This is a genomic window from Ottowia flava, from assembly GCF_008017535.1.
GTDB lineage: Bacteria > Pseudomonadota > Gammaproteobacteria > Burkholderiales > Burkholderiaceae_C > Ottowia > Ottowia flava.
On record NZ_VRUA01000011.1, the window covers coordinates 1 to 54,638 of the forward strand.

General features: G+C 67.1%; 55 protein-coding genes and 1 riboswitch (1 of these 56 running past the window's edge). Of the genes, 22 read left to right on the forward strand and 33 right to left on the reverse strand.

Annotation, left to right across the window (positions count from 1 at the left end; genetic code table 11):
- The 5 genes from FVQ98_RS11985 to FVQ98_RS12005 all read left to right on the forward strand — a co-directional run.
- Positions 1-348: DUF4357 domain-containing protein (locus FVQ98_RS11985; RefSeq protein WP_147913682.1), on the forward strand; the 348-nt coding region annotated here is incomplete at its 5' end.
- A 72-nt stretch (positions 349-420) separates the two neighbouring features.
- Positions 421-1,260 carry a 2-oxo-tetronate isomerase gene (gene otnI / locus FVQ98_RS11990; protein WP_147913683.1) on the forward strand — a complete coding sequence of 280 codons (840 nt, stop codon included), beginning with the start codon at positions 421-423 and terminating at the stop codon, positions 1,258-1,260.
- 215 nt (positions 1,261-1,475) lie between these two features.
- Positions 1,476-1,832 (forward strand): hypothetical protein, encoded by a 357-nt coding sequence (locus FVQ98_RS11995; RefSeq protein ID WP_147913684.1) that lies wholly within the window; start codon positions 1,476-1,478, stop codon positions 1,830-1,832.
- Between the two features lie 66 nt (positions 1,833-1,898).
- Entirely contained in the window at positions 1,899-2,525 is a 627-nt protein-coding gene (locus tag FVQ98_RS12000) for a hypothetical protein (protein ID WP_147913685.1), read from the forward strand.
- A gap of 5 nt (positions 2,526-2,530) precedes the next feature.
- Positions 2,531-3,139, forward strand: a complete 609-nt coding sequence (locus FVQ98_RS12005; protein ID WP_147913686.1) for a DUF1439 domain-containing protein — start codon at positions 2,531-2,533, stop codon at positions 3,137-3,139.
- Positions 3,140-3,226: 87 nt separating this feature from the next.
- On the opposite strand, the gene FVQ98_RS12010 is transcribed toward FVQ98_RS12005, so the two are convergent.
- Both FVQ98_RS12010 and FVQ98_RS12015 read right to left on the reverse strand, forming a co-directional pair.
- Positions 3,227-4,417 (reverse strand): ABC transporter substrate-binding protein, encoded by a 1,191-nt coding sequence (locus tag FVQ98_RS12010; RefSeq protein WP_147913793.1) that lies wholly within the window; start codon positions 4,415-4,417, stop codon positions 3,227-3,229.
- A gap of 89 nt (positions 4,418-4,506) precedes the next feature.
- Entirely contained in the window at positions 4,507-6,060 is a 1,554-nt protein-coding gene (locus FVQ98_RS12015; protein WP_147913687.1) for an AMP-binding protein, read from the reverse strand.
- 125 nt (positions 6,061-6,185) lie between these two features.
- Between FVQ98_RS12015 and FVQ98_RS12020 the strand changes: the two genes are divergently transcribed.
- Positions 6,186-6,950, forward strand: a complete 765-nt coding sequence (locus tag FVQ98_RS12020) for an alpha/beta fold hydrolase (protein WP_147913688.1) — start codon at positions 6,186-6,188, stop codon at positions 6,948-6,950.
- A 131-nt stretch (positions 6,951-7,081) separates the two neighbouring features.
- Here FVQ98_RS12020 and FVQ98_RS12025 read toward each other — a convergent pair whose 3' ends face one another.
- The 3 genes from FVQ98_RS12025 to FVQ98_RS12035 form a co-directional block, all read right to left on the reverse strand.
- Complete coding sequence (locus FVQ98_RS12025; protein WP_147913689.1) at positions 7,082-7,585, reverse strand: 6,7-dimethyl-8-ribityllumazine synthase; 504 nt, start codon at positions 7,583-7,585, stop codon at positions 7,082-7,084.
- Between the two features lie 119 nt (positions 7,586-7,704).
- A riboswitch (FMN riboswitch) is annotated at positions 7,705-7,863 on the reverse strand.
- A gap of 112 nt (positions 7,864-7,975) precedes the next feature.
- Positions 7,976-8,803: a DUF72 domain-containing protein gene (locus FVQ98_RS12030; RefSeq protein ID WP_147913690.1), complete on the reverse strand. Its 828-nt coding sequence runs from the start codon at positions 8,801-8,803 to the stop codon at positions 7,976-7,978.
- A gap of 90 nt (positions 8,804-8,893) precedes the next feature.
- Positions 8,894-9,598 carry a glutathione S-transferase N-terminal domain-containing protein gene (locus FVQ98_RS12035; protein ID WP_147913691.1) on the reverse strand — a complete coding sequence of 235 codons (705 nt, stop codon included), beginning with the start codon at positions 9,596-9,598 and terminating at the stop codon, positions 8,894-8,896.
- A gap of 172 nt (positions 9,599-9,770) precedes the next feature.
- Here FVQ98_RS12035 and FVQ98_RS12040 point away from each other — a divergent pair, with 172 nt between their 5' ends.
- Together FVQ98_RS12040 and FVQ98_RS12045 are read left to right on the forward strand one after the other, a co-directional pair.
- The gene (locus FVQ98_RS12040) at positions 9,771-11,243 is read left to right on the forward strand and encodes a M20/M25/M40 family metallo-hydrolase (RefSeq protein ID WP_147913692.1); all 1,473 of its coding nucleotides are present in this window, start codon (positions 9,771-9,773) and stop codon (positions 11,241-11,243) included.
- Positions 11,240-12,118, forward strand: a complete 879-nt coding sequence (locus FVQ98_RS12045) for an alpha/beta hydrolase (RefSeq protein WP_147913693.1) — start codon at positions 11,240-11,242, stop codon at positions 12,116-12,118. Before FVQ98_RS12040 ends, FVQ98_RS12045 begins: the two co-directional genes overlap by 4 nt.
- A gap of 66 nt (positions 12,119-12,184) precedes the next feature.
- Here FVQ98_RS12045 and FVQ98_RS12050 read toward each other — a convergent pair whose 3' ends face one another.
- Complete coding sequence (locus tag FVQ98_RS12050) at positions 12,185-13,363, reverse strand: MFS transporter (RefSeq protein ID WP_147913694.1); 1,179 nt, start codon at positions 13,361-13,363, stop codon at positions 12,185-12,187.
- 25 nt (positions 13,364-13,388) lie between these two features.
- A complete protein-coding gene (locus FVQ98_RS12055; RefSeq protein WP_147913695.1) occupies positions 13,389-14,108 on the reverse strand; it encodes a 16S rRNA (uracil(1498)-N(3))-methyltransferase in 720 nt (239 codons plus the stop codon).
- Positions 14,109-14,173: 65 nt separating this feature from the next.
- Between FVQ98_RS12055 and FVQ98_RS12060 the strand changes: the two genes are divergently transcribed.
- Positions 14,174-14,929, forward strand: a complete 756-nt coding sequence (locus FVQ98_RS12060; protein WP_147913696.1) for a zf-TFIIB domain-containing protein — start codon at positions 14,174-14,176, stop codon at positions 14,927-14,929.
- A 15-nt stretch (positions 14,930-14,944) separates the two neighbouring features.
- Here the strand turns inward: FVQ98_RS12060 and FVQ98_RS12065 are convergent, their stop codons facing one another.
- Genes FVQ98_RS12065 through FVQ98_RS12075 form a run of 3 tightly spaced genes read right to left on the reverse strand, consistent with a single transcriptional unit; the run spans position 14,945 to position 16,329 of the window.
- Positions 14,945-15,814, reverse strand: coding sequence for a DUF6920 family protein (locus tag FVQ98_RS12065; protein ID WP_222707601.1), 870 nt, complete (start codon positions 15,812-15,814; stop codon positions 14,945-14,947).
- 16 nt (positions 15,815-15,830) lie between these two features.
- Entirely contained in the window at positions 15,831-16,046 is a 216-nt protein-coding gene (locus tag FVQ98_RS12070; RefSeq protein ID WP_147913697.1) for a hypothetical protein, read from the reverse strand.
- The gene (locus tag FVQ98_RS12075; protein ID WP_147913698.1) at positions 16,036-16,329 is read right to left on the reverse strand and encodes a hypothetical protein; all 294 of its coding nucleotides are present in this window, start codon (positions 16,327-16,329) and stop codon (positions 16,036-16,038) included. The genes FVQ98_RS12070 and FVQ98_RS12075 overlap by 11 nt, the downstream gene beginning before the upstream one ends.
- 162 nt (positions 16,330-16,491) lie before the next feature.
- Between FVQ98_RS12075 and FVQ98_RS12080 the strand changes: the two genes are divergently transcribed.
- Entirely contained in the window at positions 16,492-17,235 is a 744-nt protein-coding gene (locus FVQ98_RS12080) for a response regulator (RefSeq protein WP_147913699.1), read from the forward strand.
- Entirely contained in the window at positions 17,232-18,536 is a 1,305-nt protein-coding gene (locus tag FVQ98_RS12085) for a sensor histidine kinase (protein WP_147913700.1), read from the forward strand. The genes FVQ98_RS12080 and FVQ98_RS12085 overlap by 4 nt, the downstream gene beginning before the upstream one ends.
- Positions 18,537-18,564: 28 nt before the next feature.
- On the opposite strand, the gene fahA is transcribed toward FVQ98_RS12085, so the two are convergent.
- The 7 genes from fahA to FVQ98_RS12120 form a co-directional block, all read right to left on the reverse strand.
- A complete protein-coding gene (gene fahA / locus FVQ98_RS12090) occupies positions 18,565-19,893 on the reverse strand; it encodes a fumarylacetoacetase (RefSeq protein ID WP_147913701.1) in 1,329 nt (442 codons plus the stop codon).
- A gap of 76 nt (positions 19,894-19,969) precedes the next feature.
- On the reverse strand, positions 19,970-20,773 hold the full coding sequence (locus FVQ98_RS12095; protein WP_147913702.1) for a cyclase family protein: 804 nt from the start codon (positions 20,771-20,773) through the stop codon (positions 19,970-19,972).
- A gap of 26 nt (positions 20,774-20,799) precedes the next feature.
- Positions 20,800-21,846: an SMP-30/gluconolactonase/LRE family protein gene (locus FVQ98_RS12100; RefSeq protein WP_147913703.1), complete on the reverse strand. Its 1,047-nt coding sequence runs from the start codon at positions 21,844-21,846 to the stop codon at positions 20,800-20,802.
- 1 nt (position 21,847) lies between these two features.
- Positions 21,848-23,179, reverse strand: a complete 1,332-nt coding sequence (locus tag FVQ98_RS12105) for a TRAP transporter large permease (RefSeq protein WP_147913704.1) — start codon at positions 23,177-23,179, stop codon at positions 21,848-21,850.
- Entirely contained in the window at positions 23,176-23,751 is a 576-nt protein-coding gene (locus FVQ98_RS12110) for a TRAP transporter small permease subunit (RefSeq protein WP_147913705.1), read from the reverse strand. Before FVQ98_RS12110 ends, FVQ98_RS12105 begins: the two co-directional genes overlap by 4 nt.
- A 22-nt stretch (positions 23,752-23,773) precedes the next feature.
- Positions 23,774-24,838, reverse strand: a complete 1,065-nt coding sequence (locus FVQ98_RS12115) for a C4-dicarboxylate TRAP transporter substrate-binding protein (protein WP_187265715.1) — start codon at positions 24,836-24,838, stop codon at positions 23,774-23,776.
- 23 nt (positions 24,839-24,861) lie between these two features.
- The gene (locus FVQ98_RS12120) at positions 24,862-25,539 is read right to left on the reverse strand and encodes a TetR family transcriptional regulator (RefSeq protein ID WP_255507755.1); all 678 of its coding nucleotides are present in this window, start codon (positions 25,537-25,539) and stop codon (positions 24,862-24,864) included.
- Positions 25,540-25,646: 107 nt separating this feature from the next.
- Here FVQ98_RS12120 and FVQ98_RS12125 point away from each other — a divergent pair, with 107 nt between their 5' ends.
- The gene (locus tag FVQ98_RS12125; RefSeq protein ID WP_147913707.1) at positions 25,647-27,746 is read left to right on the forward strand and encodes an acetoacetate--CoA ligase; all 2,100 of its coding nucleotides are present in this window, start codon (positions 25,647-25,649) and stop codon (positions 27,744-27,746) included.
- A gap of 4 nt (positions 27,747-27,750) precedes the next feature.
- A complete protein-coding gene (locus FVQ98_RS12130) occupies positions 27,751-28,179 on the forward strand; it encodes a hypothetical protein (protein WP_147913708.1) in 429 nt (142 codons plus the stop codon).
- Positions 28,180-28,206: 27 nt separating this feature from the next.
- Here the strand turns inward: FVQ98_RS12130 and FVQ98_RS19685 are convergent, their stop codons facing one another.
- Positions 28,207-28,380: a hypothetical protein gene (locus FVQ98_RS19685; RefSeq protein WP_187265716.1), complete on the reverse strand. Its 174-nt coding sequence runs from the start codon at positions 28,378-28,380 to the stop codon at positions 28,207-28,209.
- A 286-nt stretch (positions 28,381-28,666) separates the two neighbouring features.
- On the opposite strand from FVQ98_RS19685, the gene FVQ98_RS12135 reads away from it, so the two are divergent.
- The gene (locus FVQ98_RS12135) at positions 28,667-29,491 is read left to right on the forward strand and encodes a glycine zipper 2TM domain-containing protein (RefSeq protein ID WP_147913709.1); all 825 of its coding nucleotides are present in this window, start codon (positions 28,667-28,669) and stop codon (positions 29,489-29,491) included.
- Between the two features lie 174 nt (positions 29,492-29,665).
- Here FVQ98_RS12135 and FVQ98_RS12140 read toward each other — a convergent pair whose 3' ends face one another.
- From FVQ98_RS12140 to FVQ98_RS12155, 4 genes are all read right to left on the reverse strand, one after another.
- Positions 29,666-29,983: a chaperone modulator CbpM gene (locus FVQ98_RS12140; RefSeq protein WP_147913710.1), complete on the reverse strand. Its 318-nt coding sequence runs from the start codon at positions 29,981-29,983 to the stop codon at positions 29,666-29,668.
- A 33-nt stretch (positions 29,984-30,016) separates the two neighbouring features.
- Positions 30,017-31,024, reverse strand: coding sequence for a DnaJ C-terminal domain-containing protein (locus FVQ98_RS12145; RefSeq protein ID WP_147913711.1), 1,008 nt, complete (start codon positions 31,022-31,024; stop codon positions 30,017-30,019).
- 130 nt (positions 31,025-31,154) lie between these two features.
- Positions 31,155-32,063 (reverse strand): DMT family transporter, encoded by a 909-nt coding sequence (locus tag FVQ98_RS12150; RefSeq protein ID WP_147913712.1) that lies wholly within the window; start codon positions 32,061-32,063, stop codon positions 31,155-31,157.
- A 70-nt stretch (positions 32,064-32,133) separates the two neighbouring features.
- The gene (locus FVQ98_RS12155; RefSeq protein ID WP_147913713.1) at positions 32,134-32,643 is read right to left on the reverse strand and encodes a flavin reductase family protein; all 510 of its coding nucleotides are present in this window, start codon (positions 32,641-32,643) and stop codon (positions 32,134-32,136) included.
- A 120-nt stretch (positions 32,644-32,763) separates the two neighbouring features.
- On the opposite strand from FVQ98_RS12155, the gene FVQ98_RS12160 reads away from it, so the two are divergent.
- Positions 32,764-33,561, forward strand: a complete 798-nt coding sequence (locus FVQ98_RS12160; protein ID WP_147913714.1) for an alpha/beta fold hydrolase — start codon at positions 32,764-32,766, stop codon at positions 33,559-33,561.
- A 134-nt stretch (positions 33,562-33,695) separates the two neighbouring features.
- Here FVQ98_RS12160 and FVQ98_RS12165 read toward each other — a convergent pair whose 3' ends face one another.
- Both FVQ98_RS12165 and FVQ98_RS12170 read right to left on the reverse strand, forming a co-directional pair.
- Positions 33,696-34,118 carry a universal stress protein gene (locus tag FVQ98_RS12165; protein ID WP_147913715.1) on the reverse strand — a complete coding sequence of 141 codons (423 nt, stop codon included), beginning with the start codon at positions 34,116-34,118 and terminating at the stop codon, positions 33,696-33,698.
- A gap of 93 nt (positions 34,119-34,211) precedes the next feature.
- The gene (locus FVQ98_RS12170) at positions 34,212-35,093 is read right to left on the reverse strand and encodes a metallophosphoesterase (protein ID WP_147913716.1); all 882 of its coding nucleotides are present in this window, start codon (positions 35,091-35,093) and stop codon (positions 34,212-34,214) included.
- Between the two features lie 235 nt (positions 35,094-35,328).
- Between FVQ98_RS12170 and FVQ98_RS12175 the strand changes: the two genes are divergently transcribed.
- Together FVQ98_RS12175 and FVQ98_RS12180 are read left to right on the forward strand one after the other, a co-directional pair.
- Entirely contained in the window at positions 35,329-35,517 is a 189-nt protein-coding gene (locus FVQ98_RS12175) for a hypothetical protein (protein ID WP_147913717.1), read from the forward strand.
- Between the two features lie 130 nt (positions 35,518-35,647).
- Positions 35,648-36,082, forward strand: coding sequence for a nuclear transport factor 2 family protein (locus FVQ98_RS12180; RefSeq protein WP_147913718.1), 435 nt, complete (start codon positions 35,648-35,650; stop codon positions 36,080-36,082).
- Positions 36,083-36,170: 88 nt separating this feature from the next.
- Here FVQ98_RS12180 and FVQ98_RS12185 read toward each other — a convergent pair whose 3' ends face one another.
- The 3 genes from FVQ98_RS12185 to FVQ98_RS12190 form a co-directional block, all read right to left on the reverse strand.
- Entirely contained in the window at positions 36,171-38,072 is a 1,902-nt protein-coding gene (locus tag FVQ98_RS12185) for a phosphoenolpyruvate carboxykinase (GTP) (protein ID WP_147913719.1), read from the reverse strand.
- 305 nt (positions 38,073-38,377) lie between these two features.
- The gene (locus tag FVQ98_RS19690) at positions 38,378-38,521 is read right to left on the reverse strand and encodes a hypothetical protein (RefSeq protein WP_187265717.1); all 144 of its coding nucleotides are present in this window, start codon (positions 38,519-38,521) and stop codon (positions 38,378-38,380) included.
- A gap of 91 nt (positions 38,522-38,612) precedes the next feature.
- Complete coding sequence (locus tag FVQ98_RS12190; RefSeq protein WP_147913720.1) at positions 38,613-40,181, reverse strand: mechanosensitive ion channel; 1,569 nt, start codon at positions 40,179-40,181, stop codon at positions 38,613-38,615.
- 257 nt (positions 40,182-40,438) lie between these two features.
- Here FVQ98_RS12190 and FVQ98_RS12195 point away from each other — a divergent pair, with 257 nt between their 5' ends.
- On the forward strand, positions 40,439-42,772 hold the full coding sequence (locus FVQ98_RS12195) for an ATP-binding protein (RefSeq protein WP_147913721.1): 2,334 nt from the start codon (positions 40,439-40,441) through the stop codon (positions 42,770-42,772).
- Between the two features lie 54 nt (positions 42,773-42,826).
- Here the strand turns inward: FVQ98_RS12195 and FVQ98_RS12200 are convergent, their stop codons facing one another.
- The 5 genes from FVQ98_RS12200 to FVQ98_RS12220 all read right to left on the reverse strand — a co-directional run bounded on the left by FVQ98_RS12200 (position 42,827) and on the right by FVQ98_RS12220 (position 49,614).
- Positions 42,827-43,498: an ankyrin repeat domain-containing protein gene (locus FVQ98_RS12200; protein WP_187265718.1), complete on the reverse strand. Its 672-nt coding sequence runs from the start codon at positions 43,496-43,498 to the stop codon at positions 42,827-42,829.
- Positions 43,499-43,660: 162 nt separating this feature from the next.
- Complete coding sequence (locus tag FVQ98_RS12205) at positions 43,661-45,253, reverse strand: DUF2974 domain-containing protein (RefSeq protein WP_147913723.1); 1,593 nt, start codon at positions 45,251-45,253, stop codon at positions 43,661-43,663.
- 290 nt (positions 45,254-45,543) lie between these two features.
- Positions 45,544-45,930, reverse strand: a complete 387-nt coding sequence (locus FVQ98_RS12210; RefSeq protein ID WP_147913724.1) for a hypothetical protein — start codon at positions 45,928-45,930, stop codon at positions 45,544-45,546.
- A gap of 107 nt (positions 45,931-46,037) precedes the next feature.
- On the reverse strand, positions 46,038-47,402 hold the full coding sequence (locus FVQ98_RS12215; protein WP_147913725.1) for a hypothetical protein: 1,365 nt from the start codon (positions 47,400-47,402) through the stop codon (positions 46,038-46,040).
- 193 nt (positions 47,403-47,595) lie between these two features.
- Positions 47,596-49,614, reverse strand: coding sequence for a RecQ family ATP-dependent DNA helicase (locus FVQ98_RS12220; RefSeq protein WP_370512954.1), 2,019 nt, complete (start codon positions 49,612-49,614; stop codon positions 47,596-47,598).
- Between the two features lie 198 nt (positions 49,615-49,812).
- Between FVQ98_RS12220 and hutH the strand changes: the two genes are divergently transcribed.
- Positions 49,813-51,372, forward strand: a complete 1,560-nt coding sequence (gene hutH / locus FVQ98_RS12225) for a histidine ammonia-lyase (RefSeq protein WP_147913726.1) — start codon at positions 49,813-49,815, stop codon at positions 51,370-51,372.
- A gap of 24 nt (positions 51,373-51,396) precedes the next feature.
- Here hutH and hutC read toward each other — a convergent pair whose 3' ends face one another.
- Positions 51,397-52,134, reverse strand: coding sequence for a histidine utilization repressor (hutC, locus tag FVQ98_RS12230; protein WP_147913727.1), 738 nt, complete (start codon positions 52,132-52,134; stop codon positions 51,397-51,399).
- 182 nt (positions 52,135-52,316) lie between these two features.
- Between hutC and FVQ98_RS12235 the strand changes: the two genes are divergently transcribed.
- The 3 genes in view from FVQ98_RS12235 to FVQ98_RS12245 are tightly spaced (at most 38 nt apart) and all read left to right on the forward strand, a layout consistent with a single transcriptional unit that may run on beyond the window.
- Positions 52,317-53,474, forward strand: coding sequence for an ABC transporter substrate-binding protein (locus tag FVQ98_RS12235; protein ID WP_147913728.1), 1,158 nt, complete (start codon positions 52,317-52,319; stop codon positions 53,472-53,474).
- A 38-nt stretch (positions 53,475-53,512) separates the two neighbouring features.
- Positions 53,513-54,373 (forward strand): branched-chain amino acid ABC transporter permease, encoded by an 861-nt coding sequence (locus tag FVQ98_RS12240; RefSeq protein WP_147913729.1) that lies wholly within the window; start codon positions 53,513-53,515, stop codon positions 54,371-54,373.
- 18 nt (positions 54,374-54,391) lie between these two features.
- Positions 54,392-54,638, forward strand: the 5' portion of a protein-coding gene (locus tag FVQ98_RS12245; RefSeq protein WP_147913730.1) for a branched-chain amino acid ABC transporter permease. 638 nt of this gene lie beyond the right edge of the window; the window shows 247 of its 885 coding nt (coding positions 1-247); it begins with the start codon at positions 54,392-54,394; the stop codon falls past the right edge of the window.

Here is a 54,638-nt window from a genome sequence, read left to right on the forward strand (position 1 = left end):
CTTCATGTCTGTATTGTCTGGGCTTCAGGCCCTTGCAAGCACATCAGGCGTGGATTCGTGCAGAGAATCCCTAGCGGGTATCAAGCACTTTTCGAACAACTTGTCGCGGGCGGGGTGCTTGCGCCGCCGTCGAATGGAAAACGCGTGTTTATGGAAAGCTATTCGTTTACCAGCCCCAGTGCGGCTGCGGCTGTGATATCGGGACGTTCCGCAAATGGGCGTATCAAGTGGACCGTTCAGGGCAGTCAGGAAACCTACGCGGAGTGGCAACAGCGACAGCTTGCCCCCGAACTTCCAGGAAATACGATGTCATTAGAAATGGCCGTCGACAGCTCGGATATCTCATGAGCGATCGACGCCCAACGAGCACAGGCCCACAAATTGGAATGCTGTTGGGGTACGTTATTTGAAGCTGCCACCATGCCCCGCCTCGCCGCCAACCTCAGCATGCTCTACCCAGAGCTGCCGTTCCTCGACCGCTTTGACGCCGCCGCGCGCGATGGTTTCAAAGGGGTGGAATTCCTCTTCCCCTACAGCTTCGCGCCCGAAGAGATCGCGGCGCGCCTGCGCGGCAACGAGCTGCAGCAAGTGCTGTTCAACGCGCCACCGGGCGGCGCCGACGCGGCGGGGTTTGAGCGCGCCTGGGCCGACGGTTTGCGCGGCACGGCCAGCCTACCCGGCAGCGAGGCGGACTTCCGCACCGGTGTGCAATGGGCACTGCGCTACGCCGAGGCACTGCAGTGCCCGCGCGTGCACTGCATGGCCGGCATTCAAGCCAAATCGACCGATAGCCATACAACCATCAGCGCCGCAAGCTCCGTTTATGAGAGCAATCTGCGCTGGGCAGCGCAACAGGCGGCAGCCGCGGGCGTAGACATCCTGATCGAGCCGATCAACACGCGCGACATGCCTGGCTTCTTCCTGAACCGCCAGGACCAGGCGCACGCCGTGGTGCGGGCGGTGGGCGCGCCCAACCTGAAGGTGCAGTTCGACCTGTACCACGCGCAGATCATGGAAGGCGACATCGCCACCAAGATCCGCGAATACCTGCCGACTGGCCGCGTGGGCCATTTCCAGATCGCCGGCGTGCCCGAGCGGCACGAACCCAGCGTGGGCGAGCTGAACTACCGCTACCTGTTGAACGTGATCGACGACGTCGCCGCCGCTTGCGGCTGGGACGGCTGGGTGGGCTGTGAATACCGGCCGCAGCGCGGTGCCGTGCCGAACGGCACCACCGACGGCCTGGGCTGGCGGCCGTAACGGTTAGAAGCACAGCGCCAAGCGCCGAAACACTTGGCGCCCGGATGCGACCTTGGCCGGGCGGGAACGCGGCAGCGTCCTACAGGCGAACCGCGTCACCGACCTAAGCTGGGGACACCGGGATCCGGGCGCCGAGTGCCTGCCCGAGCGCGGACGAACGGCCCCCAACGGTGGGCATCCGTCTCTTCCGTCCACTGACCAGAAAGGAACTCTCCATGAAAACCGCTGCTTTGCGCCACCTGCGCATGGGTTTGCTGGCCCTGGCGGCCACGGTCGCCTGGGGCGGCGCTGTGGCCCAGGATTCACCGGGCGCCAGCAAAGGCTTTGACCGCTATGGCCGGCGCATCGACCATTTCAACCACGACGCCGACCGGCGCCACGACAAGCACCGCCGCAGCCGCAACGACCGCTACAACGATGGCAACGGCTGGCAGCGGGACCGCGACCATCGCTACGACCGCCACAACCGCGATCGCGACCGTTACGACCGCTACGACCGCGGTTACTACGGCGGTGACCGCAGCGGCAAGAGTCACCCCTTCGTGCGCGACCCGGGCGCCAACGGCGGCTGACGCGCGCAGCACGTCTCCATCACCGTTTCAGCACCCCACAAGAAAGCCCCACGAATGATCCCAGCGATGACGCGCACCCGCGCCGCCCGCGCTTGGCTGCTCGCCGCTGGCGCGGCGCTGGCCCTGCACAGCGCCTGGGCCGACAAGCCCGAATGGGCCGGCGGCCACAAGCACGCACAAGGTGAGCAACGCGACAAGCACCACAACAAGCGGGACAAACACGACAAGCACGATCGCCGTGGTGACGACCGCCGCTGGAACCACCGCGGCAACCACCCAGGCAACGACGACGACCAGGGCCACCGCCACCGCGGTGACCGCGACCGGCGCCACGCCGACCGGCCAGGCCACGGGTCGGTCGTCGCCATCACTCCCGGCCACTACTTCAACGACAGCCACCGCCGCTACGCCCGCGACTGGTACGGCCAGCAAGTGCGCACCGGCCACTGCCCGCCGGGCCTGGCGAAGAAGCACAACGGCTGCATGCCGCCGGGACAGGCGCGCAAATGGGCCGTGGGCCGACCGCTGCCTGCCGGAGTGGCCTATTACGCGCTGCCGCAGCCGGTCCTGGTCCAACTGGGCCCGCCACCGGCCGGCTACCGCTATGGGCGCGTGGCCAACGACATCGTGCTGATGCCGGTCGGCTCGCGCTTGGTGGTGGATGCGATCATCGACCTGGGTCAACTGTTCTGAACACGATGCCCGAGTCCACCTCTCCCCTGACGCGGCGCCAGTGTCAGCGCCTGTTTGCCGGCGCCGGCATCGCCGTCCTGCTGGCGCCGCTGGGCGCGTGCGCGGCAGGCAGCAGCGCCGCCAACGTGCTGCGCACAATGACACTGTCGCAAGGCCAGCTGAACGATCTGGTGGCCAAGCGCTTTCCGTACACGCGCAACTTCTCGGGCCTGGCCGATCTGTCGCTGCAGTCGCCGCGCCTGCGCCTGCTGCCGCAGACCAACCGGCTGGGCACGGCGGTGGACTTGGTGCTGGCCGAGAAGCTGACCGGCTCGCGCTACACCGGCGCGCTGGACCTGAACTACGGCCTGCGCTTTGACGACAAGGAGGGCGCCATCCGCATGGCCGACCTCAAGGTCAACCGCGTCGACGTCGACCAGGTGCCGCCCGCGCAGCGCCAGCTGCTGTCGCAGTACGGACCGCGCGCGGCCGAAACCCTGCTGTCGAACATGGTGCTGTACCGCATCCCCGAGGAATACCTGGGCATGGCGCGCAACCTGGGCTGGGCGGTGAACGCGCTGCGCGTGCTCCCCGAGGGCCTGCGCATTGAGTTGGGCCCCAAGGGGGCGAGCTGAAGCACCGATTTCAAAAGAAATCGGCCTCCAGCGCTACGCCCTACTGCGCGAGCAGCTTCTTTTTGTATAGCAGGCTAGGCGTTTCGATCAGCCCAGCTTGCAGCCCGCGCCGGAGTCCGACAGCGCCTTGGCGGCCACGCCAATCACCTTGTTCTCGCCCTTGACGACCTCGCGTAGGTAGAAGTCCTGCACCGGGTTGTGAGCCTTGCTCATGGTCCACTTGCCGCGCGGGCTGTCGATCACGGCCGACTCCATCGCCTTGTACAGCGCGGGCTTGGCGTTCAAGTCGCCATTCACCGCCTTGGCGCCGGTGGCCAGCAGTTGCCCCGCGTCGTAGCCTTGCACCGAATACACGTCCGGCTGCGACTTGAACATCTTGGCGTACTCGGTGCGGAACTGCTTGTTGCGCGGCGTGTCCAGCGAATCGCTGTAGTGCATGGTGGTCATGATGCCGTCGGCGGCGGGGCCAGCGGCGTCCAACACGCCCTCGGTCAAGAAGCCGGACCCCCACAAGGGGATCTTGCCCTTCAGCCCCGCACGCGCGTAATCGGTGATGAACTTGCCCGCGCCCGCGCCGGCAAACATGCAGGCCACGGCGTCGGGCTTCAGGCTGGCGATCTCGGTCAAGAGCGCCTGGAATTCCACGTTCGGGAAGGGCAGCCACAGGTCCTTGATGATCGTGCCGCCGGCCTTGGTGTAACTGTCCTTGAAGCCTTCGAACGCCTCTTCACCCGCGGCGTACTTCCAGCTGATCCAGACCGCCTTCTTCAGGCCGCGGTCGACCATCGGCTTGCCCAGCGCCAGCGTGGGCTGGCTGTTGCTGAAGCTGGTGCGGAACACGTTGGGCGCGCACATCGCGCGCGTGGCCGCGTGCACGCCGGCGTTGGGGATCAGGCACAGCACACCGGTTTCGCGTGCGACCTTCTGGATGCCCATTTGCACGCCCGAATGCACGGTGCCGACGATCACGTCGACCTTGTCGCGCTGCACCAGCTTCTGCGCGTTTTCCACGCCCTTGGACGGCTCCGATTCGTCGTCCAGCTTGATGAATTCCACCTCGCGCCCGGCCAGCTTGCCGCCCTGCTCGGCGATCGCCATGCGAAAACCGGCCTCGATCGCGTTGCCGATCTGCGCAAACGTGCCGGTGTACGGCAGCATGAAGCCGACGCGGATCTTCTGCCCTTGCGCGCGCGCCAGGCGCGGCAGGCCGACCGCGGACGCGCCCAGCAGCAGCGAACCGCCTGCCAGCAGATGGCGGCGGCGCGCGGTGGTGTTCATGGCGGTGTTGGCAGTGTTCAAGGATTCGTGGTTCATGCTGTCTCCTCTTTTTTTGGCGAATGGTGGGTGACGCGCCATGCGCCGATGCGTCAAATCTTCTTGCGGCCTTCCCAGAACGGCGCTTTCAGCAGGTTCTTCTGGATCTTGCCGATCGGCGTTTTGGGAAAGCCGTCGACGAAGCGCACCAGGCGCGGGCGTTTGAGGCGCGCCAACTGCGCTTCGCAGCGCGCGACGACGTCGGCTTCGGCCAACGCGGCGCCAGGCTTGAGTTGGATGAAGGCCGCCGGCACTTCGCCGAACTTGTCGTCCGGGATACCGAACACGGCGACCTCGGCCACCGCGGGCAAGCCGTAGATGGCGTCTTCGATTTCTTTCGGATAGACGTTCTCGCCCCCTGAAATCAGCATGTCCTTCGCGCGATCCACCAGGGTGATGCAGCCATCCGCGTCCACCGTCGCCACGTCGCCCGACAAGCCCCAGCCGTGGCCTTGCTTGAAGAAGGCCGCGGTCTGCTCCGGCTCGTTGTAGTAACGCAGCATGACGTTGTCGCCGCGCGTGGCGACTTCACCGATCTCGCCCACCGCCACCGGCGTGCCGTCGGCGCGCAGCACGGCCAGGTCGACGTTGAAAGGCTGGCGCCCCACGCTGCCCAGCTTGGCCGGCAGCAGGTGGTGCGGCAGCGCAGCGATCACGCCCATCTCGCTCTGGCCGTAGATCTGCGTCAGACGCAGCTGCGGCAGCTTTTGCATCAGCTCGACCTGCACCCAGTCGGGCATGGGCGCGCCGGCAAAAGACAGCTTGGTCCAGCTGGCCAGCGCGGCCGCGTCAAAGCCGGCAAAGGTGACCAGGCTGTTGGCTTGCGTGGGCACCATGAAGGCGGCGGTGATGCCCTCGGCCGCCACCGCCGCGATGAAGGCCGCGGGCGACCAGGGCGTGACGAGAACGCACGTCGCGCCGACCAGCATGGCCGGCTGGAACATGATGTTCAGCGCCGCCACGTGGAACAGCGGCGTGACGATGGCGACCACGTCTTCGGGCACGAGGCGCTCTTCAACCACGACGGTGTGCGCCGTCACGTCGCGCGCGCGGTGGCTGACCAGCACGCCCTTGGGGCGGCCGGTGGTGCCGCCGGTGTAGGTCATGCAAAACGCATCGCGCTCGTCCAGCGCCACGTCGGGCTCGCTGCTCGGCTGGCCGGCGATGAAGGCGTCCAGGCTGGGCGCGTCGGCGTCCGGCGCATCGCCGATCACGATGACCTGGCGCAGGTCGGGCACCTGCGCGCGCACGACCGGGATGCGCGCGGCGAACGCCGCATCAACGATGAGCACCTCGGTGTCGCTCTTGTTCAGCACCCAGGCCAACTCGTCGTCGGCGTAGAGGATGGACACGTTGTTCAGCACCAGCCCGGTGCGGGCCACGCCGAAGAACACCGTGCCGTAGTCCAGCACGTTGCGCGACAGCATCGACACCTTCGTGCCCTTGGCCAGGCCCAGCGCCAACAGCGCGTGCGCCAGCTGGTTGGCGCGCTTATCCAGCGCTTGGTAGGTGATAGTGGCGCGGGCGCCATCCGGGCCGCGGAAGACGATGGCGGGTTTGTCGGGGAAGCGGGCCGCCGAGCGGCGCAGCATGTCTCCAGTCAGCATGAAGCAGGCAGATTCGGTGCAGGGTCAAAGCGGGCATCTTGCGGGAAAGCTCGCACATGCGCATCGGTGAAAACGCCGTCCCTTCGTATGATGCGCGGCATCCATCACCACAGGAGACACGCGACATGCCCAATACCCATCAAATCGTCGGCAACGGCCCGCACAAGGTCATCGCCCTGCACGGCTGGTTTGGCCACGCCAAAGGCTGGGGTCCGTTTCCGCAGCACCTGAACGGCAAAGACTTCAGCTACGCCTTCATGGACCAGCGCGGCTACGGCGGCATGAAGGGATCGGGCGGTCCGTACACGATCGAACAGATCGCTCATGACGCGCTCGCGCTGGCCGATTCGCTGGGCTGGCAGCGCTTCTCGCTGATGGGCCATTCGATGGGCGGCGCCGCGATCCAGCAGGTGCTGGCCGCCGCGCCCGAGCGCGTGCGCAGCCTTGTCGCGCTGACGCCGGTGCCGGCCTCGGGCGCGGGTCTGGACGAACAAGGCTGGCAGCTGTTCACCGCCGCGGGCAGCGACCCGGGTGCGCGCCGAACGATCCTGGACTTCACCTCTGGCAGCCGCCTGACGGGCACCTGGCTGGACGCCATGGTCGCCAGCACGCAAACCCATTCCGACGATGAAGCCGTGGCCGGCTACATGCCGTCCTGGGCCACGGCCAATTTTGTCGACCGCATCCAGGGCCAGAAGCTGCCCGTGCTGGTCGTGCCGGGCGAGCACGACCCGGCCCTCAGCGAAGCCGTGTGCCGCGCCACTTGGCTGGAGCATTACCCGCAGGCGCAACTGGAAGTGATGGCCAACGCCGGGCACTACCCGATGGATGAGACGCCCATCATCCTAGCCACGACGGTCGAAAAATTCCTGGCCGGCGTGCCAGCCTGAGGTCAGTTGTTCAACAGCGGGTGTTTTGAATAAAAACAACCGCCAGCCCTACAACCATCTGCGCAAATAGCTTCTTTTTTGATAGCAAATAACAGACAACGCGCGGGGGGCGCAAGCGCCACAGCGCCCGTTTACACCGCCGCGTGCACCGCCAGCGTCTGCTGGCAGGCGCGCGCGGCCTCTGCACCTTTGTCGACGAAGTGGCGGCTGAAGAAGTCGCGGTGCGTGGCGTGTTCGTGGAAGTCCTTGGGCGTCAGCGAGACCGAGAACACCGGCACGCCGGTGTCCAGCTGCACGCGCATCAGGCCGTCGACCACCGCGGCGGCGACGAACTCGTGGCGGTAGATGCCGCCGTCCACCACCAGCGCGCAAGCAACCACGGCGGCGTAGCGCCCGCTGCGCGCCAGGCGCTGGGCCAGCAGCGGCATCTCGAAGGCACCGGGCACGGCGAAACGCTCGATGGCCGGCGCTGGCGCAGCCGCGCCATGCAGGCGCGCCCATTCGGCGGCAAAGCCTTCGTGGCCACGCTCGACGATGTCGGTATGCCACTGCGCGGCAATCCAGGCGACGGGCAGACCCGGTGCAGCGGGGGTGAAAGACGTGGAAGAAGAAGCCAGAGACACAGGCTGATTCATGACAGGATTCCTTGAGCAGGATGTCGACCAATGAATCAGGGCGCACGCGACACGCGGGCGCCAGGCGCGCGCGGCCATGCCGTGACGGCGACCGCGCGCGGCCCACGGCGCCGCGCGTCGCACGCTCTCTTTCATCCGGACTGTGACCGTCGGCTCTGGCATCGCACCAGATCTGCTGACCCTGCTCGGCCATGGGCTGGCCAACCAAGCGCTCGCGGGCTCCTGCCGTGAAGGCAGATACCGCCGGTGGGGAGTTTCACCCCGCCCTGAGAACGTGTGTGCTGACTGGTAGGCCGGCACGCGCCGATGATAGGGCGAGCGCTTTGCACCCTGAGCGAACAGGGCATTGGCGTAGGCGCGCCGGCCGCGGCGCAGAGGTCGCTGGCGCCTTCAGTCGGCGCCCAGCAGCCCGATCAGCGCCTGCGCCGCCGCCGGGTTGCGCGCCTTCGCGCCACTGATGAACTGCACGAACACGTCGCGCGGCGCCTGGCCCAGACTGCGCGTGCCGTCGGCATCGATCAGCGGCAGGTCTTCGGGCAGCTGGCCGGCTTGCCAGGTGTGGACGCGCTCGGCCCAGCGCTTCAGCGCTGGGCGCGAATAGCCGGTGGCGTAACGCTCTTCGCTGCGCATCAGGCGCGCGTAGACGAAGTCGGCGGTCGGGTCGAAAATGTTGGGGTAGTCCGGCGAGTCTGTCGCCACCGTGGCCACGCCGTAGGCGCGCGCCAGCGCCAGGTAGTCGGCGCAGGCGAAGCTGGCGTGGCGCGGCTCCAGCACGTGGCGCAGACGCTGGCCGTTCACCGCGTCCGGCAGCGTGGCGAAGAACAGCTCGACGTCGGCCGCATCAAACGCGTAGGTCGGCCGCAGCTGCCAGACGATGGGGCCAAGGTGTGCGCCCAGGTCGGTGACGCCGCTGTCCAGAAAATGCGCCACGGCTTGCGCGCCGGCCGCCAGCTCGCGCCGCAGCGTCGCCATGCGGTGCGCCTTGACGCTGAAGACGAAGCTGGCCGGCACTTGGCTGGCCCAACGCGCCCATGTCGCGGGCGCGGGGGTCGTGTAGTAGGTGGCGTTGATCTCCAGCCCGCTCAGGTGCTGGCCGGCGTAGGCCAGTTCATCGGCCGCGCGCAGGCCGCTCGGGTAGAAGGCGCCGCCGCGCCAGCCGTCAAAGCTCCAGCCGCCGATGCCGACATGGACCTGGGGTTGGCGTGCTCGCGTAGTCATGGAGTTATGCTATGTTTTACCTAGCTGCTTGCGCAGATCCATGTAGGGCTACAGCCTCATTTGTCTTGAAAGCTGCGCGGCGCCCACGCGTCAGGGTGCTGGCGGGATCTGCAGCCCGCGCTCGACCGCCGGGCGCGCCACGAAGGCGCCGAGCACGCGGTCGACCTCGGTGAAGCGGTCGTACTCGACCAGATCGCGGGCGCCGTAAAAGCCGATCAGGTTGCGCACCCAGGGGAAGATGGCGATGTCGGCGATGGAGTAGTCGTCACCCATCATCCAGCGCCGGCCCTTCAGGTGGCCGTCCAGCACGCCGAGCAGGCGCTGGCTTTCGGCGACGTAGCGGCCCAGCGGACGCTTGTCCTCGTAGTCCTTGCCGGCGAACTTGTGGAAGAAGCCGATCTGACCAAACATGGGGCCGATGCCGCCCATCTGGAACATCACCCATTGCAGGGTCTCGTAGCGGCGCGCCGGGTCGGCGGGCATCAGCTGGCCGGTCTTGTCGGCCAAATAGACCAGGATGGCGCCCGATTCGAACAGCGCCAGCGGCTGACCGCCGGGGCCGTTGGGGTCGAGGATGGCGGGGATCTTGTTGTTCGGGTTGAGCGACAGGAACGCCGGCGACAGCTGGTCCTGCGTGTCGAAGCTGACCCGGTGCGCTTCATACGGCAAGCCGGTCTCTTCCAACATGATCGACACCTTCACGCCGTTGGGCGTGGGCAACGAATACAGCTGCAGCCGGTCGGGGTGCTGCGCGGGCCATTTCTGGGTGATGGGGAAATCGTTCAATGCGGTCATGCGGCGCAATATATCGGCGGGAGTTTCCTGCGTCGACAGCACGGTTTCTCGGACAGCGTCGCCCTCAATCGTCATCATTGAGTAAAACTATCGGCCGTCCGTATCGACTGACGTGTCCCGCCGGTACAGTTGCTGTAACTTAAGTTTTATGCCGTTCGACGGCCCCACTGCCATGAACGCTCCGCTCCACCGAGAAATGTCTGCACCGCTGCTGAAGGCTGCAGATGCCCAGCAGCAGATCGATGCCCAATGGGATAGCGACATCCTGGGGCAGTTGACAGACTACATTGCCATCCCGGCCAAGTCGCCCACCTTCGACGCCGACTGGCAGCAGCACGGCTTCATCGACACCGTGGTGCGCAACGCCGCGCAATGGGTCGAAGCGCAGAAAGTGCCGGGCCTCACGCTGGAAGTGGTGCGCATCGGTGAGCGCACGCCGGTGATCTTCTTCGAGATCGAAGGCACCAAGCCCAGCGCCACGCAGACCGTGGTGATGTACGGGCACCTGGACAAGCAGCCTGAATTCAACGGCTGGCGCAACGACCTCGGCCCCTGGACGCCCAAGTACGAAGACGGCAAGCTGTACGGCCGCGGCGGCGCGGACGATGGCTACGCGGTGTACGCTGCCATCGCCGCGGTTCGGGCGCTCAAAAGCCAGAACGTGCCGCACCCGCGCATCGTCGGCCTGATCGAAACCAGCGAGGAAAGCGGCTCGCCCGACCTGCTGCCCTACATCGACGCCCTGCGCCCGCGCCTCGGCGACGTCGGCTTGGTGGTGTGCCTGGATTCGGGCGCCGGCAACTACGACCAGCTGTGGCTGACCACCAGCCTGCGCGGCATGGCTGCCGGCACGCTGAAGGTGGAGGTGCTGACCGAAGGCGTGCACTCGGGCGACGCGTCTGGCCTGGTGCCCAGCAGCTTCCGGATCCTGCGCCACGTGCTCGACCGGCTGGAAGATTCAGCCACCGGCCGCCTGCTGCCAGCCAGCTTCCATTGCACCATCCCCGACGAGCGCGTCGAGCAGGCCAAGGCGACCGCCGCCATCCTGGGCGAAGACCTGTTCAAGCGCTTTCCCTGGGTGCATTACGACTGCGGCGGCAAAGAACAAAGCGTGCTGCCCATGACCAGCAACCCGGTCGACGCGCTGCTGGCGCGCACCTGGCACCCCACGCTCAGCGTGACCGGGGCCGAAGGTTTTCCAGCCCTGCAGGACGCGGGCAACGTGCTGCGGCCCTACACCGCGTTCAAGCTCAGCCTGCGGCTGCCGCCGCTGGTCGACGCGGCACGCGCCGTGCAGGAGTTGAAGGCGCTGCTGGAAGACAACGCGCCCTACCAGGCGCGCGTGACCTTCGACAGCCAGGGCGGGTCCACGGGCTGGAACGCGCCTGGCTCGGCTGACTGGTTTGCGCAGGCACTCGACGTGGCATCGCAAGGGCACTTCGGCGCGCCCTGCGGGTACATCGGCCAGGGCGGCACGATTCCGCTGATGAGCCAGCTGAGCGAAGGCTTTCCCACGGCACAGATGATGGTCTGCGGGGTGCTTGGCCCCCGCAGCAACGCGCACGGGCCCAACGAATTCCTGCACGTGCCCTATGCGAAACGCCTGACTGCGGCGGTCGCTGAAGTGATCGCCCGCATGCCTTGAGCTCCGACGTGACGCCCACGCTGCCCGGCAGCGCGCTGGACGACACGCTCGCACTCCATGACTGGCCCCTGTCGATCGGCTGGCCGATCCGCGGACAGGTGCTGATGCTGCATGGCCTGGGCGAGCACATCGGCCACTACACCGATCTGGCGGACAGCCTGAACCAGTGGGGCTTCGCCGTGCGTGGCTACGACCACTACGGCCACGGCGAGTCCAGCGGCCAGCGGGGGGAATTGCCGCAGGATGACCGGCTAATTCAGGACCTGGCGGCGGTGATCGACGACACGCGCGCGCGCATGGACGACCGCCTGCCGCTGATCCTGTTCGGCCACTGCCTTGGCGGCCTGGTTGCTGCGCGCCTGGTATCTCAGAAGCTTCGACGTATTGACGGGCTGGTGCTGTCTTCACCACCGCTCAGGGCCGGTTTAGGTTTCGCCCAGCGCGCGCTGGTGCGGTCGTTGAATGCCATCGTGCCGCAATGGCCGCTCGGCATCGGCGTGCCTCCCGAGATGCTGACGCACGACGTGACGATGGCGCAAGCGTTCCGACTGGACGCGCTTCAGCACGACCGCATGAGCGCCCGCCTGGCGCACTTCCTCGTCAGCGCCGGGCCTGCCGTGCTGGCCCGCGCGCCGCGCTGGAAGGTGCCCACGCTGCTGCTGTACGCGGGGCAGGACAAGCTGGTCGACCCGGCTGGCAGCCGCCAGTTTGCGCAGACCGCGCCGCCGGAGGTGGTCACCTCGCACGGCTTCCCGATGCACTTCCACGCGCTGTTCCACGAGCTGCAGCGCCAGCCGGTGTACGACATGCTGCAACAGTGGCTGTGGTCGCGCTACCCTGCCATGGCGCTCGAATGGTCGGGCGCGCCGGCCTGAGTTAACTTCAAGTGAAAACGGCCGTCAGCCCTTTTCCAGACTGCGCGGACAGCTCCTGAATTGATATCAAACACTGGCAACAGGGGCGCGCCGCGAACGCATACCCAGCCACAGCAGGGCCAGCGCGACAACGCCCATCACCGGCAGCGAACCCAGGTTCAACCAAGTCCAGCCCTGCGTCGTGACCAGCGCGCCGCTGGCGAACGAGGTGAAGGCCATGGTCGCGAAAACACAGAAGTTGATGGCGGCCTGCGCACGGTCCTTCTCCTCGGGCCGGTAAGCCGTCAGCGCCAGCGTCGTGCTGCCGGTGAAGAGGAAGTTCCAGCCCACGCCGAGCAGGAACAGCGCCGCCAGGAACTGGTGCAGGTCGACGCCCGACAGCGCAATCGCCACGCACAGCGCGTTCAGCACCACGCCCGCACCCATGACGGGCAGCGTGCCGAAGCGCTTGATCAGATGGCCAGTGAAGAAGCCCGGCGCAAACATGCCTATCACGTGCCACTGCAGCACCGTGGCGGTGTCACCGAACTCGAAGCCGCAGACCTGCATGGCCAGCGGCGTGGCGGCCATCAAAAGATTCATCACGCCATAACCCAGTGCGGCGCCCAGCGCCGCCACGATGAACACCGGCTGCCGCATGATTTCGCCCAAGGGCCGACCGGCCTCGGCACCAGCTTTTTTTGGCGGCGCGGGCGGAAACTCCACCTGCGTCATCACGCCCATGGCGATCACGGCGATCACCGCCAGCGCGAGGTAGGCACCGACGAAGGGCGTGGGCAGCAACGCGCGCGTCCATGACGCCAGGTTGGGGCCGATGATGGCGCCAAGCAAGCCGCCGGCCATGACGAACGACACCGCCTTTTCGCGCCAGCCGGGTTCCACCACTTCGGCGGCGGCAAATCGGTACAACTGGCCGTTGGCACTGTAGTAGCCCGCGATCATGGTCGCCGCCACCAGCAGCCAGAACTGGCGCGACCACGCCGCAAACGCCGCGAGCAGCGCCGAAAAAAGCGCCACCAGCAGACCGATCTGGAACGAGCCTCGGCGTCCGAAGCGCGTCTGCGTGCGCGCCACCAGCGGCGTGGACAGCGCGCCGCCCACCACGTAGCCCATCACCGGCAGTGTAGCCATCCAGCCGTAGGGCGCCAGCTGCAGCCCGACCAGCCCGTTGATGGCGATGAAGGTGACGTTGTTGGTCAGGAAAAGGCCCTGACACAAAGTCAGCAGCAGCAGATGGCGATTCATGCGCGGGGCCCGAATGGAAGTGGAATCAACCCTGGCTCAGCAGCACGGCGAGCGCAGCCAGGGGGGCGGTTTCGGCGCGCAGCACGCGCGGACCGAGGTGGACGGGCACAAAGCCGCTGGCACGCGCAGCGGCTTCTTCGGTCGGACTGAAGCCGCCTTCCGGGCCCGAAAGCAGCGTGACCGCTTCGTCGTCTGCCAGCTTTGAGGCGAGCGCGTGCAGGCGCGGCGCCGAAGCGTCAAGCGAGAGCAGCCAACGGGTGCCATGGGCAGCGCCAAATAGCTCCTGAAATGTGAGCTGTTCGCGCACGTTCATCAAGCGATTTCGGCCACTTTGCTCGCCGGCAGCAGCGGCCACGGCCCGCCAGTGCGCGCGCTTTTTCTGCGCGCGTTCGCCGGCCAGCCGCAGCGGGCTGCGCTCGGCCAGCACGGGGGTAAGCGAGGCCGCGCCCAGCTCGGTGGCCTTCTCGACCAGCCAGTCCATGCGGTCGGACGCCATGACGCCTGTAGCCAGATGCACCGGGCGCACAGCCTCGCGCTCAATCGCCGAGTGCACGCCCACGCGCACGCGCACCTCGCTGCGCCCCATCGCGGTGATGGTGGCGGTCCACTCACCCCCGGCCCCGTCGAACAGGACGATCTCGCCGCCCGGCTGCAGCCGCAACACCTGCACATGGCGAGCAGCTCCGGCGGGCAAGCTCAGTTCGGCCCCGGCCTTGAGCGGTTCGGAAACATGAAATCGTGGCATGGCGGCGATGGACGGTAGCAAACGGGCCGGGCAATGGTAAGCGCCCTGCGCTAGCATGCCGCAACATGCCCGAACGCCTTGCCGCCAACCCGACGCCTTGCCCGTCCTGCCGCTCGCCCATGCAGGCGTTCACCGTCCAAAGCCACGTCGGCATGAATCTTGAGCTCGATCTGTGTCACGCGTGCCACGGCATCTGGTTCGACGACAACGAAAACCTGCGCATGTCGCCGCAAGGCGTGGTCGACCTGTTTCGCCATCTGCATGAGCACCGCAATGACCCGCACGCGCCGCTGGCCCAGCGCATGAACTGCCCGCGCTGCCGCCGCACACTGGCGGAAGGGGTTGACGTCGTCAAGAGCGGGCGTTACTTCACGCACCGCTGCCCGGAAAAGCACGGCCGCTTCACCACCTTCTCGTCCTTCATGATCGAGAAGGGCTTCGTGCGCCAGCTGACCGCACCGGAGATCAGCGATCTGGCCGAGCGGGTGAAGGTGATCCACTGCACCAGCTGTGGGGCGCCCGTCGATCTGCGGCAGAACCACGCCTGCCCTTACTGCCGCTCAGCCCTTTCGCTGCTCGACCCCACCGCCGTGGCGCGCGCCCTGAACAGCTACGGCCAAAAGGCACAGCGCACCGAGGAGAGCCCGCGCCCGACCGATCTGGCGGACGCACTGGTCACGATCGAGCGCGACCGCGAGCGCGCCAAGCGCGAGGAGCAGAAGGAACGCTGGTCGGGCAACCGGCCAGACCCGACTGCCGAGATCGCGGGTGATCTCTGGTCTGCCGGACTCGATCTCGTGTGGCGGGTGCTGACGCGCTAGCCGCCCTGCACCCGGTCAGCGGTACGCGACCTCGGTCACCCTACCCCGCCAGAACGGGTAGGTCTTGCCGTCCGCCATGCGCGAGATGGTGAAGGCCATCGGAATGAGCATGCCGCCATGCGGCTGGTAGTTGTCGCGCAGCACGTGCTCGCCAGAGCCGTGGTAGGGCGTGTTCAGGTCCCCATCCTCCTCCGCGTGGAAGCTTTCCAGCAGACCGTCCTCGCGAAAGGTGGCGACCAGCGTCGCAGCCAGCCCGCCCGCGGTGACGCGTGCGCGGGCACGGCGGTCGTCGATCGGCTCCCAGGTGACCGGCCCGCCGGGCAGCAGGGCCACCGGGTACAGCGGGCTTTCCAGCAGCCAGCGCCGCAGGGAAATCCGGTTCAGCTCGGGGGAGGACATCTCGTCCAACACGGCAAACGCAGACATCACCTTGGCCTTCATCGTCATCTCGCCCTCGGCGTACGCGTCGTAGGCCCGCGCCCACACCAGGCTGGGAATGACCCAGGTGGTGGCGTCAAAGAGCATCGCGGGCGCGCCGGTGGCGATCACCTGCCGTGCCGTGGTGGGGTTGAACGCATGGGTCTTGGGCCGGCGGAAGTCACCGGATTCCGTGACCTCGATGCGCGTGTGCGCGACCGGCGCCGGCACCGCAAGGCGCAGGTAGCGTGCGACCGGCGGGGGCAACCCGTCCAGCGAGGCCAGCGCAGGTGGCGCCTGCCGGCTGGCCTGCGCGATGACGCGCGCGGCCTCGGCCTGGATCTCGCGGTCGGTGCGGCTGGCGGCAAAGCTCAGCGCGGCGCCGACCAGCATCAAACCGCCGGCTGCGGCCCATGCCAGGCGCTTGAAGGCGCGAGCGGTACCTCTCGGTTGTGGGGAAACGGTCATCGGATTCACCTTCATGTCAAACGGTCACGGTGCACTGCGGGAGCGCCACCAGGTGGCTGGTGGGCAGTGGCTGGGCGTTGGCCTTGGCCAGCACGCCCGGCGGTGGTGCGGGCGGCAAGGGCACCCATCCGTGCGGCGCCGCCGCCAGAGCGGCAGACCACCGGACCAGCGCCCACGCACGCCGGAGCGCACGCCAGCCCAGGCGGCCCACCGGCATGGCCTCAGCCGGCATCGCCGCGTTGGGGGCGACGTTGCGGCGCTGCCAGGCGTTCGGTCTTGGCCTGCCCTGGCTCCAGCACCGCTTGCGTCGGCGCGGGCACTTCACCCGCCAGCGGTCGCTGACTGCGCGCCTTGGCCTGAACCGCGTCGCGCGTTGTCGACGTCGATGTTGTGTGCGTCAGCCCCTTTTCCTGGAACAAGGGCATTTCGCCTGCGGCGGGGGTCGCACTCTGGGCCGCTGCGTTGGCGCAGAACACGGCAAGGGCGATGGCAGCAGAGGTGGTCGGGATGTGCATGTCAAGCTCCTTTCGCTTGGTGGTTGGCAACGACGCCATTGCACCGGCACCGAGCCAAAAAAAGATGTCCGACGCGTGCCTTCCGTGTACCGCTGCGTGTCGGTCAAGCCAGCGGACAAACTGCGATACAAAATGCCGCGGCCACTGCCTACACTGCAGCCCATGGATTCCCTGGACCACATCGCCGTGGTGGACGACGACCCCACGATCCGCCAGTTGCTGGCAGAACAGCTGGAACGCCAGGGCTTTCGCGTGAGCGCGCTGCCTTCGGGGCGTGCGCTGCGTGCGGCGCTGGCGCAGTCGCCGGTCGACCTGATCGTGCTCGACGTCATGCTGCCGGGCGAAGACGGCCTGGCGATCCTGCAGTCGTTGCGCGCCTCGCCACATGCCGCCATCCCCATCGTGCTGCTGACCGCGCTGGGCGACGACGTCGACCGGATCATCGGCCTGGAGATGGGCGCGGACGACTACGTCCCCAAGCCGTTCACGCCGCGCGAACTGGTCGCGCGCATTCGCTCGGTGCTGCGCCGTGCGCGCATGCTCCCGCCGGGCCAGGCACCCCAGCGCGCGCAGCGCTACGCGCGCTTCGGGCAATGGCACCTGGACATCGTCGAGCGACTGCTGCTCGGCGAACGTGGCGTGGCCGTCCCCCTGAACGGCGCCGAGTTCGGGTTGCTGCGCTTTCTGCTCGACCACCCGCAGCACATCGTCACGCGCGACCAGCTGCTTGTGCACCTGGCCGGGCGCGACGCTGATGCGTTCGACCGCTCGATCGATCTGCGCGTGTCGCGCCTGCGCAAACGCCTGGGCGACGACGCCAAGGAGCCGCACTACATCAAGACCGTGCGCAACGAAGGCTACGTGCTGGCCAAGGAAGTGCACTGGAGCGACGAGGTGGGCCCGTGAAGACGCCGGGCGATTCGCTTCGCCTGCGGCTGCTGGTCATCCTGGTGGGCAGCCTGGCGGCGATGCAGGTGTTCAGCTTTGGCGCCGTGGGCGTATCGCGCGGCTTCGAGGCGCGGCACTTGGCCAACGCGCAGACCGCGCAGGACGTGCGCTGGCTGCACGCGCGCCTGCAACCGCTTTCACCCGACGAGCGCGCGGCACAGTTGCCCGATCTGCGGCGTGGCAGCTACCGACTGGCCCTCTGGCCAACGTCCGCAGCGCTGCCTCGGTCGACCGGCGGCGATCTGGTGGCGCTGAGGCAGGCGGTACAAGCACAGGTCGGCACCCATGTCGCGGTGTCGGCCACGTCGGAGCAAGCGCATCCCGCACTGGCCTTGCCGCTGGACGCGACGCAGCGCCTGGCCATCGTGTTCGACGCGCCCTTGCCCAGCACACGGCCTGCGCTGTGGCAGGTGCTGCTGTATGCCGCGCTGGTGGTGGCGCTGGTGTCCTTGCTCGCGCTGTGGGCCGTGGCCGCCGTCAGCCGGCCGCTGGAGCGGCTCACCTTTGCGGGACGCCGCATGGTGGCCAACATCGCCAACGCGCCGCCGCTGGCGGAGGTCGGCCCAGCCGAAGTCCGCACGCTGGCCACCAGCCTGAACACCATGCAGCGCGCCGTGCAGGCGCAGTTGCGTGAGCGCACCTTTATGCTGGGCGCCATCGCGCACGATCTGAAGACGCCACTCACGCGGCTCAAGTTGCGGCTGGCCGACCTGCCTGCCGACGCACCCACCCAGGCCATGCAGTCCGATGCCGACGCCATGGACGGCCTGATCAACGAAGGCCTGGCGTATGCCCGCAGTGCACAGCTGCGTGAGCAGCGCCTGCCGGTCGATCTGGTGGCGCTGGTCGAGGCGCTCGTCGACCAGTCGGTCGACCTCGCACAGCCGGTCGAATTGGCGCCGACCCGAGAGCCGATCGTGATCACCGGTGCACCGCGCGCGCTGACGCGCATGCTGCAGAACCTGGTGGACAACGCGCTGCGCTACGGCGGCAGCGCCGAGGTCAGCTTACACGCAGCCCCCGACTGGGCGCGCATCGAGGTGGCCGATCGCGGCCCGGGCATTCCTTCTCAGGACCACGACCGGATGTTTGAACCCTTCGTGCGCGGCGAAGCCTCGCGCGACCGCAGCCTGGGTGGTACGGGGCTCGGTCTTGCCATCGCGCGCAACATCGCCACCGCGCACGGCGGTCAGGTACGTTTGAAGGCGCGCGAAGGCGGCGGCCTGGTGGCGCAGATCACCTTGCCACGACCGCGCTGACGCGGCGCAGCCGCGCAAGGGAGCTTGATCAATCCGCGAGGGCGGGCAGGACCGTACCCCGGCAGCTGCCAAAGCCGATGCGTGCGGCGCCGGGCTTTTCACACCAGCCGCTCAGGATGACGGCGTCGCCGTCCTGCAGAAAAGTGCGCTGCTCGCCGGTGCCTGCCAGCGTGATGGGCTGCGTGCCCCCCACGCTGAGTTCGACGATGGCGCCGGCCTCGGCGTGCGTCGGTCCGCTGATGGTGCCGGTGCCGCACAGGTCACCTGCCTGCAGGTTGCAGCCGCCGACCGTGTGCTGCGTGAGCATCTGCGCGATGGTCCAGTACTGGTGGTGAAAGCTGGTGCGCGACACCTCGGCCGCGGGCAGGCCATGGGCACGGTGCTGCGCGCTTTCGATGCCGACCGACAACTGCACATCCACGCCGCCGGCAGCCCGGTTGGCGGCGCCGTCCAGATAGGCCAGCGGCTGTGGGTCGCCCTCGGGCCGCTCGAACGGCACACGGTACGGCACCAGCGCATCCATCGTGACGATCCAGGGCGAGATGCTGGTGCAGAAGTTCTTGCCCAGGAAAGGGCCCAGCGGCGCCATCTCCCAGAACTGGTGGTCGCGCGCCGACCAGTCGTTGAGTAGGCACATGCCGAAGATGTGCTGCTCGGCAGCGTCCAGTTTGACCGGCTGGCCCATGGCGTTGCCGGGCCCGATGAAAAAACCCATCTCCAGCTCGTAATCGAGTCGTGTGCAGGGCGTGTACACGGGTGCGGCAGCGCCCGGCGGCATGGCCTGGCCGTGCGGGCGATGAAAGTCGGTGCCGCTGACCACCACGCTGCTCGCACGCCCGTGGTAGGCGATGGGCAGCCACTGGAAGTTGGGCGTGAGCGGGCGATCCGGAAACAGCAGCTTGCCGACGTTCACCGCGTGGTGCAGCGAGGTGTAGAAGTCGGTGTAGTCGCCCAGGCGTGTGGGCAGCGCATGTTCGACGTCGGTCAACGGGATGAGGCAGCCGGCCACGGCCTGCTGGACAGCCGGCGGCGCGTCGTCGCGCAGCGCGTTGAAAAGCGCGTGCCGCAGTGCGCGCCAGGTCGCGGGGCCGGCCGCCATGAAGGCGTTGAGCGCGGGCTGCGCGGCCAGCGCCAAAGCCTGCGCGGCGTCGCCCGTCAGCACGCTCCTGCCGTGCAATGCGGCCAGGTCCAGCGCCTGATCGCCAATGGCGACGGCGCCGCGCAGCGCCTCCTGACTGCCGCGGCGGCGCACCACGCCAAAGGGCAGGTTCTGGATCGGGAAGTCCGCGCCCGGCGCCTGGGCCGAAGCCAGCCAGCTGCGCGCGGCAGGGTCGTGGGAGAAGTCGAGTTCCGTCATGATTGCTCTGTTTTCAGGAGCTGTTCGCGCAGATCCATCTAAGGCCACAGGTCATTTTCTTTCATAAAAACGCCGGTCAGGTCGCCTGCAAGGCCTCGTCGAAGATGGCCACCGCGCGTGTCCAGCCCGCCGAGGCGCCGCGGATCTTGTGCGGAAAGCACGAGATGGTGAACCCGTTGGCGGGCAGCGCCTCCAGGTTGTGCAGCTTCTCCAGATGGCAGTAGCCGATGTCGCGCCCGGCCTTGTGGCCTTCCCAGATCAGCCCGGCGTCCTTCGATTCGGCGTACTTCTGGGCGGTGTAGACGAAAGGCGCGTCCCAACTCCAGGCGTCGGTACCGGTCAAGCGCACGCCGCGCTCAAGCAGGTACATGGTCGCGTCATAGCCCATGCCGCAGCCTGCAGCCACGTAGTCGTTGTGGCCGTAGCGACTGCCCGCGCGCGTGTTGACGACGACGATCTCGAGCGGCTCCAGTTCGTGGCCGATGCGCTTCAGCTCGGCCTCGACGTCCTGCGCCGTGACGACGTAGCCGTCGGCGAAATGGCGGAAGTCGAGCTTCACGCCGGGTTGGAAGCACCACTCCAGCGGCACCTCGTCGATGGTCCAGGCCGCCTTCTTGTCGCCCAGCGCCTTGTCCATCGTGCTATGGAAATGGTAGGGCGCGTCCAGGTGCGTGCCGTTGTGGGTGGACAGCTGGATCATCTCGACCGCCCAGACTTCGCCGTCAGGCAGGTCTTCCTGCTTCAGGCCAGGAAAGAAGGGCGCCATCTGCTCGAACGAGTTCTGGTGATTGAAATACTCGATCTTGGGCGCGAACGCCGGCGGGTCGGAAATGACGTCGTTTTCGAGGTAGATCGACAGGTCAACAAACTGGCGGGGCATCGTGGGTTCTCCTTGTGCGTGGGAAGTCAGGCGCGCCAATGCACCATGGGCAGGCCGGCAACGGGCGAGCGGAAGTACGGAATCGTGGTGCCCATCAGGCTGCCGATGTAGACGGTGCGCAGATCCGGCCCACCAAAGGTGACGCTGGCCATCCACGGCGCCAGCGTGCCGCGCGCCTTCATCATGTCGTCGGCCGTGAGCGTGCCGGCGGCCATGCGGTCCAGCAGGTTTTGCGACGCCACAGGGTCACCATCGTCCAGCAGCATGCGCTGGTCGCCCTGCGGTGTCAGCGCGATCAGCTGATCCACCATGACCAGCGTGCACCACAGGTTGCCGAAGCTGTCGAAGGCGATGCCATCCGGAAAGCCGCCCAGGCGCTGCGGGCCGAAGACCTCGCGGTCGGTCAGCGCGACCCCGCCCGCGCCTTCCTGCACGCGCATGCGCGTGATGTGCGGGCCGGTGGTTTCGACGATGTAGAGCCACTCTTCGCGCGCGTCGAAGCGGATCTCGTTGGTGAAGAAAAAACCGTCGGCCACCACGCGCAGTACGCCGCCTTCCAGCACCGCGATGAAGCCGTCGCGCACGCGCGAGCTGGCCGCCGTGGTCCACGGATTGACGCGGGTCGACACGGTGATCCATACGCGGTCCTTCGAATCGCGCAGCACGAAGTTGACCTTGCCGATGGGCTGCCCGTCAATCTGGTCGACCAGCGTGCGCGTGTCGCCGTCGCGCGTCATCAGCTCCAGGCAGTCGGTGCCGAAGTTGCTGATCAGCAGGTCGCCATTGGCCGCGAACGCTAGGCCATTGGGCAGGGTGCCGGTGGTGAACTTGTGCTCCAGCTCGTCGCTGGTGGCCGCAGCGGCACTTTCAAAACGCGCATCACTGCGCTGCCCAATGAAGCGCTGGCTGCCGTCGGCCGCGATGCGCATCACGCCGCCGCGCGCGTCGGCGGACCAGAGCGTGCCGTCTGGCTCAGCCAGGATGCATTCGGGCCGCTGCAGATCGTGGCCGATGGTGCGGATCTGCGCACGGTCCACGGTGAAGCCGTCCAAGGGGTTGGTCAATGAAGTCATGTCAGCCTCCAGGGGCTTTGAGCAGCACGAGGCTGATCTGGGGCACGAAGATGAGCAGCAGCAGCACTGCGAACATCATCAGCGTGAATGGCAGCGTGCCGCGGAAGATGTCGCCCAGGCTGATGCGCGAATCCTGCAGCGTGCTCTTGATGACGTACACCGACAGGCCGAACGGCGGAGTCAGCAAACCGATCTCGACCGCCACCACGGTGACAACGCCGAACCAGATCAGGTTCATGCCGAACTGCTCGGCGATGGGCAGCATCAGCGGCAGCACGATCAGCAGGATCGACGACGAGTCGATGATCATGCCCAGCGCAATCACCAGCGCCACGTAGATGATCAAGAAGCCGGTCGGACCCAGGCCCATCTGCGTCATGTGCTCGACCATGAACTGCGGCATGCCCGACATGGCCAGCATGCGCGTGTAGATGGTGGCGCAGATGATCAGAAAGCTCACCGACACGGTGACGTGGCCGGTTTCGGTCAGCACGCTCCACAGTGAGCGCAAATTGAGCTTGCGGCGCGCCAGCACGATGACCAGGGCGATGGCCGCGCCCACCGCGCCGGCCTCGGTCGCGGTGAAGAAGCCCGCGTACAGACCACCCAGCACGGCGACAATCAGCACCACGCTGGGCAGCAGCTTCATCACCAGCGTGCCGACGGGCAGCAACTCGGCATCGACCGCGCGCGCGCCTTCGCCATTGACGTAGACGCTGCGCGGCCACAGCGTCGCCATCAGCACGATGCCGACGGCGTAGGCCAACGCCAGCACCAGCCCCGGCACGATGCCAGCGGTGAACAGGTCGCCCACGGACTGGTTGGCCAGGAAACCGTACAGGATCATCAGCAGGCTGGGCGGGATCAGCATGCCCAGCACCGACGAACCCGCCACCACGCCCACGGCAAAGCGCGGGTTGTAGCCAAAGCGCAGCATCTCCGGCACCGCCACGCGCGTGAACACCGCCGCCGACGCGATCGAGATGCCGGTGATCGCCGCGAACACCGCGTTGGACGCCACGGTGGCAATGCCCAGGCCGCCGCGCAGCCGCCGCAGCAGCTGGTTGGCAACCTCGAACGCGTCCTTGCCGACGTCGGCTATGGCGACCAGAAAGCCGGTCAGCACGAACAGCGGCACGACGCCGAAGATGTGGCTGGCAATGGCATCCTGACTGGCCGTGGCCAGCAGGTTGGCGGCCACGCTCACGTCGCCACGGATCAGCCAGACGCCCACGAAGGACACGATGCCCAGCACCACGGCCACGTGCATGCCGGCCCAGATCAGCACCAGCATCAACAGCAGAGACAGGCTGGCGACGGTGATCGCGCTCATGCGGGCCTCCCTCGGCTGCGCGCACGCGCCACGTCCATCCAGGCCAGCAGAACGAAAGTGATCAGCGTGGCGCTGATGCCGACCAGCATGATCAAGCGCACCGGCCAGACTGGCGCGGTGAAGTCGCCCACGGCACCCACGTATTCCTGAATGCGGATCGACTCGACCAAGGGCTCCCACGCCGCCCACAGGATGACGGCCATCAGCCCCGCGCCTGCGAGGTGGAACACCGCTTGCAGCACATCGGCCGCCCACGGCGTGGTGCGCTTGAGACGGTCGAGCAGCACGTCGGCGCGTGTCATGCGGCCCGTGGCCAGGGTGTCGGCCAGTTGCAGAAACACGATGCCGACGATCGACAGCGACACCAGTTCGGTCACGCCGCGCACCGGCGTGCCGAGCAGGTCCCTGCCGAGCACGTCGGTGTTGATCAGCACCATGAGCGCCACGATCCACAGCGTGCCCAGCGCGTTCAGCGCCTGGGTCAGTCGCTGGAACCCGCCGGGCATGGGCCGGCGGTAAGAGTCCTGCGGCGCAGCCGGTTCGGGCGCGTCCGGCAGCGGATTGCCTTCCATCAGAAAACCTCGGCCTGCGCGCTTACTTGACCGCCCAGTCGCGTGCGGGTTGGGCGCCGGCTTTCTTCAGCCCATTCATGTAGCCGTTCAGCACCTGGTCGCCCGGCATGCCCTTGCCCTGCAAATCGGCGGCCCAGGTCTTGGCGATGGGCGGCAACGTGGTGGCCCAGCGGGTGCGCTCGGCAGGCGTGAGTTCGCTCACCTTGGCGCCCGCGTCGGCCATCTTCCTGAGCAGGCCGTCGGCGGCCTCGGCCTGCGCGGCGGCAAAGCGCTTGCCGTATTCGGCAGAGACTTCACGGAAGACCTTCTGCACTTCCGGCGGCAGCTTGTCGAAGCGCGACTTGTTCATGGCCAACGCACCCGCGAACTGTGAGCCGAAGTTGACCTTAGTGATGTAGGGCGCGACCTCATGCACCTTGGCGCCCCAGGCGCCGGTGGCGAAGGTGATCACGCCGTTGGACACGCCCGACTTGATGTCTTCGTAGTACGTGTTCAGGTTACCGGCCACGGCGACGGCGCCGGTGTCTTTGATCCAGTTGGCAGCGGGGCCGGGCGCGGTGATCTTCTTGCCCTTGAGGTCGTCGACCGACTTGATGGGGAAATTGGTCCAGATGTGGTAGCTGTCGAGCGCGGTGCCGGCCAGGCTGACCAAGCCGTTTTTCGTCCACGCCTGGCCCATCGCTGGAATGCTGGTCTGCATGTCGTTGACCACGCCGGCCACGGTGCCAATGTCGCTGGTGCCGAACGGCGCGTAGTAGCTCACGTTCTGCATCGGGAACTTGGGCGCTTCGAAGATCGTGCTGACAAAGCCGAGATCGGCCACGCCGTCCGAGATGCCTTTCGATTCAGAGCCGATCTTGATCAGCGTGCCGCCCCAGGCCTTGGTCCATTCGATCTTGTGCTTGCCACCGGCCGCCAGGGGCTTGTCCACCTCGGGGATGAAGTACTCGTCGATCAGCTTGACCCACAGGAACACCGGCGGATGGCCAGCGGCGGCGGTCAGGCGGATGGTCTGCTGGGCTTGCGCGGGCAAGGCGGTCGCGGTCAGGGCGCACAGCGCGGCGGTGGCAAGCAGTCGGCGTTTCATGGTTTTTTGTCTCCAGGTGGGCATCAGCGTTGGGAAAGCGGGGCTTTGAGCGCGGCATCAATGCCTGCGGTCATGAAGTCGATCAAAAGCGGCGCGGCGGCTGGGTCGTGCGGCGCGTTCTCACCATGGGACAGGCGCTGCACGCGGTGGTCCATGATGTGGTGCAGCAGCGCCCCCATGGCGAACTGGTAGGCCCACGCAACCTGGGCGCGCGGCACGTCGGGGCGCAGCGTGTGCAGTGCGTCGATGAAGGCGTGCGCCATCGGGTCGAAGTACTCGGCCAGCACGCGGTCGGCGTCGGGCGTGCGGTAGGCCAGTTCGCGCGCGACCAGCATCGCGTAGTACTCGCCCTCGGCGCTGGCGCGCAGGGCCAACACGGGGTCGACAAAGGCCTGCACGATGCGGCGCAGCGTCGGGCGTTTGCGGTCGGTGGTGGCCTCGCGCAGCAGAGCCAGGCGTGCGTCGATGGTCGGGCTCCAGCGCTCGAACGCGGCGTGGAACAGCTCGTGTTTGGCGCCAAAGTAGTAGCCCACCAACGCCAGCGGCACCTCGGCCTCGGCGGCGATCTGGCGCAATGACACGGCGTGATAGCCCTGCTCGGCAAACAACTTCTCGGCGGCCAGCAGGATCGCCTGACGACGGTCCGGCCGCGCGGCACCGCGCGGTGTGCGGCTGCGGGGGCGGACAGCAGGGGTGGTCATGACCGGCATTGGACGTTTGTCCAACTTAATTGGACAGTCGTACAAACCCTAGGGTTTGCCCCGGTGCTGACCGCGCCACGGGCACGCGGCTGGGCCAATAATGGGGCATGAGCCAAGCCCCCGCCTCCTCCGCCCGCATCCCCGAGATCCGCCGCTTTCAGGATTGGCTGCGCGATACGCGCGGCCTGAGCTTCGACGACTACCACTCGCTCTGGGCCTGGTCGACGACAGAGCTGGACGCCTTTTGGCAAAGCATCTGGGACTATTTCAAGATGGCTTCGCCGACGCCACACGCCGGCGTGCTGGCCCGGAACGCCATGCCGGGCGGGGTGTGGTTCCCCGGCGCGCAGGTGAACTACGCGCGCCAGGTGATGCGCCACGTGGCGCCAGCCGACGCGGCAGGCGTGGCGGCCATCATCAGCGACAACGAGAAGGGCCAGGTGCGCACCCTGAGCTGGCCGGAATTGCAGCGCCAGGTCGCCTCCCTCGCGCTGCACCTGCGCGCGCAGGGCGTGCAGCCGGGCGACCGCGTGGCGGCGTACCTGCCCAACATCCCCGAGACCATGGTCGCCTTCCTGGCCGTGGCCAGCCTGGGCGCGGTGTGGAGCGTGTGCGCGCCGGACATGGGCACCAGCGCCGTGCTGGACCGCTTCAAGCAGATCGAGCCCAAAGTGCTGATCGCCTGCGACGGCGTGACGTGGGCGGGCCGCGACATCGACCGCCTGAGCGTGCTGGCCGAGCTGCGCGCCGGCTTGCCGACCGTGCAGCACGTGGTGTTGCAGCGCAACCTCGGCACTACAGAAACAGTAGCTGACTGCGCAGATTTCTCTAGCGCTGCAGCCCGAAATGATGCAGAAACTGCAGCGTTTGAAGCGGCCTGGCTGCCGTTCGACCACCCGCTGTGGGTGGTGTATTCCAGCGGCACCACCGGCCTGCCAAAGCCCATCGTGCACGGCCACGGCGGCATGATTTTGGTGATGCAGATGCTGGGCGTGCTGCACAACGACATCGGCTGCAGCTACGACCCGATGACACTGGGCGAGCGCTACCACTGGTACAGCTCGACCGGCTGGGTGATGTGGAACGCCCAGCTGGCCGGCCTGCTGGCCGGCACCACCGTCGTGATCTACGACGGCAGCCCCGGCGGCCCCAAGGACGCGCCGGACTGGACGGTGCTGTGGCGCTTTGCCGCGCGCCACCAGGTCAGCTTCTTCGGCGCGGGCGCCGCGTTCTACGCCGGCTGCATGAAGGCGGGCGTCGATTTGTCGACCTGCGGCGACTTGAGCCGCATCCGCGCGCTGGGCAGCACCGGCTCGCCGCTGGCGCCCGACGTGCAGACCTGGGGCAACGAGCAGTTCCGGCGCATCGCCCAATCGCCCGAGCAGCAGGACATGTGGTGGGCCAACATCTCCGGCGGCACCGACTTCTGCGGCGCCTTCATCGGCGGCCACCGCGAACTGCCGCAGCGCCCCGGCGTCATGCAGTGCCGCCAACTGGGTGCCGCGGTGGAAGCCTGGAACGACGCGGGCGAGCCCGTGGTCGGCCAGGTGGGCGAACTGGTGTGCGTGCAGCCCATTCCGTCGATGCCGCTGTACCTGGTGGGCGACACCGACGGCGCGCGCTACAGGGCCAGCTATTTCGAGATGTACCCGCCCGGCCATGGCCGAAAGCCCGGCGGCGGCGACCTGGGCCCCGAGTCCGGCAGCGTCTGGCGCCATGGCGACTGGCTCAAGATCGGTGACGACGAGGGCCAGGGCGAATGGTGCGTGATCTACGGCCGCAGCGACGCCACCATCAACCGCCACGGCCTGCGCATGGGCACGAGCGAGATCTACAGCGCGGTCGAGGGCATCCCTGAAGTGCTGGATTCGATGGTGGTCGACCTGGAATACCTGGGCCGCGAAAGCTACATGCCGCTGTTCGTGGTGCTGCGCCCCGGCGTCACGTTGGACGACGCGCTGCGCCAACGCCTGGCCGGCGCCATCCGCACCGCGCTGTCGCCGCGCTTCGTGCCGGACGATGTGTTCCAGGTCAGCGAGATCCCGCGCACGCTTTCCGGCAAGAAGCAGGAGCTGCCGATCAAGAAGCTGCTGCTCGGCCAGCCACTGGACAAGGTCGTCAACCGCGAAGCCATGGCCAACCCGGCCTCGCTGGCCTGGTACCAAGAATTCGCGCAGGCGCACCTGTCGCGCCAGCCCGGCGCCTGAGCCCGTGCACCCCAGCCGCCGCCTGTACCGCTGGTCCGTCTTTGGCGCCCTGCCTGGCGGCCTGTGGATGGCGTTCGAGCTGTACGGCCTGACCCTGCGCGGGCCGCAGCCGCTGTTCCATTGGGCTATCGACCACCTGCTGCCACTGGTGCTGGTGGTGTGGCTGGCCATCCCCATCGGCGCGGCCTGCCTGTTCCAGACCCTGTGGGGCCTGACCTCGCCGGACTACCGCGCGCGCCTGGCCATGCCGCAGCACGCGCTGGCCACCATCGCCCTGGCCATGACCGCCCAGGCCGCGGCGCTGATGACCTATTCCAACTGGTCCGACACCGGCCTGCGCGTGCCGGTCTGCGTGGTGGGCCTGGCGCTGACCGCGCTGGCACTGCGGGCCGTGTGGCGGTTTGTGGTGCCCAAGCTGCCGCCCGAGGCTTGATCGGCGGGAGGGACTCAGGGTTTGTGATCAGCCTGCGTACCGCGCCAACCGCTCCTCGATCCACGGCCCGAACACCTTGCCGACCTTGGCGTAACCGCCGGGTGTCAGGTGGATTTCGTTCACCCAGTCGCCCGACACGCCGCTGCTGCCGGGTACGGCAGGCTCCAGCCCCGCCACGCCCGCGGTGTCGAACAGATGCACACCGCCTGCGCAGCCAGCATGCCTTGGCCACGGGCTGCGTGCAATGGCCCGTCGGCGCGGCGGGCAAAACGGCGGCTCCCCAAAAAAAACATGAAATCTGGCATCAGCCTTAGATACACCTGCGCAAGTCGCTATGGTTTTTGACCACCCTGAACCGCGCTGCGACCGGTCTGCGACTTGGTATCCGGGGTGTAAAGTAGGTCAGCCCGGGGGCACATTCGGGCGTTTTCAGAGGGAAGGCGGCCCACAATGGGGCCGCTCTGTCTTCTTTTTTGAGGATCCCAAGATGAAAAGCTCTACGTCTTCTGCCTTCGCTGTGCGCCTGGCCGTGCTGGCGGCGCTGGGCGTGGCGGCCACGGCGGCGCAAGCGCAGTCGATGGTGAATGCGCGCGTGCTGGGTGCCCAGCCCGTGGTGGAACAGGTGCCGGTACAGGACTGCAGGCCGTACGGCCGCCCCACCAGCGGTGCGGGTGCCGGCGTGGGTGCGGTGACCGGCGGGCTGATCGGCAGCCAGATCGGCAAGGGCAACGGCCACATCGCCGGCGCCATTCTGGGCGCCATCGGTGGCGCCATCCTGGGCAACACGGCCGAGGCCTACAACAACGGCTATGGCAACTGCGGCACGGGCTACAGCCAGCGCGTGACGGGCTACGACGTGACCTACGAGTACAACGGCCGCCAGTACCAGACGCGCACGGCGCAGGCGCCGGGCCAGTGGCTACAGGTGCCCAACCCGGAGGGCGGCTATTACAACCAGCCGAACTACGGTTACAACGACGGCGCGCAAACCTACCCGGTGCAACCCGCGCCGGTGGCGACGTACCCGGTGCCGCCGGCGTATTCGTCTTACCCCTCGGGGGGCGAGGTGGCGCAGCCGGGTTACGACGCGGGCTATTACCCGCAGCAGCCGGTCTACCCCGCGCCTTATCCGCAGCCCTACCCGCAAGCGTTCCCGCAGCCTTACCCGTACGCCGCCCCGGTGTACCAGAGCTATCCGGCGCCGGTGTACGTGCGGCCGGCCCCGCGCTACGTGGCGCCGGTGGGTGTCAACCTGTCGATCGGTGGCCGCATTGGCCGCCACGGCGGGGTGGGCGTCGGCTTCGGGTACTGAGCGACCCCGCACCGGCGGCATCGGCCCGGCGCCGATGCGCTCCTGTAAACATAGCTGCCCGCGCAGATCTCTCTAGCGCGGGCAGTCTTTTTTGTGCTCAAAAAAGCTTTGGGCGCGACCGTACACGGCCTGTCGCCCCGGCGGCGTGCGCCGTTCGGGCGCGGGTGCCGCGCCTCAGATCAGTTCGCGCAGCCGGCGGCGCAGATCGGCCACCTCTTCCATCAAGTCCACCGTCAGTGCGGCGAGTTGCGGGTCGGCTTCAAAGGTCTGCTCCAGGTCAGCCAGACGGCGGGCGCGCACGACGGTGGTGCTGGCAAAACGCCACTCGGTCGCGGCGCGGCCGACGCTGGGCGCCAGCACGCCGGATTCGACGCGGGTGAGCACCCATTCGGTGGTGACGCGGCAGGTGCGCGCCAACGTGGGCAGGTCAAGCGCGGCGTCGTCGAGCAACTCGACCAGTTCGGCAGGAATCGCAATGGGTTGGGAAGCCATGGGGTTCGGTCTCCGTAATCCAGGGGTCGGCGCTTAGGCGCTGCGGGGGTTGAAGCCGGGGTAGGCGTCGCGCAAGGCGGCCCAGGCGGCCTTTTGCGCGTCGGTCACGGCGCTGGGCACGGCGATTTCCAGCTCCAGGTACAAGTCGCCCGGCGCAGTCGACGAGGGGATGCCGCGCCCCTTCAGCCGCAGCTTGCGCCCGCTGCCCGAACCGGCGGGCACGGTCACTTCGACCGTCGCGCCGTCGGGCGTGGTGACTTCCACGCCGCCGCCGATGGCCGCTTCCCACGGGCTGATGCGCACGCGCTGGGTCACGTCGCGGCCGTCCACACGGTAACGCGGGTCGGCGCGGAACTGCACTTCCAGCATCAAGTCGCCCGCCGGGCCGCCGTTGTAGCCAGCGCCGCCCTGGCCGGCCAGGCGGATCATCTGCCCTTCCTTGACGCCCTTGGGAATCTTGACTTCCAGCGTGCGGTCTTCCGGCACCACGTTCCCGGCGTCGTCCAGCTTGGCGCCGCGCAGGTTGATGTGGCGCTCGGCACCCTTGTAGGCGTCGATCAAATCGAGCTCGATGCGCGCGTGGCGGTCTTCGCCGCGCATCTGCGCCTGCGCACGGCCGGACGCGCGCCGGCCGCCGCCTCCGCCGCCGTGCGCGCGGCCGAACATCTGTTCGAAGAACTCGCTGTAGTCACCGTCGTCCCCGCCGCTGAAATGCGCCCGGAAACCGTCCGCGCCACCGCCACCGCCCGGCTCGCCGTAGGTGTAGCCGCTGTTCCAGCCCGGCGGCGGGCGCACGTCGTCGCCCGACCGCGCACCGGCCGCCCAGGCCTGCGCGCCCACGGTGTCGTAGGCGGAGCGCTTTTCGGGGTCGGACAACACGGTGTTGGCCTCGTTAACCTCGGCCATGCGTTCGGCGGCGTCGGCTTCCTTGCTGACGTCGGGGTGGTATTTGCGGGCCAGCTTGCGGAAGGCCTTCTTGATCTCGTCCTGGGTGGCCGACTTGTCGACGCCCAGGATCTGGTAGTAGTCCTTGAATTGCATGGATGTGCTGCGGTGGGTGGCTGCGGCGACAGGCCTTGCGGCCTGCCCGATCCCGGCCATATGGGGGCGCCGGGCGTGATTTACAACTACTGTAGTGCACTTGGGCCGCCGGCCCGTGCCGGCGCAGGCGTCAAGCGCGCGTCGGTGCCCGCCGATTGACCAGCACGATGCCCAGCGCCACCAGCGTCAGCGCCGCCACCAGGCTGCCGGTGATCGGCTCGCGCAGCCACAGCGCGCCAGCGGCCAGGGCGAACAGCGGCGTCAGGAACACGAACACCGAAATTTTGGTGGCCGGGTAATGCGCCAGCAGCCACATCCACACCAGGTAGCTGGCAAAGGCGCCGATCAGCGTCTGCAACGCCAGCGACGTGGCGGCAAAGTGGGACCACTGCCAGTTCCACGCCTCGCCCAGCGCCAGTGAGAGCAGCGGCAGGCCGATCGCCGCCACGATCACCTGGTAGAACAGCATTTTTTCGGGCGACAGGCGCGCCAGCGTGGTGGCACGGATGGTGACGGTGGTCAGCCCCCACAGCGCGCCCGCGGCCAGGCCGAGCAGGTCACCGCGCCAGGTCAGCCCCGCGCCGCCGTGGGTAAAGCCTTCGCGCAGCGCAAAGGCCACGCCGGCAAAGGCACAGGCCAGGCCAACCCATTGCACCGGGCGCAGGCGCTCAGCCGGCACCAGCAGCGGCAAGATCAGCGCCACCCAGAACGGCGAGGTGTACAGAAACACGGTGAGCCGCGACGCCGTGGTGTATTGCAGCCCCAGGTACATGGCGGCAAATTCGGCCGCGAACAATACGCCCGCCAGCAGGCCGGCGCCCAGGCTGCCGTCGCGCTCAAACAGCTTCACGCCGCGCCAGGCGCAACAGACCAGCAGCAGCGCGGCGGCGCCCACGAAGCGCACCGCTGCCTGGAACACCGGCGCCAATTCCGGCAACGTGGCCTTGACCAGCACCTGCTGTACACCCCAGAACAGGCAGCAGGCCAGCAGGATGGTGCCGGCGCGGGTGTCGAGATGGTCTTTGCGCTCGGTCGTCATCGGCGGGTGTAAAAAAGAGGCGGGTGGGGCGCGGCGACGAGCACGCCCGCGCCATCGACCAGCAGGCGGTTCACAGCGCCTGCTCAGCGAAGAACTTGCCGCCGTGGAAGATCAGCGGCTCGGCGTCGGTGCGGTGGGTACAGCGCTCGACCCGACCGATGAACAGCTCGTGGTCGCCCTCGGTCTGGTGGCTGTGGTTGGCACATTCGAAGTGCGCCAGCGCGTCAGCGATCAGCGGCACCCCGTCCACGCCGGGCCGCCAGTCGACACCGGCCCAGCGATCGCCCGACGACGACGCAAAACGCAAGGCCAGCGCATGCTGGTCGGCCGCCAGCACGTTGATGGCGTAGTGCGACGCACGGCAGAAGGTCGGCAGCGAGTGGGACCGCAGGCTCAGGCTCCAGACGATCAACGGCGGGTGCATGGACACCGAATTGAAGGAATTGACCGTCAGGCCCGCCAGTTCGCCCGCTTCGCCGCGCACGGTGACGATGGTCACGCCGGTCGCGAACATGCCCATGGCGCCGCGAAATTGGCGCGAGCTGGGTTCTGGAGGGCTGTGCGGGTGCGGGGAAAGCATAGGCGGCGCGCATGCGGCAGCGCACATGCTCGCCACGGATCATAGCGAGGGCGCAGTGCTGGCATGGTCGCCAGGGTGATCGCGCGCGGCGTCCGCCAGCGCTGGGCTTACGATAGCCGCATGCCCGCTCTTCCCACGTTTTCCATGCTGGGGCACGGCCCCACGGTGCTGATGCTGCACGGCTCGGGCGGCGGCTTTCGCGCCTTCGCGCCCCAGGTCGAAGCGCTGGCCAGTCTCGGTTTCCGTGGCGTGGCCTGGAACATGCCCGGCTACGGCCTCAGCACGCCGGTCGAGCCCTACAGCTTCATGGCGCTGGCCGCCAGCTGCGTGCACCTGATCGAAGTGCTGATGGCCGAGTCACCCCGCCAGAGCGTCGCCCTGGTCGGCCACGGCATGGGCGGCATGCTGGCGCAGGAAGTCGCGGTGCGCCGGCCCGATCTGGTGCGCCAGCTGGTGCTGGTGGCCACCGCGCCGGCCGTGCTGCCGGGCGACGCCTACGACCAGCACATCGCCCAGGGCCTGCGCTGGCTGGACGAGGGCAAGTCGATGGACGCCATCGCCGACACGCTGCTGCCGCGCCTGGTCAGCCCCGGCGCTCTGCCTGAAGGGGTGCAGCTGGCGACCTTCTGCCAGGCACAGGGTCACGCCGCCATCTGGCGGCGCGCGCTCGAGGCGATGCGCGGCTTCGACCGCCGCAGCGCGCTGGCGCAGATCGCCGCGCCCACGCTGCTGGTGGCGGGCGAACACGACCGCGTGGCGCCGCCCGCCACGCTGGCGGCGATGGCCCACGCCCTGCCCGGCGCGCGCAGCGTCACCCTGCCCGGCGCCGGCCACCTGCCGCACCTGGAGCAGCCGGACGCGTTCGACGAGCTGCTGATCGACTTTCTGCGCACGGCGCGGGCACGGCCGCTGCATTAGCGCAGCGGGGTATTTGCTATGTTTTAGGTAGCTTGTCGCGCAGGTGGCTGTAGGGCCAGAGGCCAAAATGACATAAAAAAGCGCCTGGCAGGCAGGCGCTTTCCACTGAGGCCCGCTGCGCAGGCCCGGCACGATCAACGCACCAACAGCACCGGCACTTCGCAACCGGCCAGCACCTTGGTGGCGACGGACCCCATGACCAGATTGCCAAGGGCGCTGTTGCCGTGCGAGCCCATCATCAGCAGGTCGAATTGACCGGCGCCTGCGAACTTGGCGATGGTTTCGCCCGCCTGGCCCACCTTGGAGACCGCCTTGACCTGCATGCCGTGGCGACCCAGGAACTTGACCACCGGGTCCAGGATCTTGGCCGATTCTTCGGCGTAATAGCTGTCCACGGCCTCCTTGCCAACCGCTGCGCGGGCACGCGGCGGCAGGGCGGGCATCACGGTCAGCGCGGTGAATTCGGCCGCGCCCGAGATGAAATCCTCGTGCGTGGTCAGGTAAGCCAACATCTTCTTGGTGTAGTTGCTGCCGTCGACGGCCAGTAGGACCTTCATGCGCTCTCCTCAACGATCAAAATGGAAACGATGGTTAACACTCACACTACCGTCCGAGTCTAAGCCCAGCCTCAGGTTCCGCGGTGCGTCAAATCAAGGGACTGCGCGATCGGCCGCTGTCAGTGGAGCATCGTTCAGAACCCGCTCGACCGGCAGCGTTAGGGTGGGCAGAAACGCCGCCTGTTCGCCCTTGCTGGCGTAGCCCAGCGGGTTGGCCACCACGCGACAGCGCCCGACGCGGTAGTCCAGCGCGCAGTGCAGGTGGCCGTGCAGCCACAAATCGGCCTGTAGCAACCATTCGTCCAGCGCGTTGCAGAAACCCGCCGTGCCGGGCGTCAGGCCGTAGCGCGGGTCGGCGCTGCGCAGGCTCGGCGCGAAGTGGGTGATGACCACCGTCGGCCCCGCGTCGTACGGCTCGGCCAGCGCTGCGCGCAGCCAATCCTGGCAAACCAGGGCCTGTTCGCGCATCTCCTCGGCCAGGAACGGCAGGCCAGCGCGCGTGGTCGCCGCCATGCGCAGGTAGTGGTTGGCGGCGCGGAAGGCCTTTTCGCGCGCCGTAAGCTGGGCCGTCAGGCTGGCGGTGGGGCCGCGCGGCGCCAGCGCGTCGAAGTCCGTCCACAGCGTGGTGCCGACCAAGCGCACACCGTCCAGCACGCGGGTTTCGCGCTCCAGCCAGATCAGGCCCAGACGTTCCGCCGTTTCGCGCAGCCGCGCGTGGCTGTCATCGAAGTCGAGCGCGTCGTACTCGTGGTTGCCGGGCACGTAAACCACCGGCACCGGCCAGCCCGTGCCGTCGGCGTGGCGGGCAAACGGCGTCAGGCCGAAGTCCGGCACGCCGCGCGCCGTGAGCTGCGAGCCGCGCTGGTACGAGCCGATGTCGCCCGCCAGCACCAGCAGGTCGGCGCCTGGCGCAGGCGTCGGCACGAAGTCGGGTGATGTTTCAAGGTGCAGATCGGCCAGCAGCTGAATCTTCATGGCGGCGGTGCAGGCGGTGCAGCAGGGCAGGCGACAGTCGGAAAGCAACCATTGTTGCCCGAACGCGACGCGCTTTGGCCAAATGCCCCAGGCGCCCCCTGCGCCAACGCGGATTGGAGTGGGGAGTCTAGGGTAAACCCTAGTTTTTTCCGACGGCCTTGCCTAAAATGAAGGCATCGGCCAAAAGCCATCCACCCGCGGACCCGGCCAATCAACCGGACCACCGCACTTTGACATGTTGATCCGACTGATCCAACGCGCCCTGGCCCCTTCGGCCCAAGGCAACCTGCAACGCGCCACAGGCCATGGCAACTGCCACGCCACCCGCCTGATGGAAACCGCTGAAGCCAGCGCCGGCACCGATCCCCGCCGTGCCGCCGAGCTGCGCAGCGCCGCCCTCGCCTATCTGGGCGTGGTGCGCTAAAGCCTTCGCGGCTCCCGCTCCCCTTCAGCCTGAACCGCCCTCGGCGCCCGCACGGCGGCGTCAGGGCCGTGTTGACGCCGGCAGCGTCGGCTTCCATGATCGTCCCGGTCAACCTTGATCGGCCACGCCCATGGATCTGCCCACCCTGCAAGCTTTTTTCGAGCGCTACCAGCAGCTTTTTCAGGAAGGCCTGACGGATCGCGCCGATCTCGCGGCGGTCGCCGCGTCGTACGCCGCCGCCTTTGTGGCCGCCACGCCCGCCGGCGTGAGCGTGGGCCGCAACGACGAACAGCTGGCCGATGTCATGCGCCAGGGCTTCGAACGCTATCGACGGCTGGGAACGAAATCCATGGCCTTGCGCAGCGTGCGCCACAGCCCGATCGACGCCCTGCACTGCGTCGCCCACGTCGCCTGGACAGCCACCTACGCCCGGGCCGGCGGGTCGGACGTGGCGATCGACTTTGAAGTGCACTACCTGGTGCAGCAGCTGGACGGGCCGCCGAGGATTTTCGGCTGGGTATCGGGCGACGAGGAAGCCTTGATGCGCGCGCACGGGATCGGTTGATGCTCGGTACGCCCGGTCACCAAGCAAAAGCCCCGCTTAAGCGGGGCTTTTTTTCTGGCCACGCGGCGAGCGCCGCGCGGTATATGCGTCAGGCTTCGGCGCCCAGACGCTCTTCCATGACCTGCTTGGTCTGCTCCATGGCGGGCGGCAGGCCCTGCGCCAGCTGGGCGAACAGTTCTTCGTGCAGGCGGAATTCGTCCTGCCAGGCGGCCTTGTCGATGTTCGTCACGGTGGCGAACTGCTCGGGCGTGAAGTTCAGGCCGGTCCAGTTGATCTCGCCGTAGGTCGGGGCCACGCCGAACATAGTGGGTGTGCCGGTGGCGCGGTTTTCCACGCGGTCGACGATCCACTTCAGCACGCGCATGTTTTCACCGTAGCCCGGCCAGACGAACTTGCCGTCGGCGTCCTTGCGGAACCAGTTGACGCAGTAGATGCCCGGCAGCTGCGCGCTCTGGCCCTTGAGCTTGTCGCCCAGCGCCAGCCAGTGGCCGAAGTAGTCGGCCATGTTGTAGCCGCAGAAGGGCAGCATGGCGAACGGGTCGCGCCGCACCACGCCTTGCGCGCCAAAGGCGGCGGCTGTGGTTTCGCTGCCCATGGTGGCGGCCATGTAGACGCCTTCGGTCCAGTTGCGGGCCTCGGTCACCAGCGGCACGGTGGTCGAGCGGCGGCCGCCGAAGATGAAGGCGTCGATCGCCACACCCGCCGGGTCGTCCCAGGCCGGGTCGAGCGCCGGGTTGTTGGTGGCGGCCACGGTGAAGCGCGCGTTGGCGTGGGCGGCTTTGCGGCCGGCCTTGCCGTCTTCGGGCGTCCAGTCCTTGCCTTGCCAGTCGATCAGGTGCGCGGGCAGGCCGCCCTGGTCCTTTTCCATGCCTTCCCACCAGACGTCGCCATCGTCGGTCAGCGCGACGTTGGTGAAGATCACGTCCTGGTTCAGGCTCAGCATGCAGTTGGGGTTGGTGAGCATGTTGGTGCCGGGGGCCACGCCGAAGTAACCCGCTTCGGGGTTGATGGCGTACAGGCGGCCGTCGGCGCCGGGCTTGATCCAGGCGATGTCGTCGCCGATGGTGGTGACCTTCCAGCCGGCAAAGCCTTCGGGCGGCACCAGCATGGAGAAGTTGGTCTTGCCGCAGGCGCTGGGGAAGGCGGCGGCAACGTGGTGCTTCTTGCCTTCGGGCGACGTCACGCCCAGGATCAGCATGTGCTCGGCGAGCCAGCCCGGGCTACCGGAGGGGCCGCCAGCAGCCGCACGGCCCATGTTGGAGGCGATGCGCAGCGCAAAGCACTTCTTGCCCAAGAGCGCGTTGCCGCCGTAGCCCGAGCCATAGGACCAGATCTCACGCGTTTCGGGGTAGTGGACGATGTACTTCACGTCGGGGTTGCACGGCCAGCTGGTCTGGTCCTTTTCGCCGGCAGCCAGCGGCGCGCCCACGGTGTGCACGCAGGGCACGAATTCGCCATCGTCGCCCAGCACGTCGATCGCGCCCTTGCCCATGCGCGTCATCAGCTTCATGTTGACAGCGACGTAGGCGCTGTCGGACAGCTCCACGCCGATGTGGGCGATCGGGCTGCCCAGCGGGCCCATGCTGAAGGGCACTACGTACATGGTGCGGCCCTTCATGCAGCCGTCAAACAGCGGCTGCAGCTTGGCGCGCATCTCGGCCGGCGGCGTCCAGTTGTTGGTGGGGCCGGCGTCTTCCTGCTTTTCCGAGCAGATGAAGGTGCGGTCTTCCACGCGCGCCACGTCCGACGGGTCGGACCAGGCCAGGAACGAGCCCGGGCGCTTGGCGGGGTTCAGCTTCTTGAAGGTGCCGGCGTCCACCAGCTGCTGGCACAGGCGGTCGTACTCGGCCTGACTGCCATCGCACCAGTAGACGTTGTCGGGCTGGCACAGCGCCACCATGTCGCCCACCCAGGCGATGAGCTTGGCGTTCTTCACGTAGGCCGGGGTGTTCAGGTCCTTGATCAACCCGGGGGTCAAAGGTGCGTTCATGGGAAAAGCTCCAAAGTATGTCAATCGTCTTTCCGAAAGCCGGATCGCCTTGGGAAAGGGGACTTCGGGGGGGCACTTTGCGGCGCGTCGGGCGTGGCCCGCTGGCAGGTCTGCCTCGGCCACTGCCGCCTGCTGCGGCGCCAAGTGACGATTTTATGAAACCTGACCCACCTGTGGCTGACAGACGGCACAAAGCCGCACCCCAGTGCCCGGGATGCGGCTTTGTGCTATGTTTTTTCTAGCTGCCTGCGCAGATCCATACTGCGCCAGCACCTGATTTGATCCACCAAACCAACAGCGGGCCTTCAGGCCATCTTCACCGCGATAAAGGCCAGCAGAAACATCATGATCGCGCCAGCCAGCGGGACGACCACCGGAATGTGCTTGGTGACTTCTTCAACCGGATCTTGCGGCACTTGCTCGTGCTCGTCGTGGGCGGGTGCAGACATGAAGGCCTCTTCAACGTAAGGAATCGATCATTTTAGCGGCAGGGCGTTGCAGCAAGCGCCAAGGCGCAAAGGGCCGCCCCACGCCATCAGCTCAGGGCAAATCGTTCGACGGCGGCGTGGCCGCTGGCGGGGTCCGCGGCTCGGCCAGCGGGTCCGGACTGAAATGCGGCATGGGCGGATCTTCGGTCGGCGGCGTCTTGCTGGTCAGCCGGTCAACCCAGCGCGAGGCCAGTCGGCCGGCAGCTTCACGCCCGCCCAGGCCGAAAGCCAAGGCAAACGCCACCGCCACCGCCCCCAGGGTCAGGCCGAAGGCCAGGTTGACGATGTCGTCGGCGATGCCCATGGCGCGCAAGCCCATGGCGAGCACGATGCCAAGGATGGCAAAGCGCGCCACCCGCGCCACGATGGTGCCGCGACCGCCTTCGCCGCTGGCGCGCGAGATCGCCTCATAGGCGATGTTGGCCAGCATAAAGCCGATGATCAGGATCACCGAGCCCAGCAGCACGTCGCCCGCGAACTCGACAAAAGTCATGATCATGTCGCTGAAGCGGTCGAAGCCCAGTTGGTTGCCCGCCTCCACCACGGCGAACAGCATGGCGAAAATGAGGGCGATGCGCCCGATCAGAATGGACGGCTTGGCTTTCTGGAACGCGTGTTCCATGCCCAGGCGCGCCGGCACGGTGTCCAGGCCCACGCTGGCCAGCAGGCTGGCCAAGATGCGGGTGGCAAAGGTTGCGACCATCCAGGTGACGACGAGGATCAGCCCGGCAGCCACGATGCGCGGGACCGCGTCCATCAGGAGCGCCAGCATGTCGGTGGCGGGACGCGAGATGGCGTCGATTTTGAGCGCATCCAGCGCCGCGATCAGCGCCGGCACGAACACCACGATGAACACCAGCAGACCCGCCAGACTGGAAATCTGCACCGTGTCGGCCAGACCGGCTTTGTTGCCGATCTGGTCGGCGCCGGCCGAGCGCAGCAGGTTGGTGGTCAGGTTGCGCAGCACGGTGGCGACGATCCAGCCTACGCCGCCAATGATCAGCGCCGCCACGATGTTGGGCAGCACGTCCAGCGCCTTGGTCGTCATCTCGCGCAGCGGGGCCAGCAGGCCTTCCATCTGCAGCGCGCCCAGGATGGCGGGCACAAACAGCAAAATCACCAACCAGAACAGCGCGTTCGACAGGCTTTCGCTGATCGGCGACATGTTGGCATGTTCAGACAGCTTTTCGTCGAGCGTGGTGCGATCCAGCACTTTCTGCATCAGGCCGCGCACCAGCGTCGCCACCAGCCAGGCCAGCAGTGCCAGCAGCAACGCGCCCAGCACGCGCGGGGCGTATTCGAACAATTGCGTCGTCAGCGCGGCGAAGGAACCGGACACCATGGCCAGGTTCAGCGCGTTGAACATGGCGGCCAGCGTCAGCAGCATCACCACCCAGAACAGCGCCAGGGCCACCACCCCCTCGATGTCGACCCTCTGGCCGGTGGAGCCGGAGAAGCGGTCGTTCATGCGCAAAGCACCCAGACCCTTGCGGGCGCCGGCCTTTACCAGAGCGGCCACAAACCAGCCGATGATGAAGATGGCCAGCGCGCCCAAAACCTGTGGCAAATGCGTTCCCATGGCGTTCTGCATGGAGCCCCACAGCGTGCTCATGTCGTTCATGTCGTCGTTCCTCTCTCGTTCCACTCAGGGTGGCGAACCGATCATCCCTGCCTGATACCCCTGCGTCAACCTGACATGTCCTCATGCATGGCCCCGATGCGTCAAGCTTTCGCGGCATAACGCGTGGCGTATCCGAGAAATAGTTGACAGCGGCATGAAACTTGGCGGTCTCGAAAGGGTTCACAAGTGTCTTCCCGCACCCAGGCGATTGCGTTAAGGTGCGTGTGTCTGGCGCCCTGCTCTCAAGGAGGCTTGCAATGGCGAAACGGTCGATCTCGGTCGGTGGACAAGCGGGTTTGCTGCAAGCACCCGGGCTGGCCAATGCCCCGGTGCTGGATCTGATGTGTTCGCACTTCGTGCTGACCTTGGCAGCGCAGCAAGGCTCCAAATTCAATGTGCGGCGTGACATCAACGGCTTGATGTCGCTGGCTGGTCGGCATCTGATGTGGCCGGAGCCCGTGCTCACCCGTCTGCGCGAATTCCTTGAGCGCCGCTGCAAGGACAACGAATTCTGGCGCGGCCACGAAGCCCTGTCGCCCATCGAATTCCTGGAACGCCACGGCGTCTGGCGCGGTCCGTACGAGGAAGGCACGCTGTTTTTTTACCTGGACGAGTACGCCAAGGATTCGCCCAAGGACCTGCTGGCCCTGCTCAACAGCACCGGACAGTGGCTGACGCACGCGCTCAAAAAGCAATCGACCTTGGTCGAAAAAAACATCGACGCGCTGGCCAACCTGCTGCAGCTCAACAAGGCCGAGCGCGCGCTGCTGCTGTACGGCACGCTCGCGCGCTACCAACGCGATTTGCGCAGCTTGCTGGTCGAGTTCAAGGTCAACAACGCGCCTGAGGCGTACGAAGCCATCGGCCGCTTGGCCGGGGTGACGGGCGCCGAAGTCGGCGAAGCGCTGCGCGCCGGCGGCCGTCTGGAGCGCATCGGACTGGTCGAAAACCTGATTTCTGAGCACAGCATCACCGATCTGGCCGACCTCATGAAGGTCAGCGAGAAGCTGCCACCCGTGCTCATGCGCGAATACCGCGACCGCGCCGAGCTGATGGCGGTGTTCACCCGGCCCGCGAGCAAGAGCGATCTGAAAGTGGCCGATTTCGGCTTCGTCGGCGACGACGTGCAGGTGCTGGTCAACCTGTTGCGCAAGGCGCAGGAGACCAAGGCTGTCGGCGTCAACGTCCTGATGTACGGGCCGCCCGGCACCGGCAAGACCGAACTCGCCAAAGTCGCTGCGGCCGAGGCGGGTTTGGACCTGTTCGAGGTGGAATACGCCGACCGCGACGGCAACAGCCTGTCGGGACGCGACCGTTACCGGTCCATGCAGATCGCCCAGGTGTTCCTGAAAGGCTCGCAAGAGGCCGCGCTGCTGTTCGATGAAGTGGAGGACGTGTTCCCGCCCATCAGCGTGGACGCGGCCGGCCTGATGGCGCGTGCCGAACAGCAGGCGCTGGCGGCGGCTGTGGGCCATTCGGTCAACGGCAAGGCCTGGGTCAACCAGATCCTGGAAAGCAACCCGGTGCCCACGATCTGGGTCACCAACCGCATCGAGCAGATCGACCCGGCCTTCCGCCGCCGCTTTGCCTACCACCTCGAACTCAAATCGCCGCCCCCCGGCGCGCGCGAGCAGTTGGTGCGCAAGTCGCTCGACGGCGTGGCCGTGAGCGACGAATTCGTCGCCAAGCTGACCGAGCGCAAGGGTTTGACGCCCGCGCAGATCCGCACGGCTGTGCGCTTTGCCGATCTGGCACACGTGGGCGAAGCGCCCGGTGGCGAGGCTTTCGAAGCGCTGATCGAGCGCCAGCTCAAGAACTCCGACGCCGCGCTCGGCCGCAAGGAAAGCAGCGCGCACAAAGGTCGGCGCCAGGTCACCACCTACGACCTGGGCATGCTCAACGTCGAAAGCCGTTTCGAGATCCCGCGCATCGTCGAAGCGCTCAAGGCCCGCGGCCACGGCGCGCTGTGCTTCTACGGCGCGCCCGGCACCGGCAAGACGGCTTTGGGCGAGTACATCGCGCAGCAGATGGACAAGCCGCTCATCATCAAGCAGGCGAGCGACCTGGTCAGCAAGTACGTCGGCGAGACCGAGCAGAACATGGCCGCCATGTTCGAAGAAGCGACGCAGGAAAAGGCCGTGCTGCTGCTGGACGAGGCCGACAGTTTCCTTCTCGACCGCCGCGGCGCACAGCGCAGCTACGAGGTCACCGAGGTCAACGAAATGCTGCAGCAGATGGAACGCCACAACGGCGTCTTCATCTGCACCACCAACCTCCTTGACCGCATCGATCAGGCGGCGCTGCGCCGCTTCACCTTCAAGATCAAGTTCAAGCCCCTGACGGCCGAACAGCGCGAGCGCATGTTCATCACCGAAGCCTTGAAGGGAAATGCCGATTTGATGACACCAGACGTGCGCAGGCAGCTAGCAAAATTGGAGCAACTGTGCCCAGGTGACTTCGCCGCCGTGAAGCGCCAGACCGACATTCTGGCGACCGACTTCTCGGTGCACGAATTCCTGGAACAGCTGGAGGCCGAACACCGCATCAAGCCCGAAGTCCGCGAGTCGCGGGGCATGGGTTTCGTGCAATAAGCTGCCTGAGCGACGGTCCTGGGCGGCGTGCTCTCGCGCTTCCGACCGACCCTTTCAGCGCTGGCCGGATTCCTCTATGGGAATGTTGTGAGCGCGCAGCCACGCGCGGACCTTCGCGCGGGCATCCTTAGCCCCTGAGTTGAGAGCGCGCTCTGGCGTCCGAAAGAAGCTGGCCTGAAACGTATTGCCGACGTCGTTCTTGGCGGTGGGATCGACACCCAACTCGAGAAAGCGGGCTACGTCGCCAAACGCATTGATGTTCGCGGCCTTGTGGAGCAGCGTTTGTCGAGAGCGGCTCCTGGCATGAACGTCCGCGCCCGCGTCCAGCAGCAGCTGGACGTTCTTGTCGGTGGTAGGGCCGAGGGCGGCGAACAAGGGTGTCTCCTCCATTGCGTTGCGTGCGTCGGGAGAGGCGCCTTTGGTCAGCATGGCCTTGAGCCAGTAGGGATCCTCGAACTGGGCAGCGAAGTGCATGGACGTATCTCGCGCGCCGCCCAGAAAAGCGGGGTCCGCACCCAATTCAAGCAGACCGTCAAACGCCCTTCGATCACCTTGGACCATAGCCACGTCCAGCAAATTCTGTTCACGCGCGTTGAACGCGTTCGGGTTCGCGCCTTCGGCCATCAACCGACGCGCCCGTGGCAGATCGCCCTTGGATGCTGCTGAGTAGAGCGCGGCGGCCTGGGGAGAACCGAACAGTTCACTGCGCTGAGGGGCTTCGGCCATGTCGGCTCCTTGCTGCCCGCAGGCAGGCAACGCCAGCACCGCAAGCCACGCCAGCAACTGGCGACGGTATTGCGATGTGGCGGCGCGAACGAGGGGGTGGGTTGAGAGGGGCATCAACGGCGCAGTCTAGCGGGGCACTGGCCGCCGACAGCCGGCTGGCGATCAGCGCGTGAAGGGGTTGCTGAAGAGGCGGCCCACGTCGCTCAGGCGGTCCGCAGCCCAGCGTCCAGCGGCGTAGGTGCGGCGGCCCATCCACTGAGCGCCGTCGGCAGACTGCCGGCTCACCCATTCCGTGCCATCGGCGAGCTTGTGGCCCGCCCGTTCGATACCGTCGGCCGTCTTCTCCAGCGCCCGTTGTGCGCCAGCGCCCATCAGATCCAGAGCGCCCTGGACGAAGTCGCCACCCTTGTCCAAGGCGCGACCTGCACTGGCGCCCAGGTTGTCGACCCAATCGTTGACCCGGTTGCCCGCGTTTTCGAACGCCTCGGCGGCAGGCGCCCAATCCAGTCCTGCGCTTTGGCCCACATCGCGCAACAGGTTGCCACCCAGGGTGCCGACTTCCCTGGCCAGGTCGCCGGTCAGATCGGCACCACGCTCCATCGTCTTGGCGCCCACATCGATGACGCCGTTCGCGGCGCTGCCGGCGGCGCGACCCACGCCTTCGACCATACGACCATGGCTCGCGCCATCGCGCACCGCAACGCCCATTTCTTCCAGCGCGTGAGCGCCGATCCGGGCAGCGTCCGATGCCAGACCGGCCAACTGCTCCCCAGCCGCCGCGGCAGCCTTGAACTTGGATTCGTGCCAGTGTTCGCTCAGCCGGCCAAGAGAGGGCGCCTGACGGATCTCGCGCGCATCGTGCAAGCGCAATGCCTCGACGTAAGAGGCACCCTCTCCGCTGCCACCGTGCAAGGTGATGGGGTTGCGGGTACGCCGGTCGGGCTTGTCCACGCGCAGCTCGTGGCCCACGGCGTCCGGCAGCATCGAACCCTGCTGCAGGTTGGTCAGCAGCTCGCCTTGCACGTTGTAGCGGCGGATCTGGCCGTTCTCGGCCAAGTCCGCGCGCGCGGCGTTGGGGTTTTCAACGCCCAGGTGGCGCATCGTGTTGTCGCTCAGGCCCGAGGCATTGAAGGTCACACCAGGCGCGCCCACCGCCAGCATGGCGGCGGAGGCCAATCCACCGCCGAGCGAGTGCCCCGTTATGGCGAAGTTGCCTTGACCGAAAACTTCACTGGCCCGGTGGGCCAGTTCAACCCCCTGCTCATATTGGCCGACGGCCAGACCGGAAGCCTGACCGGCATTGGCACGGGAGTCACCACCCTGCCCAAGGCTCCAGTTGTCGGTACCGCGGTAGGCCAAGACGTACTGGCCCTGGTCGTTCTGATAAATGGCAGCGTCAAAGCCAGTCTTGGGATCGTGCAACAGCTGCGCATCTATCGGAATCCGACGGCCCTCTGCATCCGCCAAGTGGTCGCCGGCGGGGGTCAGGCGGTGCCAGCCCGCGGCCGCCAATTCCCGCTCCGACGCGGTGCCGGTGGGACCCGGGCCTTTGGCCTTGTAGGCGTCGTTGGCCATCATCGCGAACTGCAGGTCGAGCTCGGGCTGAGCTTGAGTGCCGCGCACCTGGCCAGCAAATGATCCGTCGCCGACGGGATAGCCTCGGCGCGTATCGATCGCCAACGCGTGCGACGTGCCGTGCGAGGAAGGCGGCCCGGAGTCAATACTGCAGCGGACGGTCGCGGACAAGCTGGTCATGAATCTGCCCCCTTGGTGGGCCGCTTGCCGGTGCGGCGCAACGTGAGAAGGAAACCGCCATGTCACCACAGCGTCATACCCCGCAGTCTAGGCACGGCGAGGCCGCTTGCCCATTGGGGAGGTTGCCATCGGGAAGACTACCTATCCAGCCCCAGAGCGCACCTATGCGCAGCCCAAGCAACGTGTCGACGCACAAGATTCGGGCGCCGGTGCCAACCCACATTGCGCAAAAAGCTACCACATTTATAGCAATCCGCGAACTGCGTCGCCGTCGCCGCGTCAACCTCGGCTCAGGCGCCGCCGCACGGGTACATCGTCACCAGCGGCCGAAACGCTTGGCCGTCCGGGCCGTGTATCCGTGCGCCATGCGCCATCACAGCATAGAAGCGCTTGGAGCAATCGCTCTGCCAGCGGTAGATCTTGACTGAGGTTTGAGTGGCGGGCACTTCCTGCACCGCGCCCCAGCCAGCACCGAGTTGGCGGCTCAGGTCCGCCACGATGGCCGCATCCGACAAACCGGGCTCGGCAGCAAAGCGATTGCCGCAATAGCGCGCGGATTTGCCGCGGTCCAGCTCCTTGAGTCGCACGATGGCGCCGTCAAAGCCCAGACTCCCGGTCCCGGTGTGTGAAAAGGGGCGCGTGCCTGCGGCCAGGTGTTCAAGCGTGTCGCTGAGCACGCGGTCGCTATCCGCGGCGCAGTCGCCACAACCCGCCAAAAGCACCATCGCGCCTGCCAGCAGCGCAGCCGCCCACGCGGGGCGGCATGTCGCCGACAGCCTTGACATCAACCGGCGCGCACGCGGGCAAGCGTGCTGTCGAAGATGGAAGTGGCCGGGCCCTGATAACGCTCGCCGTTGGCATCGACCGGGACCGCCAAGTCCTGCAGTGCCTGGCCAAGCTTGGTGCGGTCGCCATTGGCGCTGGAGACCACAGCGTCCACCATCGTGTTCGTGAGCAAGGTGGCGCTGCCGCCGGCCCGGCCGAGCGACAGCGCACCAATGGCGGCGCCGAAGATACCCTTGATCATGGTTCCATTCGCGGTCGCATCAGCGTTCTGCGCCTCCAGGCCATTGCGCATGGCGCCGGTGAAGTAGCCCAGGGATTCGGCATTTTGGTAGTAGTCCTTTCCGGTCGAGCCATTGGCGGTCTGTTCCATGAACTCGATGGGCGACAGGCCGGTGCCTGCGCCCTGCAGTTGCGCCAGCTGCTCACCCAGGATTTTCTGACCGCTTTCACCCGCACGCAAGACTTCCGAGGTGTAGGTCGACAAGCCCTTGCCATACTGGTCATGCTGGTTCAATTCGTGCGTGATGCCGCGCACGTCGCTGTTCAGCAGCGTGGTCAACTTGCCGGTGACCTGCTTGGCCGCATCGTCGGTGCCGACGCTTACCACGGGAAACTTCGTGTTGTCCCGCATGCTCTGCAAGGCAGATGCGCCAGCGTCAAACACGCGGGCTTTCACGGCGGGGTCACTGCTCTTGGCTGCTGCGTCCAGCAGAGCGGTCAGCTGCTTGGGGTCATGCGATACGCTGACGCTGGCTTCGCCATAGGTGGCATGCTGGTTGATGCCCGCCTCGGCCACCGCATGCAAAGTGGTTTCGTCCAGCGTACCCACTGCCTTGTTGAACCCGTCCGGATCGTTGCCCATGCTGCTGAGCACGTCGAGGATGGCTTCGGCCTCCTTGTCGCCCTTCTCGCTCCACGAGCCGCCGACCATGATCCCACTGTCCTGATCCTTGTCCTGCGTGCGCGGCGCCATCTCCTTGATGAAGTCGACCTTGGTTTCCGAATCGGCGTGCTGCGCCACGGCCTGACCCAAAGCCATGACGTCATCGCGGTCGTCAAAGGCCTTCGCGAGGCGACCCACTTGCGCGCCGTCCAGTCCGTCGGCCAGGGTATTGAACAGGTCTCGCTTCTCGTCGGCCGACAGGCCATTGGCGCCGCCGACGCCGTTGGCATTGACGTCGTCGGCCAGTTCCTGCAGATCGGCATCCGTCAGGCCTTCCACGACTTGGTTGCGCTCGTCGGTGGTCAAGCCTTTGAAATCCTTGACCGTTTCCTTCAGGTTGCCATTGCGGCTCAGCCAGAGGAAACCATCGTCGTGGGTGCGTTGCTGGATATTGTTCGTGACGGCGGCGACGTCGGACATGGAAAACCTCTTTTATGTCAAACAGATGACAGCAAGGCTACGGCCCGAAGCGCCAACGAGCTAGCTGGGAAGGTTCCCATTGGGAACGCTACTAGCTCCAGGCTCAAATCGTTACGACCTGTCGCAATCGCTCGCGTGGCTAGCCATGGCCAACGTCCACCGGTGCACCGCTCGGCGCTGCGGCGCCCGGCCTTCAGCGTTCGCCGCCCGCCGCCAGCGCGCGGATAACTTCCGGCCCGTACTTGTCCCGCTTGGTGGCGCCAATGCCGCTGATGCCCTCCAGCGCGTCGACGCTGGTGGGCGCACTCGCCGCGATGGCGGCGAGCGTGGCGTCGTGGAAGATCACGTAGGCGGGCAGGTTGTGTTCGCGCGCGACTTCGGCGCGCCAGGCCTTCAGCGCGGCAAAGCGCGCCTGGCCGGCGCTGTCCAGGTCGGCTGCCGCCGGAGAAGGTGAAGCGCGACCGCCGCGGCCTTGGCGCACGCGTTCGCGCTTCGGTGCTGCTCTCATTTCACGCAGGCGCACCGACTGCTCGCCTTTCAGGATCGGTCGTGCCGCGTCCAGCAGTTGCAGGGTGTTGAACGCCTGCGCGTCGACGTGCAGCGCGCCGATGGCGATCAGCTGGCGCAGCACGCCGCGCAGCTGGGCTTCGCTGTACGCGCTGCCAATGCCCCAGGTGCTGAGCTGCTCGTGCCCGTACTGCGCGACCTTGTCGCTGGCCTTGCCGCGCACGATGTCCATGATGTGGCCCGCGCCAAAGCTGATGCTGCTGGCCTGCTGCACGCGGTAGACGGTGGACAGCAGCTTGCGCGCGGCGTCGGTGGCGTCCCAGGTGTCGGGCGGGTGCAGGCAGTTATCGCAGTTGCCGCAGTAGGGGTGCGGCACGGATTTCAAGCCATTTTGGCCTTCCGCCCTAGAACCATCTGCGCGGCCAGCTACCGAATCCATAGCATTGTCTGCACCATCGCGCGACGCCATGGTTTCGCCAAAGTAGCCCAGCAGGCGCGCACGGCGGCAGTCGGTGGCTTCGGCCAGCGCCAACAGCGCGTCCAGCTTGCCGCGCATCACGGCCTTGAAGTCCTCGCCCGCCGGGCTCTCGTCGATCATGCGGCGCTGGTTGACGACGTCCTGCAAGCCATAGGCCATCCAGGCGTCGGCCGCGTCACCATCGCGCCCGGCGCGGCCGGTTTCCTGGTAATAGCCTTCGATGTTCTTGGGCATGTCGATGTGCGCGACAAAGCGCACGTCCGGCTTGTCGATGCCCATGCCGAAGGCGATGGTGGCGCACATCACCAGACCGTCTTCGCGCAGGAAACGGTCCTGGTGCTTCTGGCGCAGCGCAGCGTCCAGCCCGGCGTGGTAGGGCAACGCGTCGATGCCGTGGTCGCACAGCGTCTGCGCCAGCTCTTCCACCCGCTTGCGCGACTGGCAGTAGACGATGCCGGCTTCGCCCTCGTGTTCGCGCTCGATGAACTGCAGCAGCTGGCGTGTCGGGTCGCGCTTTTCCACAATCGTGTAGCGGATGTTGGGCCGGTCAAAGCTGCTGACGAACTGCGCCGCATCCTGCAGCTGCAAGCGCTCGACGATGTCGGCACGCGTGGTGGCATCGGCCGTGGCCGTCAGCGCGATGCGCGGCACGTCGGCCCAGCGCTCGTGCAGCACCGTCAGCTGGCGGTACTCCGGCCGAAAGTCGTGGCCCCACTGGCTGACGCAATGCGCTTCGTCGATCGCGAACAGGCTCAGTTGCCCGTGCGCATGCAGCGAATCCAGCAGGCCCAGAAAGCGCGGCGTGGCCACGCGCTCGGGCGCGGCGTACAGCAGGGTGAGCTGGCCGGCCAGCAGCTGGCGTTCGATCTCTTCCGTCTGCGACCAGTCCTGCGTGGAATTCAGGAAAGCCGCCGGCACGCCCACTTCATCCAGCGCACCGACCTGGTCGTGCATCAGCGCAATCAGCGGCGAGATCACCAGCGTCACACCGCGCCCCGCGCGCTGGCGCACGATGGCCGGCACCTGGTAACACAGCGACTTGCCGCCGCCCGTGGGCATCAGCACCAGCGCGTCGCCGCCGGTCGCCACATGGTCGACGATGGCCCCCTGCTGGCCACGGAACTGGTCGTAGCCAAAGGTAGCGTGCAGCACGCCCAAGGCCGCTTCGGCCGCAGCGTTGGAGTCGGTGATGGCAGGGGAAAAAGGCGACGGCGCCACAGGCAACAACAGGACGGAGGGCAGACAAACAGACGGGCAGCGTGCCCAACCGGGGATTGTCGCGCAAGGTGGGCGCGGCGCCTGGCACGCCCGCTCGGTCCCGGTGACGACTGGGCCTGCGCCGCGTCTCGCCGCGGGTTGATCGGCATCGCCAGCGCAGGGAGATCGTGCTAACTTCGCCCGCTCTCAGCCCAACCGGACGCCGCCATGACCACACCCCCGCACCTGATCCTGCAACCCGGCTCTGTCACCCTGCCGACGCTGCGCCGCATCTATGAAGGCGGCGTGACGCTGGCACTGGCCGATGACTCGCAAGGCGCGATGCAGGCGGCCCAGGCGGTGGTGAGCGACATCGTGGCGCGCGACCAGGTGGTCTACGGCATCAACACCGGCTTTGGCAAGCTGGCCAGCACCAAGATCGGGCCAACCCACCTGGCCGAGTTGCAGCGCAACCTGGTGCTGTCGCACAGCGTGGGCACGGGTGAGGCGCTGAAACCCGCCGTGGTGCGCCTGGTGCTGGCGACCAAGGCGATCAGCCTGGCGCGCGGCCATTCCGGCGTGCGGCCCGCGCTGGCGGCGGCCTTGCTGGCGTTGGCGAATGCCGGCGTCACGCCGCAGATTCCGGCCAAAGGCTCGGTCGGCGCGTCGGGCGATCTGGCGCCGCTGGCGCACCTGGCCTGCGTGCTGATCGGCGAAGGCGAGGCGACGCTGGCCGATGGCAGCGTCGTCAGCGGTGCGCAAGCGATGCGCTCAATCGGGCTGGAGCCCTTCGTGCTCGGCCCCAAAGAGGGCTTGGCGCTGCTGAACGGCACACAGGTGTCGACGGCGCTGGCGCTGGCCGGCCTGTTCGGCGCCGAAAACGTCTTTGCAGCCGCGCTGCTCGCGGGCGCCCTGTCGCTGGAAGCCATTCAGGGATCGGTCAAACCGTTTGACGCGCGCATTCACGCGGCGCGCGGGCAGTCGGGCCAGGTGGCTGTGGCCGGCGCCATGCGCACGCTGCTGGCTGGCAGCGCCATCGTGCTGGGCCACGCCGATTGCGGGCGCGTGCAAGACCCGTATTCGATCCGCTGCATACCCCAGGTAATGGGCGCGTGCCTGGACAACCTGCACTACGCCGCGCGCACGCTCAGCATCGAAGCGAATGCAGCGTCAGACAACCCGCTGGTGTTCACCGACACGGGAGAGGTCATCTCCGGCGGCAACTTCCACGCCGAGCCGGTGGCCTTTGCCGCGGACATCATCGCGTTGGCGGTGGCCGAAATCGGCGCCATGTCCGAGCGGCGCCTGGCGCTCATGCTGGATTCGACCCTGTCGGGGCTGCCGCCCTTCCTGGTGCGCGACGGCGGGTTGAACTCCGGCTTCATGATCGCGCAAGTCACCGCGGCGGCGCTGGCGGCGGAGAACCAATGCCTGGCAACCCCCAGCAGCGTGACCAGCCTGCCCACATCGGCCAACCAGGAAGACCATGTGTCCATGGCGACCTACGGCGCGCGCCGTCTGGGCGAGATGGTCAACAACGCGGCGGTGATGGTGGGCATCGAGGCCATGGCCGCTTGCCAGGGCATCGAGCTCAAGCGCTCGCCGCAGTCACTGCGCTCGGCCCCGTTGGTCGAAACGGAGATTGCCGCCATCCGCCAGCAGGTGGCGTTTGTCGAACAGGACCGCTACCTGGCGACGGATGTGGAGCACATGCGCGTCTGGGCGCTGCTGCCGCACGGCGAGGCGCTGCACGCGATCCTGCCGAGTGCGGCCGCCCTGTCTGCCTGAATCAAGCCCGGCCGCGGCGCCGCATCAGCGCCCGCGGCGCTCCGACGCGTCGGCGCTGAAGGCGCCTTCCAGTGCGTGGCGCGACCCCGGGTACACCATGCGCACCGACGTCACAGGCGCGCCCTTGCTCTCAGTCCGTCGCTGGATCACCAGGCATGGCGCGTCGGCCGGAATGCCGAGCCAGCGCGCTTCGGCACGCGTGGGGTGGCTGGCTTCGATGGAGTAATTGGCCTTCCACAGCGGGGCGACCTCCAGCAGGTATTCGGTGGGGGTTTTTTTGGCCAGGTCCACATCTAGATAGTTGGGCACCACCTCGGGGTTGACCCAACGGTCCTCGCACAGCAGGGCGACCTCATCCTCGAAGTGAACGATCACCGAGTGGAAGACGCGCGCACCGGCGGGTAACCCCAGTTGCGGCGCTACGCGCGCGGGCAAGGGCTCCTCGCGCACCAGCTTAACGCGCGCCGCGTGCCGGCGCCCGCGCTCGCTGATCTCGGTGTGAATGTCGCGGATCGTCAGCGTGGACGAGGCGCGATAGGGCTGCGCGGCAAAGGTGCCGACGCCTTGCACCCGTTCCACAAAGCCTTCGGCCTGCAGCTCGCGCACCGCGCGCCCGACGGTCATGCGGCTGGCGCCGAACTGCGCGACCAGCTCGGCTTCTGACGGCATTTGTGCCCCCGGCGGCCAACGCCCGACGGCCAGGCCGTCCTGCAGGTGGTCCTTGATGCGCAGGTAGGTTGCGGTGGATTTTCCGGAATTCATTGCCCTGAGCGTAGTCGGATTATTGTCTAGACAACCCTAGTCAAGATCGAATTCTTCCAGGGAAAACCCCGAATTAAATGTCTTGCACTCCACTTGTCTAGACATGTACATTCAAGTTCCATCACCAACCGAGCCCAAGAAGTCCCGCTGAGCTCGCTCCCCAACCTCGCAGGAGACTCGATATGCCCCGCTTCACCCGTCCCGTCCTGAGCGCCGCCGCTGCGTTGCTGTTGACCGCAACCGCCCCATCCGCCTTTGCCGACATCAAGATCGGCTTGATGGTCCCGCTGACCGGCTTTGCCGCCGCGGATGGCAAGTCGGCCCACGAAGGCGCCAAGCTGGCCGTGGCCCAAGCCAACGCCAAGGGCGGCATCAACGGCGAGAAGGTTGAGCTGGTGGTGTACGACGACCAGGCGTCGCCCAAGGAAGCCGTGCCCGCCGCCACCAAACTGATCCAGCGCGACAAGGTGGTGGGTGGCGTGTCGGGCTCGTACTCGGCATCGACGCGCGCGTCGGCCGGCGTGTTCCAAAACGCCAAGGTGCCTTACGTGACGGCCTACGCCATCCACCCGGACATCACCCGTGTGGGCGACTACATGTTCCGCGTGTCCGCCATGGGTGAAGTGCAAGGGCGCGCCGGCGCCAAGCTGGTGAACGAGCTGGGCAAGAAAAAAGTTGCGCTGATCACGGTGAAGAACGACTTCGGCCAGTCGCTGGCGGCGGGCTTCAAGGAAGGCGCACCCAAGTTCAACCTGGACATCGTGGGCGAGCACGAGTACAGCCTGCAGGACCGCCAGTTCGGTCCGCTGGTGGCCAAGGTCAAGTCGCAGACCCCCGAAGTGATCTACGCCAGCGGTTACTACTACACCGCTGGCCCGCTGGTGGCGCAGCTGCGCGCCGCCGGCATCACCGCGCCGATCATTGGCCAGGAAGGCTACGACTCCGAGAAGTTCATGGAGATCGCCGGCGCTGCCTCTGAAGGGGTGCTGGTCACCACCTCGCTGGACCGCGACTCCGAGCGCCCCGCGACCAAGGCCTTCCTGAGCGCCTACCGCGACGCCACCAAGGAAGGCGCCGACATGGTGGCAGCGTCCACGTACACGGCGGTGACGGTGCTGCTTGATGGACTGCGCAAGACCGGTGGCAAGGGCGGCGCTGCGCTGCGCGACGCCATGGCGGCCGGCAAGTTCGACACGCCGATCGGCGACCTGAACTTCAATGACCTGCACGAGGTCAAGAAAGATGTGCAGGTGCAGGTGGTCAAGAACAAGGCGTTCCACCGCCACTCCGTGATCTCCGACCCGGTGCTGCTGGCGCCGCCGTCCAAAGAGAGCAAGTAAGTCCGGCGCGGCCTGACTGACCGTCGCACGGAGCGCTCATGCTGTTCCTCGAACTCCTCGCGCAAAGCCTGGTCCAGGGCAGCATCTACGCGCTCATTGCGCTCGGTCTGACGCTGGTCTACGGCCTGCTGCGCATTCTGCACGTGGCGCATGCCGGCCTGTTCACGCTGGGCGCCTACCTCGGCGTGGTGGTTCACAACGCCACCGGCAGCCTGCTCATGGCTTTTGCGGCCGCCATGCTGGGCGCCAGCATCGGCGGCGTGGCCATGTTCCGCCTGGCCTACAAGCCCTTGCTGGACCGGCCGCCTTACGTGGCCTTGATCGCCTCGATCGGCCTGTACATCGCGTGTGAAGAGATCTTCCGCATCGTCTTTGGCGCTTCGGGACTGACGTTCACCAACCAACCGCTGCAAGGGCAACTGGCCATTGGCGGCCTGGTGTTCAAACAGGCCGAGCTGGCCGTGATCGTGTTCAGCGCGCTGATCATCGGCCTGCTGGGCTGGTTGCAGACGCGCACGCGCATCGGCATCGCCTGCCAGGCCACGGTGTCGGACCCGCAGATGGCCGAATCCTTCGGCATTCGCCTGAACACGGTGCGCGACCTGAACTTTCTGGTGGGCTCGGCACTGGCAGGCTTTGCCGGCGTGTGGGTCGCCATCCTGAACAACCTGGTGGAGCCGACGATGGGCAGTGTGCCGGCGTACAAGGCTCTGGCCATCATCGTGCTGGGCGGTTTGGGGTCGGTGCGCGGCACCTTGATGGCAGCTTTGGTGCTGGGCTTGATCGAATCCTTCGGCACCACTTACCTGGGCAAGGTGATGGACCGCAACGCGATCGCGTTCGCCTTCCTGATTCTGGTGCTGATGCTGCGGCCGCAGGGCCTCTTTGCACGGCGCTGAGCCCGGAGACGGATTGCCATGGACTACGAAATCTCCCTGCTCACCACCATCGCGATCAGCGTGCTGTTTGCGCTGTCGCTGAACCTGATCACCGGCTTTTGCGGCCAGATCAGCCTGGGCCACGCCGCCTTCCTGGGCGTCGGCGCCTACAGCTCCGCCATGCTGACGCAGGCAGGCTGGCCTTTCCTGGCCACGCTGCCGGTGTCGATCCTGCTGGCGGCCACCCTCGGCGTGATCGTTGGCCTGGCGTCGCTGCGCGTGCGCG

Excerpts from the sequence above, each read along its gene's own strand:
- otnI (WP_147913683.1), top strand. The coding sequence starts at position 421 with ATGCCCCGCCTCGCCGCCAACCTCAGCATGCTCTACCCAGAGCTGCCG.
- FVQ98_RS11995 (WP_147913684.1), top strand. The coding sequence starts at position 1,476 with ATGAAAACCGCTGCTTTGCGCCACCTGCGCATGGGTTTGCTGGCCCTG.
- FVQ98_RS12000 (WP_147913685.1), top strand. The coding sequence starts at position 1,899 with ATGACGCGCACCCGCGCCGCCCGCGCTTGGCTGCTCGCCGCTGGCGCG.
- FVQ98_RS12005 (WP_147913686.1), top strand. The coding sequence starts at position 2,531 with ATGCCCGAGTCCACCTCTCCCCTGACGCGGCGCCAGTGTCAGCGCCTG.
- FVQ98_RS12010 (WP_147913793.1), bottom strand. The coding sequence starts at position 4,417 with ATGAACACCACCGCGCGCCGCCGCCATCTGCTGGCAGGCGGTTCGCTG.
- FVQ98_RS12015 (WP_147913687.1), bottom strand. The coding sequence starts at position 6,060 with ATGCTGACTGGAGACATGCTGCGCCGCTCGGCGGCCCGCTTCCCCGAC.
- FVQ98_RS12020 (WP_147913688.1), top strand. The coding sequence starts at position 6,186 with ATGCCCAATACCCATCAAATCGTCGGCAACGGCCCGCACAAGGTCATC.
- FVQ98_RS12025 (WP_147913689.1), bottom strand. The coding sequence starts at position 7,585 with ATGAATCAGCCTGTGTCTCTGGCTTCTTCTTCCACGTCTTTCACCCCC.
- FVQ98_RS12030 (WP_147913690.1), bottom strand. The coding sequence starts at position 8,803 with ATGACTACGCGAGCACGCCAACCCCAGGTCCATGTCGGCATCGGCGGC.
- FVQ98_RS12035 (WP_147913691.1), bottom strand. The coding sequence starts at position 9,598 with ATGACCGCATTGAACGATTTCCCCATCACCCAGAAATGGCCCGCGCAG.
- FVQ98_RS12040 (WP_147913692.1), top strand. The coding sequence starts at position 9,771 with ATGAACGCTCCGCTCCACCGAGAAATGTCTGCACCGCTGCTGAAGGCT.
- FVQ98_RS12050 (WP_147913694.1), bottom strand. The coding sequence starts at position 13,363 with ATGAATCGCCATCTGCTGCTGCTGACTTTGTGTCAGGGCCTTTTCCTG.
- FVQ98_RS12055 (WP_147913695.1), bottom strand. The coding sequence starts at position 14,108 with ATGCCACGATTTCATGTTTCCGAACCGCTCAAGGCCGGGGCCGAACTG.
- FVQ98_RS12060 (WP_147913696.1), top strand. The coding sequence starts at position 14,174 with ATGCCCGAACGCCTTGCCGCCAACCCGACGCCTTGCCCGTCCTGCCGC.
- FVQ98_RS12065 (WP_222707601.1), bottom strand. The coding sequence starts at position 15,814 with ATGACCGTTTCCCCACAACCGAGAGGTACCGCTCGCGCCTTCAAGCGC.
- FVQ98_RS12070 (WP_147913697.1), bottom strand. The coding sequence starts at position 16,046 with ATGCCGGCTGAGGCCATGCCGGTGGGCCGCCTGGGCTGGCGTGCGCTC.
- FVQ98_RS12075 (WP_147913698.1), bottom strand. The coding sequence starts at position 16,329 with ATGCACATCCCGACCACCTCTGCTGCCATCGCCCTTGCCGTGTTCTGC.
- FVQ98_RS12080 (WP_147913699.1), top strand. The coding sequence starts at position 16,492 with ATGGATTCCCTGGACCACATCGCCGTGGTGGACGACGACCCCACGATC.
- fahA (WP_147913701.1), bottom strand. The coding sequence starts at position 19,893 with ATGACGGAACTCGACTTCTCCCACGACCCTGCCGCGCGCAGCTGGCTG.
- FVQ98_RS12095 (WP_147913702.1), bottom strand. The coding sequence starts at position 20,773 with ATGCCCCGCCAGTTTGTTGACCTGTCGATCTACCTCGAAAACGACGTC.
- FVQ98_RS12100 (WP_147913703.1), bottom strand. The coding sequence starts at position 21,846 with ATGACTTCATTGACCAACCCCTTGGACGGCTTCACCGTGGACCGTGCG.
- FVQ98_RS12105 (WP_147913704.1), bottom strand. The coding sequence starts at position 23,179 with ATGAGCGCGATCACCGTCGCCAGCCTGTCTCTGCTGTTGATGCTGGTG.
- FVQ98_RS12110 (WP_147913705.1), bottom strand. The coding sequence starts at position 23,751 with ATGGAAGGCAATCCGCTGCCGGACGCGCCCGAACCGGCTGCGCCGCAG.
- FVQ98_RS12115 (WP_187265715.1), bottom strand. The coding sequence starts at position 24,838 with ATGAAACGCCGACTGCTTGCCACCGCCGCGCTGTGCGCCCTGACCGCG.
- FVQ98_RS12120 (WP_255507755.1), bottom strand. The coding sequence starts at position 25,539 with ATGACCACCCCTGCTGTCCGCCCCCGCAGCCGCACACCGCGCGGTGCC.
- FVQ98_RS12125 (WP_147913707.1), top strand. The coding sequence starts at position 25,647 with ATGAGCCAAGCCCCCGCCTCCTCCGCCCGCATCCCCGAGATCCGCCGC.
- FVQ98_RS12135 (WP_147913709.1), top strand. The coding sequence starts at position 28,667 with ATGAAAAGCTCTACGTCTTCTGCCTTCGCTGTGCGCCTGGCCGTGCTG.
- FVQ98_RS12140 (WP_147913710.1), bottom strand. The coding sequence starts at position 29,983 with ATGGCTTCCCAACCCATTGCGATTCCTGCCGAACTGGTCGAGTTGCTC.
- FVQ98_RS12145 (WP_147913711.1), bottom strand. The coding sequence starts at position 31,024 with ATGCAATTCAAGGACTACTACCAGATCCTGGGCGTCGACAAGTCGGCC.
- FVQ98_RS12150 (WP_147913712.1), bottom strand. The coding sequence starts at position 32,063 with ATGACGACCGAGCGCAAAGACCATCTCGACACCCGCGCCGGCACCATC.
- FVQ98_RS12155 (WP_147913713.1), bottom strand. The coding sequence starts at position 32,643 with ATGCTTTCCCCGCACCCGCACAGCCCTCCAGAACCCAGCTCGCGCCAA.
- FVQ98_RS12160 (WP_147913714.1), top strand. The coding sequence starts at position 32,764 with ATGCCCGCTCTTCCCACGTTTTCCATGCTGGGGCACGGCCCCACGGTG.
- FVQ98_RS12165 (WP_147913715.1), bottom strand. The coding sequence starts at position 34,118 with ATGAAGGTCCTACTGGCCGTCGACGGCAGCAACTACACCAAGAAGATG.
- FVQ98_RS12170 (WP_147913716.1), bottom strand. The coding sequence starts at position 35,093 with ATGAAGATTCAGCTGCTGGCCGATCTGCACCTTGAAACATCACCCGAC.
- FVQ98_RS12175 (WP_147913717.1), top strand. The coding sequence starts at position 35,329 with ATGTTGATCCGACTGATCCAACGCGCCCTGGCCCCTTCGGCCCAAGGC.
- FVQ98_RS12180 (WP_147913718.1), top strand. The coding sequence starts at position 35,648 with ATGGATCTGCCCACCCTGCAAGCTTTTTTCGAGCGCTACCAGCAGCTT.
- FVQ98_RS12185 (WP_147913719.1), bottom strand. The coding sequence starts at position 38,072 with ATGAACGCACCTTTGACCCCCGGGTTGATCAAGGACCTGAACACCCCG.
- FVQ98_RS19690 (WP_187265717.1), bottom strand. The coding sequence starts at position 38,521 with ATGTCTGCACCCGCCCACGACGAGCACGAGCAAGTGCCGCAAGATCCG.
- FVQ98_RS12190 (WP_147913720.1), bottom strand. The coding sequence starts at position 40,181 with ATGAACGACATGAGCACGCTGTGGGGCTCCATGCAGAACGCCATGGGA.
- FVQ98_RS12195 (WP_147913721.1), top strand. The coding sequence starts at position 40,439 with ATGGCGAAACGGTCGATCTCGGTCGGTGGACAAGCGGGTTTGCTGCAA.
- FVQ98_RS12200 (WP_187265718.1), bottom strand. The coding sequence starts at position 43,498 with ATGGCCGAAGCCCCTCAGCGCAGTGAACTGTTCGGTTCTCCCCAGGCC.
- FVQ98_RS12205 (WP_147913723.1), bottom strand. The coding sequence starts at position 45,253 with ATGACCAGCTTGTCCGCGACCGTCCGCTGCAGTATTGACTCCGGGCCG.
- FVQ98_RS12215 (WP_147913725.1), bottom strand. The coding sequence starts at position 47,402 with ATGTCCGACGTCGCCGCCGTCACGAACAATATCCAGCAACGCACCCAC.
- hutH (WP_147913726.1), top strand. The coding sequence starts at position 49,813 with ATGACCACACCCCCGCACCTGATCCTGCAACCCGGCTCTGTCACCCTG.
- hutC (WP_147913727.1), bottom strand. The coding sequence starts at position 52,134 with ATGAATTCCGGAAAATCCACCGCAACCTACCTGCGCATCAAGGACCAC.
- FVQ98_RS12235 (WP_147913728.1), top strand. The coding sequence starts at position 52,317 with ATGCCCCGCTTCACCCGTCCCGTCCTGAGCGCCGCCGCTGCGTTGCTG.
- FVQ98_RS12240 (WP_147913729.1), top strand. The coding sequence starts at position 53,513 with ATGCTGTTCCTCGAACTCCTCGCGCAAAGCCTGGTCCAGGGCAGCATC.